Here is a 54,473-nt window from a genome sequence, read left to right as displayed (position 1 = left end):
AGGCGCCGCAACCGCCGCGCGCACTCGCCGACCACCGCCCGCGCGCGCACCGCATCGCCGTGGTCGAGCAGCGCGCCGACCAGGTTCGCGAACAGCGTGAATTCGTTGGCCGACGCCCGCCCCGGCGGCAGCCGCGGCAGCAGCGCCTCGCCGCGCCGGATCGCATCGGCGGTGCGGCCGGTGTGGCGGTCGATGTCGACCAGGTTCGCGCCGGTGCGCAACGTGCCTTCGAGGTAGCCGTCGCGCTCGCACAGCGCCACCAGCGACAGCAGCGTCTCGCGCGCCCGCTCGGCGTCGCCGCCGGTGAAGTCGAGCACCGCCTCGGTGGTGCGGCCGTGCGTCAGCACCGGCGCCGGCCAGCGCGGGTCCTCGATCGCCTTCGCGCGCGCCAGCGCCCGCCGCGCCTCGGGGTGGTCGATGCGCCAGTTCAGCGCGAACTCGGCCCAGGCCAGGTACTCGCCGCGCGCGTCTTCCAGCTCGGCATAGCGCTGCGCCGCCAGCTCGGCGGCGGCGCGGCAGCGCAGCGGGTATTCGGTGCTGTGCGCGCGGGCCACGGCCTCCCAGAAGCGCGCGAGCACCCGCTTCGGCAAGCCATCGGACAGCCGGCCGACCAGCGCCTCGCCGCGCTCGCGGGCCTCGGCCTGCAGCAGCAGCGCGCCCCACAGCGGCGACGACGACCCGTACAGCGCGACCGCGGTGTCCGGGTCGTTCGCAGTGGCTTCGTCGAGCGCGGCGCGCAGGTCGTCGAGCTCGGGCGCCCAGCGCTCGCGCCACGCCCCCGGCGCGCCCTGCGGGTTCGACCGCCAGTGGTCTTCATACGCCTCGTCGAACACCGCGCGCATGCCGCGCGCGAACGCGGCCCGCACCGCCGCCGCTTCGCCCGAGGCCTGCAGCTTGTCGAGCGCATGCAGCCGGACGCTCTCCGGCAGCCGGTAGCGCGGCGCGCTGGCGCGGTCGACGCTCAGCAGCGAGCGGTCGGCCAGGTCGAGCAAGGTCTCGATGACGCGCGGCGCCGGCAGGCGCTCGTCGGCCAGGCACAGCGCGGCGCGGTCGAGCTCGAACGCGCCGGGAAACACGCCGAGCCGGCGGAACACCTGCTGCTCGGTCGGCGAGAGCAGCCCGTGGCTCCAGTCGAGCGCCGCGGCGAGCGCGTTCTGCCGCGACGCCGGCACCTGCGGCAGCGGCGCCAGCAGCCCCAGGCGCTGCTGCAGCCGCTCGGCGAGCGCGTCCAGCCCGAGCGCCGGCAGCCGCGCCGCCGCCAGTTCGATCGCGAGCGCATTGCCGTCGAGGCGGCGGCAGATGTCGATGGCCGCATCGATGCTGCGGGCATCGCGCGGCAGCGGGCTGCCGGCCCCGGCCGCGCGTTCGGCCAGCAACTGCAGCGCGCCGCAGCGCTCGGCCTCGTCGATCGACGCGCCCGGCGCCGGCAGCCCGAGCGGCCCGAGGCGCAGCAGCCGCTGCGCCGGGTCGCGCAGCGGCACCTGGCTGGTCACCAGCACCGACACCCGCGGCGTCGCCTGCACCAATGCCGCGGCCAGCCGGGCCACCTCGGGCGCCAGGTGGTCGGCGTTGTCGAGCACCAGCAGCAGCGCGCGCGGCTTCAGGCGCCGCGCCAGCGCGGCCAGCGTGTCTTCGCCGGCCACCGGCTTCAGGCCCATCGCGCCGGCGATGGTCGGCGCGATCTGCGCGCCGTCGGTCAGCGGTGCCAGGTCGATCCACCAGGTGCCGTCGCGGTACCGGTCGCGCCGCCGGGCGGCGGCGGCCATCGCGAGCTGCGTCTTGCCGACGCCGGGACCGCCGCACACCGTCACCAGCGGGTGGGCGTCGAGCAGCGCGGTCAGCTCGGCCAGTTCGTGTGCGCGGCCGATCAGCGCCGGCGTGCGGGCCGGCAGGTTGCCGGGGAGGTCGTCGGACAGGGTGTCGCGGGCCGGCTCGGCGGGCTGCGCATCGCCGCGCGAGACCTCGAGCGCGAAGCGGTAGCCGCAGCCGGCGATGGTCGAGATCGCCGGCGCGCCGAGCAGCTTGCGCAGCTGCGCGACGTGGACCGCGATGTTGTTCTCCTCGACCACCAGGCCGGCCCAGACGCGCTGCATCAGCTCGTCTTTCGAGACCAGCTGCCCGGCGCGCTCGACCAGCGCGAGCAGCACGCCGAATGCGCGGGCGGTGAGCGTCAGCGGCTGGCCGTGGCGCAGCAGCAGGCGCTGCCCGGGCTGCAGTTCGAAATCGCCGAAACGGTACAGGGTGGGCATGGCGGTTCGCTCCTCGGGTGGCAGCGCATCCACGGTCGAATTCATGCGGAATTCAGACGCGCTTGATGACCGGGCGGGCCCCGTGCAGGAGCATCGGGCACCTCAACCCCCACAGGAGTGCGACATGCCCAAGTTCGTGATCGAGAGAGACATCCCCGGCGCCGGCCAGCTTACACCGCAAGACCTGAAGGCCATCTCCCGAAAGTCGTGCGGCGTGCTCAACAGCATGGGCCCGGCGATCCAGTGGGTGCACAGCTACGTGACCGACGACCGCGTCTATTGCATCTACCAGGCGCCCGACGCGGCCACGGTGCGACGGCATGCAGAACTGGGTGGCTTCCCGGCCAACCGGGTCTCGCAGGTGCGCTCGGTGATCGAGCCCGCGACAGCGGAGTGAGCCCCGTGTGAGCCGCCGGCGCGGCACCGTTCTTGCGTGACCGCGCCGATGGACATCGACTTCCGCGAGCTCGGCGCCTACGAGCGCTACAAGCTGATGGCCAGCCTGATCGTGCCGCGGCCGATCGCGCTGGTCACCTCGCTCGGTGCCGACGGCGTCGTCAACGCCGCGCCGTTCAGCATGTTCAACATGCTCGGCGAAGACCCGCCGCTGGTGTTCATCAGCGTCAACCGGCTGCACGACGGCCGGCTGAAGGACACCGCCGCCAACATCCTGCGCAGCGGCGAGTTCGTCGTGCACCTGACCGACGAGGCGATGAGCGCGCAGATGCACGCCTGCGGCACCGCGCTGCCGGCGCACCTGGGCGAGCTCGACCACGCCGGGCTCACCGCCGTGCCGTCGCGCTGCGTCGCGCCGCCGCGCATCGCGCAGGCGCCGGTGGCGTTCGAATGCGTGCTGCACGAGACGCTCGAGACCGACAGCCGCTACGTCTTCCTCGGCCGCATCCTGTGGCTCGCGGTGCGCGACGGGCTGGTCGACGCCGAGCGCTGGCGCGTGCGCCTGCAGGACTACCACCCGGTGGGCCGCTTCGGCGCGAGCTTCTACGTGACGACGAACGAGCGCTTCGCGATCGATGCGCAGCGCTCGAATGCGATCGACGAGCTGTGAGGTGTCGCGTCATGCGGGCGGCGTCGCCTTCAGCACCTCGACGACGAATTCGATGAAGGCCCGCACCTTGGCCGGCGGCCACTGGCGCGACGGGTAGAGCGCATACAGCGGGAAGCGCTCGTCGGGCCAGTCGGGGAACAGGTCGACCAGTTGCCCGCGGTCGAGCCGGTCCTGGATGCCGATCGCCTTGATCTGCGCGATGCCGGTGCCGGCCAGGCAGCTTTCGAGCAGCGTGCCGGGGTCGGTCAGCATCAGGCGGCCGGCGGTCGGCACCTTCAGGCGCTTGCGGCCGCGCAGGAACTCCCAGGCGAACGGCTGGCCGGTCGCCATGTCGCGCACCTGGATGCAGGCGTGCCGGGCCAGCTCGGCGGGCGCGGCCGGGCGGCCGTGCTGCTTCAGGTAAGCCGGCGACGCGACGGTGACGATGCGGCTCTCCAGCAGCTTGCGCGCCACCAGCGACGAACTCGGCGGTTCGCCGAAGCGCACTGCGAGGTCGAAGCCCTCGCCGACCAGGTCGCCGAGCTGCTCGCGGGCGATCAGCTCGAGCGTCAGGTCGGGATGCAGCGCGAGGAAACGCGGCAGGTGCGGCGCCAGCAGCAGCCGCGACGTGAACGCATCGGTGTTGACGCGCAGCCGGCCCTGCACGGCGCCCGACGAACGGGTGGCATGCGTCACCGCGTCTTCGATGCCGATCACCAGCGGGTTGATGTCGGCATAGAGCCGGCGGCCTTCGTCGGTCAGGTTCAGCGAGCGCGTCGTGCGGTCGAGCAGGCGCACGCCGATGCGCGCCTCGAGCCGCGCAACGGCCCGGCTGACGCCGGACGGCGTGATGCCCAGCGCGTCGGCCGCGCGCACGAAGCTGCCGCCTTCGATCACCGCGGCGAGCACGCCGACGTTGGAGAGCAATCGGCCATCGAGGGTCATCGTCGTTTCGATTCGTGATTCGGTGTCAGCAATGATATGCCGCTGGAGATATTTACTCAAAGCCACCCGATTCCTACGATTCGATCCCTCGAAACGACGAAAGGACATCTTCATGCATGCCATCACCGGAATCACCGGCCAGGTCGGGGGCGCGGTTGCGCGCGAATTGCTGGCGCGCGGCGAACGGGTGCGCGCCGTCGTGCGCGACGCCGGCAAGGGGCGCGCGTGGGCGGCGCTCGGCTGCGAGCTCGCGCTGGCGTCGATGGACGATGCTGCCGCGCTGGCGCGTGCGTTCGACGGCGCGACGAGCGTGTTCGTGCTGCCGCCGCCGGTGTTCGATCCGGCGCCGGGCTTTCCCGAGGCGCGCGCGGCGGCCGCGGCACTCGACCACGCGCTGCGCACCGCGCGGCCGGCGCGGGTGGTCTGCCTGTCCACGATCGGCGCGCAGGCGGCGCAGGCCAACCTGCTGAGCCAGCACACGCTGATGGAAGAGGTGTGGTCGGCGCTGCCTCTGGACGTGACGATCCTGCGGCCGTCGTGGTTCATCGAGAACCTGCGCTGGGATGTCGATGCGGCGCGCAACCAGGGCGCCATCCCGGCTTTCCTGCAGCCGACGGACCGGCGGGTGCCGATGGTGGCCACGGCCGACATCGGGCGCGTCGCGGCGCAGTTGCTGATGGAAGCGGGGCAGGGGCGGCGCATCGTCGAACTCGACGGTCCGGCGCCGGTCAGCCCGGATGACATCGCGGCAGCCTTGTCGCAGGCACTCGGCCGGCCCGTGCGGGCCGAAGCGGTGCCGCGTGCGGGATGGGACGCGCTGTTTCGCAGCCAGGGCATGCGCCACCCCGAGCCGCGCATCCGGATGCTGGACGGCTTCAACGAGGGCTGGATCCGCTTCGAGGGCGGCGCGGCGACGCCGGTCCGCGGCACGACCCCGCTGGCCGACGTGGTCGAGCAGCTCGTGGGGCTGATGCCCCCGCGTTGACCGGCGCGACGCAGAATCGGTGCATGCGCATCGATCCCTGCACCCGGCGCGACTGGCTCGGCGGGCTGGCCGCCAGCGCGCTGCTCGGCGCGGCGCCGGCCCGTGCCGCTGCGGCGCTCGAGCGGCGCGTCGCGTCGAGCGGCGAGCTGTTGCCCGTCATCGGGCTGGGCAGCTGGATCACGTTCAACGTCGGCCGCGACCTCGCCGCGCGCGATGCCTGCACCGAGGTGGTCCGCGCGTTCTTCGCCGAAGGCGGCCGGCTGATCGATTCGTCGCCGATGTACGGCTCGTCGCAGCCGACCATCGGCCACGCGCTGGCGCAGCTCGGGCGGCCGGCGGCACTGTTCTCGGCCGAGAAGGTGTGGATCGGCGACGCGCAGCGCGGCGCGGCGCAGATCGAGGCCTCGCGCGCCCTCTGGGGCGTGCCGCGCTTCGACCTGATGCAGGTGCACAACCTGCTGTCGTGGCAGGAGCACCTGCCGCGGCTGTTCGACATGAAAAAGGCAGGGCAGCTGCGCTATGTCGGCATCACCACCTCCGAAGGCCGGCGCCACGCCGAGCTGGAGCAGGTGATGCGCACGCAGCCGATCGATTTCGTGCAGCTCACCTGCAACCTGGTCGACCGCGAGGCGGAGCAGCGCCTGCTGCCGCTGGCACAGCAGCGCGGCATCGCGGTGCTGGTGAACCGGCCGCTGCGCGGCGGTGCGCTGATCGATGTGCTGGCGCGCCGGCGCCTGCCGGGCTGGGCGGCCGAGATCGACTGCACGACCTGGGCGCAGGTCGCGCTGAAGTTCGTCGTCTCGCACCCGGCGGTGACCTGCGCGATCCCGGCCACCAGCCAGGTGGCGCACCTGCGCGAGAACATGGCGGCGGCGCGCGGGCGCCTGCCCGATGCGGCGTTGCGCGAACGGATGGCGCGCGAGGTCGGCGCGCTGTGAGCGAGTGGTGGACCTACCGGCCGTCGAGCTTCCTGATGTTCTCGCCGCGCCTCTACGGGCGGCTGTTCGAATCGCTGAACGACGCGTGGTGGCCGATGCCGTGGGCCGTGATGGCGGTGGCCTTGGCCTGGTCGGCCTGGCTGGCGTGGCGCCCACGCGGCGGGCGCGACGAACGCATGCTGCGCGGGGCGCTCGCCTTCGTCGCGCTGTGCTGGGGGTTCACCGCCTGGGCCTTCCTGCTCGAACGCTTCGCGCCGATCTTCTGGCCGGCCACCTACGCCGTGGCGGCGTTCGGGCTGCAGGCGGTCGGGTTGCTGCTGGTGGCGCTGCGCGGCGGGGTCGCCCTGTCGACGCGGCGCTGGCGGGTGGGATCCGGGATGGTGCTGGCGGCGTGGGCGGTGCTCGGTCATCCGTGGATCGCGTCGGTGCTCGGGCGCCCGTGGCGGCAGGCCGAGTTCGTCGGCCTCGCACCCGACCCGACGGTGCTGGCGACGCTGGCGCTGCTGCTGCTCGCCGAGCCGTCGACCGCGGCGGCGCGCCGCGGGCTGCGCCTGCTGTGGGTCGTGCCGCTCGCGTGGTGCGCGGTCAGCGTCGCGCTGCACGCGACGATGGCGGCGTCGCGCCATGCCGCGGCGTCAGTCGAGCGGCTCGGTGTGCAGGCGCATCACCAGGTTCCATGCGCGCCCGGACCCGGGTAGCGCGGCGACGCGGCCCTGCTCGTCGAGCTCGACCGTGCTGCGCGACACCGCTTGCTGCACGTTGCCGCCGATCGCTTCGAGCCGGTGCGCGGCGAAGTCGACGCGCACGACGAGGTCGCAGTGCATCGGCGTCGGCGTCTCGCCGGCGGTGATGCGGTCGATCTCGGCCGGCGCGATGCGGGCACCTTCGCGCAGTGCGCAGACCAGGTCGCCGGGCAGCGCGACCGCGGGCGTCGGGACGACGTCATGCGCTGACGTCAGGTGGTCGCGCGCCGCGACGATGTAGTCCGCATGCGACTTGCCGAAGCGGAACTCCGACTCACCGAAACCGGCGCGCCGCAGCACCGCGCTGATGAAGGCCGCCGACCAGGCCGGTGTCCAGTGCGGCGGGCCCCATTCGGGCGGCCAGCGCGCCTCGCACTGGTCGGTCAGCGGGCAGGTGTGGCGCTCGATGCCGCCGGCGCCGCCGGGCCCGAGCGAGGCCCAGTAGCCGTTGACGACCGGGCACAGCGCCGCCGTCATCTCGCGGCCGCAGCCGTCGTCGACCTCGGCGCACTCGCCGGAGGCCAGCAGCGCGCACTGCGCGCCATCGGCCGTCGTGCCGACCCGCGGCGAGCCCCAGCGCTGCCACTCGGCCTCGGCGATCTGCAGCATCCGTGCGATGCGTTCCGGCCCGACGGTCGTGGGCACGACCGGGCCGCGCGTGACGCAGCCGGCGACGAGCAGCGTGGCCAGCAGCAAGCGCGCGGCGCGGAACAGGTGCGTGTCGCGAAGGGGGCGCATCGGGAGGATTGTCGGCGCAGGCGACCTGCCGTCGCGGCTACAGTCGCCCACCCTCGTTCAACCAGGTCCGGAGACCGCCATGGGCATGATTTCCTTCGATGCGGGTTCGCATCGCTTCCACCTGAGGGCCGCGGCGATCGTCGTCCGTGGCGACGACGTGCTGCTGCACCGGGCAGAAGGCGACGATTTCTGGGCCCTGCCCGGCGGGCGGGTGGAGTCGGGCGAAGAAGCAGCCATCGCCGTCGCGCGTGAACTGCACGAAGAGCTCGGCCTCGTCATCGAAGCCGGTCCGCTCGTGCTGCTGGTCGAGAACTTCTTCGTCTACGGTGGCGAACGGCAGCATGAAGTCGGCCTGTACTTCATGGCCGAGCCGCAGGCCGGAAGCCCGGTGCTCGCCGGCCCCGGCCCTTACAGGGGCGTCGAAGGCACGCGCGAACTCGTGTTTGCATGGTTTGCGCGTTCGGCCTTGGGCGAAGTCGACCTGCGGCCCTGTTTCCTGGTCGATGCGTTGGGAGCGCAGGAACTGTCCTTCCGGCACGTCGTGCAGCGCGACCAGCGTGCAGGCTGATGCCCGCTGCGGTTGCCGGTCGGACGGGACGCAGTACGTCGGCGCAGCAGGACTGATCGAACGGGGCTCAGGTCGATTGCAGCGACACGGCGCGGGTCGGGAACGCCTTCAACAGCTTCTTGTCCATGGTCACGAGGCGTGTGTCGAGCTTGGTCGCCAGCGCGATGAACTCGCAATCGTACGCAGAGCAGTCGCTGTCGCGCACAAGTTCCATCACGGCTTGGGAGTCGACTTCGAACTCGGATCCCGCAAGCAGATCTTCAGCCTCGCGTTGAAGGCCGCACGCCTGCTGGAAGCTGAGCGTCTTTCTGCGCAGGCAGCCCGCCAGGATGTTGCGGAATTCGCTGCGCCAAAGCAGCGGTGCCGCCCAATCGCCGTCTCGCTCGAGCAGGGCCTCAGCAGCGTCGGTGTGGTCGCCAGGCAGATACAGGTACGCCACGACATTCGAGTCGACCACGATCATGAACGACCCTCACGCTTCATCGCGTCGATGTCCCGAGCTCGGAACTTCTGTGTTGACAGAGCGTCCCGGAGCGACCGAGCTCGGGCCAGGCGCTCGGCCGTGGACGGCTTGTTGTGCAACAGCGCGGCTTCCAGGTGAACGATCGCCTCGCTGTTCATGCTTCGCCGATTGGCCTGGGCTGACAGTTTCAACCGCTCGTAGACGTCGTCGGGAATGTTCTTCAAGGTCAATGTCGTGGGCATCGAGGATCTCCACCAGAGTGGAACCATTATGGTTTCTTGCTGTGGGGCTGGTCAACCCGCATCGAATCGCGTCGACCGTGGCATCCCGCTACAGTCGCCGAACCCCCAGGAGATCCCGATGCCCATCGAAAACTGGCTTGCCTTCGTCGCCGCGTCCGCGGTGCTGCTGGTCATCCCCGGCCCGACCATCCTGACCGTCGTCAGCTACTCGATGGCGCATGGCCGGCGCGCCAACGTGCCGCTGATCGCGGCCGTCGCGCTGGGCGATTCGACCGCGCTGGTCGTCTCGCTGCTCGGCCTCGGCGCGCTGCTGGCGGCGTCGGCCTTCTGGTTCACGGTGGTCAAGTTCGCCGGCGGGCTGTACCTGCTGGTCCTCGGCATCAAGCTGCTGCGCGCCGGCATCTCGCCGGCACCGGCCGCCGCGGCGCCGGCGCCCGGCTCGTATTGGAAGCTGTTCGCCAACACCTACCTCGTGACGGCGCTGAACCCGAAGGGCATCGTGTTCTTCGTCGCCTTCCTGCCGCAGTTCATCCGCCCGGGTGTCGACGCCGCGCAGCAGCTGTGGATCCTCGCCGTCACCTTCGTTGCGATGGCCACGCTGAACTCGACGCTCTACGCGGTGTTCGCCGCGTCGGCCCGCCAGGCGCTCGCATCGCCGCGGGCGCAGCGGCGCTTCAACCTCGCTGGCGGGTCGCTGCTGTCGGCGGCCGGGGTGTGGGCGCTGCTCGCCAGGCGGCCGGTCTAGGCGGCAGGCCTCGACCGGATCAAAACCAGGGCAGCCAGAACCTTCGAACCGGCAGCCCGACTTCCTCGGGCGCGCCGGCTCTCACTGCGCGACCGTTTCGCCGAGGTGCCTGCCCGCCCGCGGCGGTCGCCATGGTTGACACCCCGACCGCTCCGCAAACCGACAGATTTCCCAGAAGACCTCCCGACGGTCGGGCAGCAGTCTTTGCGAGCGAGCGATCGATTCCAGGCATGCGAATCGAAGTTGCAGTTCTTCAGTACGAAGCAAATGGCAGATCTCGCGGGAGCACATGTGCGCCAGTTGGGTCGAATCTCGCTCGATCGGGCCCTCGAATTCGTAGAGAACGATCAGGGGCATGTCATGCCAGGTCAGGCAACACGAGATGACCATCGGCGGCGTGGTCGGCGTGACGCGCAGGCCGAGCGAGTCGGGCTTGAGCACCATGGTCTTGAGCTCGCCGCTCAGGTGGCCCGCCTCGAAAAGGCCTCGGTTTTCAACACTCGAAAGCGTGGGCTCGCCATGTCCCAGGAGCACTCGCAATGAGGTGCTGTCGTGGCCCTGGACGTAGATGGTGATGGCCCGGGCCAGAAGCGTGGGGCGCACCCGCTGCAAGTAGTTGAGCGTGGCCTCGGCCCGGTTCTCGGCACGCGCCTGGATCCGATCCGAATCGGCAAACAGGCGCGCCACGCGCTCCAGCGGACTGGGGTCGGACTCGTCGCCGAGCAGGGGAGGGAGCGTGTCCCGGAAACTGGGAGGGTGCTCGTTGCCGACCGGACGAATGCTGAACTTCATTCTGGGTCTCCCGCCAATCCCGCCGCGTGGCCGAATCAAACACCTGCAAGCCAGCCCGAGCCTGCCCCCTGGATTGTCCGCGTGCCGGAATCGTTGTGGGAGCGCTCGGTATCCGCAACATTGGGGACGCCGAGCCAAGTCGACGCGCCCGGCCGGACGCTCACGTTGCCAACCGTTTCTTGCACGCTGTTACCCGCATCCGATCGTCCGACCGGTCAAATGCGAGCGCTTTCACGATCGCGCAGTCCGTGGAGCCCAGGAGTCGTTCGCATCTCCTCTTCAACACCGGAAAGACAACCATGTTCCACAAGACAAGACGTTGGGTGGCTTGCATCGCAAGCCTGTTGATACCGCTGGCCGGCTACTGCGCCGCGCCGGCTCCCGCCGCCACCGTGATGAGCGCGGCTGCCGTCTCGGCGGCCGCCTGCACCTCGGTGACCTGGCAATACGGCGTGTACTACCGCCTCGGCGACGTGGTCCGCTACCCGAACAACGGCAACTACTACAAGCTGGTCAACGTCGGCGGCAACGGCAGCGATGCCACCGACCCGACGATCAGCACCTGGTACTGGCAGCAGACCACCTGCGACAGCGGGGGCGGTGGCGGCGGTGGCGGCGGCGGCGGTGCGGGCGCGACGGTGACCTGGCAGGCCGGCGTGTTCTACCGCCTCGGCGACGTGGTCCGCTACCCCAACAACGGCAGCTGCTACAAGCTGGTGAACGTCGGCGGCAACGGCAGCGACGGCACCGACCCGACGATCAGCACCTGGTACTGGCAGCCGACCGCGTGCGGCAGCACGGGCGGCGGTGGTGGTGGCGGAGGCGGCGGCGGTGGTGGCACCGGCTGCACCGCGGTCGACTGGCAGGCAGGCGTGTACTACCGCCAGGGCGACGTCGTGCGCTACCCGGGCAACGGCAGCTACTACAAGCTGGTGAACGTCGGCGGCAACGGCAGCGACGGCACCGACCCGACGATCAGCACCTGGTACTGGCAACCGACCACCTGCGGCGGCTCCGGTGGTGGTGGCGGCGGAGGCGGCGGTGGCGGATCGGGCGGCTCGTTCATCGTCAGCGAGGCGCAGTTCAACCAGATGTTCCCGAGCCGCAACGGCCTGTACACCTACGCCGGCCTCGTCAACGCGATGAGCGGCTGGCCGGCCTTCGCGACGACCGGCAGCGACACCATCAAGCGCCAGGAGGCGGCGGCCTTCCTCGCCAACGTGGCGCACGAGTCGGACAGCCTGCGTGCCACGCGCGAGTACAACCAGGCGAACTGGCCGCTGTACTGCGACTGGAACAGCGGTTGCGCCCCCGGCCAGCAGTACTACGGCCGCGGCCCGATCCAGCTGAGCTGGAACTACAACTACCGCGCAGCCGGCCAGGCCATCGGCGTCGACCTGTGGAGCAACCCGGACCTGGTGGCCACCGATTCGACGATCGCGTGGAAGACCGCCATCTGGTACTGGATGACGGGCACCGGCGCCGCCGGCGTGACGCCGCACAACGCGATGGTCAATTCGTGGGGCTTCGGCGTCACGATCAACGCCATCAACGGTTCGCTGGAATGCGGTGGCCGCCGTCCTGACGCGGTGCAGACGCGGATCAACTTCTACCGCAGCTTCACCGGCATCATCGGCGTCGACCCGGGTGGGAACCTGGGCTGCTGATCGCGAGACATCGCCACAGCAAGTGAACGGCCGGCGCGTGAGCGCCGGCCGTTTTCACATCACGCCAGCTTGAACGGCAGCTCGCGGATCGGCTTGCCGGTCAGCGAGGCCACCGCGTTCGCGAACGCCGGTGCGAGCGGCGGCAGGCCGGGCTCGCCCATGCCGGTCGGCGCATCGCCGCTCGGCACCGTGTGCACCTCGATCTGCGGCATGTCGGTGATGCGCGGCACCACGAAATCGCCGAAGTTGCTCTGCTCGACCACGCCGTCCTTCAGCGTGATCGCCGCCCCCGGCAGGCACATCGACAGGCCCATCAGCGCGCCGCCCTGCACCTGGGCCTCCAGCGTCTTCGGGTTGATCACGAGGTTGCAGTGCACGCCGGCCGTCGCGCGGTGCAGCGTCGGCGTGCCGTCCTTCACCGATGCCTCGACGACGTAGGCCACCACCGAATTGAACGACTCGTGCACCGCCACGCCCCAGGCACGGCCCGGCGCGAGCGTCTTCTTGCCGTAGCCCGAGCGGTCGACCGCCAGCTGCAGCGCCGCCTTGTGGCGCGGGTGCTCGTCGCCCATCAGCTTCATGCGATAGGCCACCGGATCCTGCTTCGTGGTGCGTGCGATCTCGTCGACCAGCGTCTCCATCGCGAACGCGGTGTGGGTCGAGCCCACGCTGCGCCACCACAGGATCGGCACGTTCTGCTTCGGGTGGTGCACCGTCAGGCGCATCGGCACCGCATACGGCTCCTTCATGCCCTCGACCGCGGTGCCGTCGATGCCGTCCTTCATCATCATCGGCTCGAACGGCGTGCCGGCCATGATCGACTGGCCGACGATCACGTGGTCCCACGCGAGCACGTTGCCCTGCGCATCGAAGCCGATCTTCGCGGTGTGCAGGTGCATCGGCCGGTAGTAGCCGCCCTTCACGTCGTCCTCGCGGCTCCACAGCGTGCGGATCGGCGCGGCGATGCCCGCTGCCTGCGCCGCCTTCACCACGTTGCAGGCCTCGACCACGTAGTCGCTGCTCGGGATCGCGCGGCGACCGAAGCCGCCGCCGGCCATCTGCACGTGGACCTGCACGTTCTGCGGCGGCACGCCCAGCACCTTCGAGGCCGCGAGGCCGTCGAAGCCCGGCATCTGCGAGCCCATCCACAGTTCGACCTTGCCGTCGGCCGCACGCACGGTGCAGTTCAGCGGCTCCATCGGCGCATGCGCGAGGTAGGGGAACACGTACTCGGCGCTGATCTTGTGCGGCGCGCCGTCGAACTTCGAGACATCGGCGTCGTACTTGCGCGCACCCGGCTTGCCTGCCAGCTCGCGGTACTGCACCAGCTGCGCCGCGGTGTCGACCTTCTCGACGCCGCTCGCATCCCATTCGAGCTTCAGCGCATCGCGGCCCTGCTTGGCGGCCCAGTAGCCGTCGGCCACCACCGCCACGCCTTCGCCGCCGCGGTCCACCGGGATCCGCAGCACGGCCTTCACGCCCTTGACGGCCTTCGCCGCACTGTCGTCCACCGCCTTCAGCTTCGCCGCGAACACCGGCGGGTGCGCGACCACCGCCGTCAGCATGCCGGGCAGGCGAACGTCGATGCCGTAGCCCTGCTTGCCGCTGGACTTGGCCTTGGCGTCGAGGCGGCCGGTGGCCTTGCCGATCAGCTTGAAGTTCTTCGGGTCCTTCAGCGTGACGGTCTCGGGCACCGGCAGCTTCATCGCGTCGTCGGCGAGTTCGCCGTAGCCGAGCTTCTTGCCGCCCGGGCCGATCACCACGCCGTTCTGCGTGCGCAGGCTGGCTGCATCGACCTTCCAGCGCGCCGCGGCGGCGCCCACCAGCATCGCGCGGGTGCGCGCGCCGAGCTCGCGGTACTGCGTGTACGAATGCGCGATCGAGCCGGAGCCGCCGGTGATGTGGATGCCGAACACCGGGTCGATGTAGGCCGGGTCGCTGCTGCCGTGCACGCTCTTGACCTTGGACCAGTCGGCGTCGAGTTCCTCGGCCAGGATCATCGGCAGCGCAGTCTGCACGCCCTGGCCGAAGTCGAGCCGGTTGATCGTGATGGTGGTCGTGCCGTCCTTGTCGATGTGCACGAAGGCCGACGGCTGCTGCGTCGGCTTCAGGCCTGTTTCAGATCTGGACCCCGGCTTGGCGGCGTCCTGCGCCATCGCGCCGAGCGGGAACGCGCCGAGCGCGAAGCCGCTGGCGGCGGTCAGCTTCAGGAAGTTGCGGCGCGGCAGGCCTTCCGCGGCGGCCGGGCCTTGCTGCGCGTCGAGCATCGCGCGCAGGTGCTTCGGCAACTCGAGGGTGGTGGGTTCGAAATGCATGGTGGGTTCCTTCAGGCCAGCGACTTGGCGGCGTCGGCGACGGCGGCGCGGATGCGCGCATAGGTGCCACAGCGGCAGATGTTGCCGGCCATGGCCGAATCGATCTCGGCTTCGGTCGGCACCGTGCCGCGCGGCACCGTCTTCAGGAAGGCGGTGGCCGACATGATCTGTCCGCTCTGGCAGTAGCCGCACTGCGCGACGTCGTGCTTGACCCACGCGTCATGGACGGCCTTGCCGACCTTGTCGGCGCCAGCGGTCACCGCTTCGATGGTGGTGATCTTCTGGCCGGCGGCGGCAGAGATCGGCGTCACGCACGAGCGGATCGCCTGGCCGTTCAGGTGCACGGTGCAGGCGCCGCACAGCGCCTGGCCGCAGCCGAACTTGGTGCCGGTCATGCCGAGCGTGTCGCGCAGGGCCCAGAGGATGGGGGTGGACGGGTCGGCATCGACCTGGCGGCTTTGGCCGTTGATGTTGAGCGTGCTCATGGCTGGCGGGCTCCCGGGTGGGGTGGTGGGACTTCTTGGGTGAACGAAAATTCGGCTAAACGATAGCCCCTGGGCAGGGCCTTCGTCAAGCGGGCGGAGTGTCTGGCGAATCGGATAGCCGAGCGGGAGTGAAGGGTTATCCGACCCGGATCGCCGGTGTGCGGGGCTCAGCGCTTGATGCCGTCCCAGCACAGCCCGAAGGCCGTCGTGCGGGTGGCGTCGTCGTTCGGCAGCGTGCCGGCGCGCATCAGGTTGGCCGTTTCGCGCACCGAGCCGAGGAAGCTGCCGATCAGCATCGGCGTCGGCACGTCCTTCAGCACCTGCTGCGACTTCGCGGTGTCGAACACCGCCATCCAGCCCTGGCTCAGCCGGGCCGACAGGCTGCGGCTCGCGTCGCTGAACCACGGCGAGTTGTAGTACTGCTCGATGAAGACCATCTGCGGGTAGTGCGTCAGCCGGCGGTCCAGCCAGTTGCGCCACAGGTGCTCGAAGCGGCTGCGCAGCGGCGCGGCCGGATCGTCGCCGAGCAGCAGGCTGGCCGTCGTCTCGGTCTTGGCCTGCTCGTAGAGCGCGACCATCAGGTCTTCCTTCGACGCGAAGTAGACGTACAGCGTGCCGGTGGCGATGCCGGCCTCGCGCGCGATCGCCGCCATCGTCAGGCCGCTCAGGCCGGTCTGCTCGACCAGCGTGAAAGTGGCCTGCGCGATGGCCCGCAGCTTGTCGTCGTCCTTGAGCTTCACGGCGGCATGATAGCCGAGCGAATATTCATTTAATACGCTCGTAGCGCGCCAGCGGCACCGACCCGGGATCCTGCAGCGTCGCGTCGAAGATGCCTTCGAGCTGGTAGCCGAAGAATTCCGACAGCGCCGCCTCGCCCAGCTCGAGCGGGTGGAACGGGAACGGATAGGGCGGCTCCACCGCGTGTGCGCCGTTCCAGAACGGCAGCTCGAAGTCCATCGGCGGCCCGATGTTCTCGACGATGCCGTTGTCCGGTGCCAGGCTCAGCGAACGCGCCAGCGTTCCTGCCCGCCAGACGGCGAACGCGAACCAGTCGACGGCGCTGTGCATCGCATGGAGGACCACGGTTCGCGGCCCGGCCACCTGCAGGAAATGCTGCGGCAGCTGGCTCGGGCGATCGATCGCGAAATCGCTCGCGGCCACGATCGCGACACCGGGAAAGCATCCGATGTGCAGGTGCTCGTCAGGCGGGTGGGCGGCGGTGAGATCGGCGTCGGGAAGCGCCAGCCGCGCCTCGTGCGGAAACAGCTCGGCGGCCAGCCGCGCGGTGGCGTCGCGGTCGAGCGTCGGGCGGGTGCCCAGCGCCTTGCTCGCATCGGTGTCCAGGATGGCCAGCATCCAGGTCTTCGCTCCCATGGTGTTCCTCGCTCCCGGGTCTCTGCGCAAGCGGCGATTCTGCCGCGGGCCGTGCGAGACTGCCGGCCGGACACGACAGGGAGACGACAAGATGATGCTCAGCACCTTGCTGCTCGGGCTGGCGGTGCTCGCGGTCTGGGTGCCCGGGCTGCGCACGCGGTGGGGCCGGCTTGCGGCTTGGCCGCTGCTGCTGGCCGGCGCGCTGCTGTCGGCCGCCGTCCAGCACCTGGTCGATGCGCGTGCCCTGGCGGCAGTGGCCGTGGTGCTGGCGCTGGCGATCGTCTCGGTGCGGGCCGCGCATGCCGGTCTGCGGGCCGCCGCGAAGCTCGGCGCGGTGCTGCTGTGCTTCGCGCTCGGCCTGTCGAAGCTGCCCGGTTTCGTGCCGTTCGTGTTCGTCGGCGACACGGTGGTCAGCGCCGACGCACCGCCGATGCGGCTGGCGCTGCGCTTCGATGCCGGTATCGCGGGCCTGGTGCTGCTGGCCTTCTACGGCCGGCGCATCGGCCGCTGGGCCGACTGCAGGGCGCTGGCGCGGCCGGTGTTCGTCATTGCTTCGGCGACGACCGTCGCGGTGATCGGCCTGGGCCTTGCGATCGGCCATGTGGCGTTCGATCCGAAGTGGCCGTGGTTCGCGGCCGGTCACCTGCTGCGGATCCTGCTGTGGACCTGCGTGCTCGAGGAGATGTTCTTCCGCGGCGTGATCCAGCACAGCCTGGCGAACTGGCCGCCGGTGCGCGAGCGGCCGGCGCTGAAATGGCTGCCGCTGATCGTCGCGAGCCTGCTGTTCGGCGCGGCCCATGCCGGCGGCGGGGCGGCGCTGGTCGGGCTGGCGACGGTCGCCGGCCTCGGCTATGGCGCCGCGTGGCAGGCCACGCAGCGCATCGAGGCGGCCATCGCGGTGCACTTCGCGGTCAACGCGGTGCACTTCGTCGGGTTCAGCTACCCCTACCTGCTGCCCCGCTGATCAGCGGAACGCCACCCCGCCGAGCGTGGCGCCCGCCGACGTGACGGTGCTGGCCACCGCGCTGTTGCCGCGGATCGCGCTGGCGTTCTCGAACACGTACACGGTCGCGAGGACGCTCGCGTACAGGCGGTCGTTCGCCGGGTCGACCGTCACGTACTGGATGTCGTTCAGCGGCAGCGTCGCGACGATCGCCGCGTTGGCGGTGCTGGCCTGCGCGACGACGCGCAGCGTGTTGTCGATCGAGTTCGCGAGGTACAGCACGTCGCGCTGCGCGTCGATCGCCGCCGAGGTGCCGCCGACCGGCAGCCCCGGCAGCGTCGCGATCTGCGCGCCGGTAGCGAGGTCGAGCCGCGCCGTGCCGGCGTAGACGATGCCGCGCGTGAAGTCGAAGGCCGGTTGCAGCAGCCCGCCGCTGAACACCTGGTTGCGGTCCGGCGCCGGTGTGCCGGTCAGCGTCGCGGCATTCTTGTAGGCCAGCAGCGTGCTGTCGCCCTGGCGGGTCGCGGCGATGTACAGCGTGCCGCTCGCGCGGTCGAGCGTCAGCCAGTTCGCGCGGACCACGTCGGCCGGCAGCTTGAACGAGCGGCCGAGCGCGGCGCCCGCCGAGCCCTTGCTGGCCGACCCGTAGACCGACACGCTGACCTGCAGCGGCGAGCCGGCGGCGGTCGCGCCGTACAGCTCGTCACGCACCGGGTCGTACTGCAGGTTGTCGCTGGCGAACGCGTTGAATGCGAAGGTGTCGATCGCGGCGCCGTTGACCGGCGCCAAGGTCATCAGGGCGCCCACGATGTTGTGCGCCTTGTCGGGCACGAACAGCAGCTTCGGGCTGTTGTTGCCGGACGAATGGCCGGCTTCGTCGCCATCGCCGCCGCAGGCGGACAGGCTGATCAGCAGCACGGCCAGCGCGCTGGCGAGAAAGGGACGTCGTGTCATGGGGGAGGGAATGAGAGGAAGGGGAAAGGATGGGGCGGCTCGACGGCGCCGGCCGCTCAGGCGTGCGTCGATTCCGCCGATTTGACGCGGTACATCGACGCATCGCTGCGGTGCAGCGCCGACTCGATCGTATCGCCTTCGCGCGCTTCGCCGAGCCCGATGCTCACCGACAGCCGCAGGCCCGGCGCGATCGACTCCCAGTCGAAGCCCGAGACCGCCGCGCGGATGCGCTCGCACACCGGCCGCGCCTCGTCTTCGGTGGTGTCGGGGAACAGGATCACGAATTCGTCGCCGGCCCAGCGCGCCGGCAGGTCGCCGTCGCGCACCTGCGAGGCCATCAGCGCGGCGATGGTCTTCAGCACGCGGTCGCCGATGCTGTGCGTGAAGCGGTCGTTGACCGACTTGAACTTGTCGACGTCGACCATCGCGACCGTCAACGGGCGCTGCTCGGCCTGCAGGGTCTGCAGCCGACCGGCCAGCTGCTGCTCGACATGGCGGCGGTTCGCGAGGCCGGTCAGCGCGTCTTCGAGCGACCAGCGTTCGAACTGCTTCGACACCACCAGCGCCTGCTGCAGGTGGCGTTCGCTCTGGCGCGCGCCGAGCTGCCAGGCCACCATCGATTCGCGGCTGCTCATGCCTTCGGTGACCACGCGCTGCTCGCGGCGGCGCAACGCCCGGTGCTCGCGCTGCGCCAGCACGTGCTTGCCCTGCAGCTCGAAGACCTGCGCGAGCACCAGGTGCGCGCGGCACGCGAGCTGTTCGTGCTCGACGGCCAGCGCCATCTCGCGCATCTCGATCAGCTCGCGCTCGGCCGTCTCCCAGTCGCGCTGCGCCATCGCCAGCTCGGCGGCGCACCAGCGCACGAACGAGTCGAGCCAGGTCATCGTGCCGGTCAGCGAGCGGGCGGCCGCGTCGATCGCGAGCCGGGCGGCGGCCAAGTCGCCCTGCCAGGTCGCCAGCACGCCCGACGAGGCGAGCGAGATCGTCTTCGCCATCGTCTGCAGCCCCGGCAGCACCGCAAGGCCGTTGCCGGCGAGTTCGAGCTCGCGGCATTCGCGCATCAGGCTCTCGAGGCGCGCGAGGCTGGCGATGCGGCCGCTCTGGTAGCGCTCGTCGAGCAGGCGCGAGGCCTCGATCCACACCTGGTTCAGGCGCGGCTGGTAGATGCTGACCGGCGGCACGCAGCGGCGCGCGGCCTGGATCGCGAGTTCGAGCGAGGCATCGCCGCGGTCGTGGTCGCCGCTCCACGAGCAGGCGAGGCCGAGGCAGTTGTGCGCGAGCACCGTCTGCGCCTGCAGCGGCAGCTTGTCGCACAGCCGTACGCACAGCAGCGCCGCCTCGACGGCCTCGGCATTGCGGCCGAGCAGCATGCAGACGTGGGCGAGGGTGGTCAGCGCGTTGGCTTCGCCCTGCGTGTCGCGCAGCTGCTCGAAGATCTGCGCGGCACGGCGACTGGTTTCGGCGGCGCGCCGCAGGCGGGAGGTGACGCGGTCGCAGTGCGCGAGGCACGACAGCGCGCGGGCCTCGACGTGCAGGTCCACGCCCTGCGCGTTCTTCAGCACCGCCTGCACGATGTTGCGGGCCGCCTGCACGTGGCCGTCGTCCAGCGCGGCATAGGCGGCAGCCAGGGCTTCGTCGGGCGATGACAAAGGCAAGGGTCGGGTGGACGCGTCGGCTGCCATGCGCTGGATCGGTGGCGGGTTCGGAGGGATCGTGCCCCAGGAAGTCCAGCGGCGATGCTAGCGGAAACGGCGCCGGATTCAATGTGCGAACTTCCGCGAAACCGCGCCTTGCGCAGGGTCGGGTCATCGCCTAACCTGCCGCGTCCTCACAGGGAGCACTCCTGCATGTCGCTTCAACGCAACCGCAAACTCGTGCGCGACACCGCGCTGTTCCGGCACTGGGAGGGACTCGCCGCCAGCGCCTTCGATCCGATCCCGCTGCCGCAGCTGAAGGCGGCGCAGGCCGCGCTGCAGGGGCACATCGTGCTGCCCGGCGACCCCGACTACAACGCCGACCGGCAGCTCTTCAACCCGGTGTTCAACGCCTATCCGGTGGCGATCGTCTACTGCGCCGTCGAGAGCGACGTGGCGATCGCGCTGAAGCTCGCGCAGGACGTGCTCTTGCCGTTCACCGTGCGTTCCGGCGGCCACTGCACCGCCGGCTTCTCGGCCGGCTACGGCGTGCTGATCGACGTCAGCGCGCTGGACGAGGCCACGATCGACGCCGTCGCGCAGGTCGCCACCGTCGGCACCGGCTGCCCGTTCAGCAAGCTCGACCTGGCGCTCGACCAGGCCGGGCTGCACGTGCCCGGCGGCGAATGCCAGGACGTCTGCATCGGCGGCTACCTGCAGGGCGGCGGCTACGGCTTCACGTCGGTCACCTTCGGCATGAACTGCGACAACGTGATCGACATGCGGGTGATGCTGGCCGACGGCCGGGTCGTCACCGCGAGCCCCACCGCCAACACCGACCTGTGGTGGGCGATGCGCGGCGGTACCGGCGGCAACTTCGGCGTGCTGCTGTCGGTGCGCTACCAGCTGCGCCCGCTCGGCGACGTGTTCGGCTGGGCGCTGATCTGGCCGCTGCAGAGCACCGGCGATTTCGACAACGCGACCGGCGCGCTGATGGCGCTGCAGTCGGGCTACATGCTGGCGAACCTGCCGCAGGCGCTGAACATCCAGGTGTCGCTGTGCTACCAGCCCGGCACGCAGCCCGGACTGCCGCTGGAGCCGCAGCAGCCTTATCTGATGGTGCGCGGGCTGTATGTCGGATCGCAGGCCGACGGGCAGGCGGCGATCCAGCCGCTGTGCAATCTGCCGGGCGCGATCGTGCAGTGGACGGCGATGGACAGCTACTACAACCTCAACAAGGCCTTGCTGGACCAGCCGTACGGCATGCCGTGCCTGCCGCCCGACAGCCCGATGCCTTGCGAGGACAAGGCGTCGCGCTACGTGACGCGTCCGCTGGCGGCGGCCGAGTGGCTCGGGCTGCTGCAGTATTTCGTCACCGCGCCGAACGAGCTGACCTACTTCTACATGGAGTTCTACGGCGGCGCGATCAACGCGGTGCAGCCGCAGGCCAATGCCTTCGTGCACCGCAACTCGGCCTTCAACGCGGTGCTCGACGTGTTCTGGTTCGACGACGCGCACAAGCAGGCCTCGCAGGACTTCCTGCTCGGCTGGATGGACCTGATGGCGCCGATGTGGAACGGCGAGATCTACCAGAACTACCCGCGGCCGGACCAGCCCGGCTACGGCGCGGCCTACTGGGCCGATGCGCAGGCGGGGCTGTACGCGGTGAAGCTGAAGTACGACCCGACGCACGCCTTCCGCTTCGCGCAGGAGGTGGGTCCGGTGATGTCGCCGGGCGGCGGCATCGGGCCGGTGATCGAGCTGCCGGCCTGGCTGCAGCAGTGGCTGCAGCAGCCGATCGTTTACGACGCGCGGTGGACGGCGCAGCAGCTGCAGCCGTACCAGTGAGCGCCTCCGTTCGCCCGAACGGGCGGGGCGGCCGATCAGATTCACCCCAACGTTTGGGTATGGCCTGCCAGCGCCGTCTCGACAATAATCGCCGGCTGCTTGCAGACCAGGGGATGCGACATCGACGCGAATCTGTTGAACGAACTGCGGATCGACCACCGCGAACGTGAAGACGAAGGAGGCGGCGTGCCCCGCTGGGTCTGGGGACTTCTCGGCACCGTCATCGTCCTGGCGCTGCTGGGCGGCGCAGCCTGGTGGTTCCTCGGCGGCCGGCCGCTGGCCGTCAAGACGGCGGCCGCAACGGCCCCGCGTGCCGGCGGCGGCGCGGGGGCCATCCTGCAGGCCACCGGCTACATCACTGCGCGCCGCCAGGCCACCGTCTCGACCCAGCTGACCGGCACGCTGACCGAGGTGCTGATCGAAGAGGGCGACCGCGTCGAGAAGGGCCAGGTGCTGGCCCGCCTCGAAGACGGCGCGGTGCGCGCGACGCTGAACGTCGCGCGGGCCAACCTGCTGTCGACGCAGGCGCAGGTCGCGCAGGCCCGGGCGCAACTGGCCCAGGCCGCCGCCGATGCGCGGCGCCAGGACGAGCTCTCGGCCAGCGGCATGACGACGAAGCAGGGCGCCGAACAGGCTCGCACCGCGCTGGCCAGCGCCACCGCGATGCTCGAGGCCCGCCAGCGCGAATCCGACGCGGCGCGCGCGCAGGTCGCGCAGGCCCAGGTCAACTTCGACTACACGACCGTGCGCGCGCCGTTCGCCGGCGTCGTCACCGTGAAGGCGGCGCAGGTCGGCGAGATCGTCTCGCCGCTGTCGGCCGGCGGCGGCTTCACCCGCACCGGTGTCGGCACCATCGTCGACATGGGCTCGCTCGAGGTCGATGTCGACGTCAGCGAGGCCTACATCGGCCAGGTCAAGCCGGGCATGCCGGTCGAAGCGGTGCTCGACGCCTACCCCGACTGGCGCGTGCCGGCGCACGTGATCGCGATCGTGCCGTCGGCCGACCGCGGCAAGGCGACGGTCAAGGTGCGCGTCGGCTTCGAACAGAAGGACGCGCGCATGGTGCCCGACATGGGCGTGCGGGTGTCCTTCCTCAGCGCGAAGCCGGAGGCCGCCGCAGCCGGCACGCCGCCGCCGGTGCCCAAGGGGGTGCTGGTGCCGCCGCAGGCGCTGGCGCAGCGCGACGGCGGCACGGTGGTGTTCGTCGTCGCCGACGGCCGCGTGCAGCAGCGCAGCGTCAAGCCGGCGGCCGGCGACGTCGGCGGGCAGAAGCTGCTGCCCGATGGGCTGAAGCCCGGCGAGCGCGTCGTCGTGTCGCCGCCCGACACGCTGCGCGATGGCGCCGCGGTGCGGCCCGACGAAGCCGACTAGTCCCGGCCGATACGACAGAGATCGACCACACGAAACCCACAGGAGATTCCCATGGCCCAGCTGATCGAGATCCGCGACCTCTCCAAGGTGTACGAGCGCGGGCGCCAGAAGGTCGAGGTGCTGCACCACATCGACCTCAATGTCGCCCAGGGCGATTTCGTCGCGCTGATGGGCCCGTCGGGCTCCGGCAAGACGACGCTGCTGAACCTGATCGGCGGGCTCGACGTGCCCACCGGCGGCAGCATCAGCGTCGGCGGCCAGCGCATCGACCAGCTGAAGTCGGCTGCCCTCGCCAAGTGGCGCGCGTCGCGCGTCGGCTTCGTGTTCCAGTTCTACAACCTGATGCCGATGCTGTCGGCGCAGCGCAACGTCGAGCTGCCGCTGCTGCTGACCAAGCTGTCGGCCGCCGAGCGCAAGAAGCGCGCAGCGATCGCGCTGCAGCTGGTGGGGCTGGCCGACCGCGCGTCGCACAAGCCGACCGAGCTGTCGGGCGGCCAGCAGCAGCGGGTGTCGATCGCGCGCGCGATCGTCTCCGACCCGATGCTGCTGGTCTGCGACGAACCCACCGGCGACCTCGACCGCCAGTCGGCCGAAGACGTGCTGGCCCTGCTGCGCGTGCTGAACCGCGACCACGGCAAGACCATCGTGATGGTGACCCACGATCCGAAGGCCGCCGAGTACGCGCACCGCACGCACCACCTCGACAAGGGCAGCCTGGTCGGCCAGGCCGAGACGTCGGCGGTGGCGGCATGAGCCCGCGAAGGAGCCTGCGATGAAATACCTCCACCTCGTCTGGGCCTCGCTGTTCCGGCGCAAGACGCGCACCGTGCTGACGCTGGTCTCGATCATCGCGGCCTTCCTGCTGTTCGGGCTGCTCGATGCCGTGCGCACCTCGTTCTCGCAGGCCGGCCAGAGCGCGAACGGCGCGGCCCGGCTGCAGACCGGCTCGAAGCTGTCGTTCATCCAGACGCTGCCGTTGTCGCTCGCGCAGCAGATCGAGCGGGTCGACGGCGTGAAGGCGGTGGCCTATGCCAACTGGTTCGGCGGTGCCTACCAGGACCCGCACAACCAGGTGTTCAGCTTCGCGGTGGCACCCAACTACCTCGACCTGTTCCCCGAGGTCGCGGTGAGCGACGCCGAGCGCAAGGCCTTTATCGGCACCCGCACCGGCGCGCTGGTCGGCGAGAAGCTCGCGCAGCGCTTCGGCTGGAAGGTGGGCGACCGGGTACCGCTGCAGTCGAACATCTTCCCCGACCGCTCGGGCAGCAAGAACTGGCAGTTCGACATCGTCGGCATCCTGCATGCCACCGACAAGAAGACCGGCGGCTTCTTCGACCAGATGTTCCTGCTGAACTGGAAGTACTTCGACGAGACCACGCCGTACAACCAGGGCGCGGCCGGCTGGTACGTGACCCGCGTGACCGACGTGAACCAGGCCGACCGCGTCGCGAAGGCGATCGACGCGCTGTCGGCCAACTCGGACCACGAGACGCGCACGCAGACCGAGCAGGCGGCCACCGCGTCGTGGATGAAGCAGCTGGCCGACATCGGGCTGATCGTCGGCTCGATCATGGGCGCGGTGTTCTTCACGCTGCTGCTGCTGTCGGGCAACACGATGATGCAGGCGGTGCGCGAGCGCACCAGCGAGATCGCGGTGCTGAAGACGATCGGCTTCTCCGGCCGCAGCGTGCTGGCGATGGTGCTGGCCGAATCGGTGCTGCTGCTGATGCTGGGCGGGCTGGCCGGGCTGGGCCTCGCGACGCTGATCATCCCGGCCGTCAGCGCCGGCAGCGGCGGCATGCTGAACCTGCCGTCGGTCGGCTCGGGCAGCTGGACGCTCGGCATCGCGCTGATGGCGGGCATCGGCATCGTCGTGGGCGCCTTGCCGGCCTGGAACGCGATGCGCCTGAACATCGTCGACGCCCTCGCGGGCCGCTGAAGGAGATCCCGTGAACTGGTTGATCAACATCGGTCTGTTGCTGGTGCTGGCCCTCGTGCTGGCCGCGTGGGTGATGCTGCCGTGGCCGGGCGCGCTGGCGCTGGCGGTGCTGCTGGCCGGGTGGTTGCTGCTGACGCGGCGCGGCCGGCAGACGCTGTCGGTGGCCAACGTCGGCATCAGCACGCTGACGCAGCGCCTGGGGTCGTCCGGCGTGATCGTGGTCGGCATCGCCGGCGTGGTCGGCGTGCTGGTCTCGCTGCTGTCGATGGCCGAGGGCTATGCCGAGACGCTGCGCCGCACCGGCGGCACCGACAGCGTGATCGTGATGCGCGGCGGCTCGGCGTCGGAGGTGTCGTCCGTGCTGACGCGCGAGAACATCGCGCTGATCCAGCAGGCCGACGGCATCGCGCGCAACGACAAGGGCGAGCCGCTGGCCTCCGAAGAGCTGGTGGTGGCGGCCAACCTGCCGGTGAAGGGCGGGGCGCCCGGCGAGGAAGGCAGCGTGCAGCTGCGCGGCGTCGGCGAGCGGGCGTGGGCAGTGCGGCCGCGGGCGAAGATCATCGCCGGCAAGGCCTTCGGGCCGGGCCTGCGCGAACTGGTGGTCGGGCAGGGCGCGGCACGGCAGTTCGCCGGGCTGGTGCCGGGCGGCACGGTGCGCCTGGGCGCGCAGACTTGGACGGTGGCCGGCGTGTTCGCGACCGGCGATGCGCTCGAATCGGAGATCTGGGCCGACGGCAACGTCGTGGCCGACACCTACCGCCGCGGCGGCAGCCGCACCTCGGTGACCGCGAAGCTGGCCGATCCGCAGGCCTTCAAGACGCTGAAGGCGGCGCTCGAAGCCAACCCGCAGCTGCAGGTCGACGCGACCACCACGCTCGACTACTTCAGCAAGCAGTCCGAAGGCGTCACCAAGGTGCTGCGCATCATCGGTATCACGGTCGGCAGCATCATGGCGATCGGCGCGATGTTCGGCGCGCTGAACACGATGTTCGCCGCGGTGGCGGCGCGGGCGCGCGAGATCGCGACGCTGCGCGCGATCGGTTTCTCCGGCGTGCCGGTGGTGGTGGCGGTGATGCTCGAGACCATGCTGCTCGCGCTCATCGGCGGCGTGCTCGGCGGGCTGCTGGCGTGGGCGGTGTTCGACGGCTACGGCGCGTCGACGATGGCGGCCGGCTCGGTCGGCAAGCTCAGTTTTGCGCTGCGGGTGTCGCCCGACCTGCTGTGGACGGGCCTCAAATGGGCGCTGGCCATCGGCTTCATCGGCGGGCTGTTCCCGGCGGTGCGCGCAGCGCGGCTGCCGGTGACGACGGCGTTGCGCGAACTCTGAGCAGGGTGCCGTCGAGGGCCGGGCGATGATCGATGCCGCGACCCAGGCCCTGGTGCTGCAGCACTATCCGATGCTGCGCGAGTTGCCCGACGTGCAGCTCGCGCAGCTGCTGGCCGACGCGGCGCTGCTGCGCATGCCGGCCGGCAGCCTGATGTTCGACGAGAACCAGCCGTGCCGGGGCTTTCCGCTGCTGCTGTCGGGCAGCGTGCGCATCGTCAAGGCGGCGCCCAGCGGGCGCGAGCTGCACCTGTACCAGGTGCGGCCGGGCGACAGCTGCATCCTGACCAGCAGCTGCCTGCTCGGCCACGCGCCGTACCACGCGCGCGGCGTGGCCGAGCGCGACCTCGAGCTCGTCGTGCTGCCGCCGGCGGCGTTCAAGCGCCTGATGGGGCAGCTGGAGTCGTTTCGCGAGCTTGTGTTCAGCAATTTCTCGCAGCGACTCACCGACCTGATGGCGCTGGTGTCGGCGGTCGCGTTCCAGAAGCTCGACCAGCGCCTGGCGGCACTGCTGGTGGCGCGCGAATCGCCGCTGCGCACCACGCACCAGGCGCTGGCCGACGAACTCGGCAGCGTGCGCGAGATCGTCAGCCGGCTGCTGAAGAACTTTGCGGACCAGGGCTGGCTGCGGCTCGGGCGCGAGCAGATCGAGGTGCTGGACGCGGCGGCGCTGGCGCGCTTCGTCGCGCTGTGAGGGTGTCGCCGGCTGTGTGACCTGGGTCACAGAGGCCGCCCCCCACCTGCGCCACACTGGCCGCATGAACATCGACTGGAACAGCTTCACGCCGTGGGCCTCGCTGGCCGGCGGCCTGGGCATCGGGCTGGCGGCGGCCCTCTACCTGCTCGGTAACGGCCGCATTGCCGGCATTGCCGGCATCGTCGCGGCGCCCTGGCGGGCGGTGCTCGCGCGGGCGCCGCTGCAGGCGCATCGCGGCTCGCTGGCCTTCATCGGCGGACTGCTGCTCGCCCCATGGGCCTGGCGGCTGTGGGCGCCGTGGCCGGCCGTCTCGGTGGATGTCGGGCCCGGCGCGTTGATCGCCGCCGGCCTGCTGGTGGGCATCGGCGTGCGCCTGGGCAACGGCTGCACCAGCGGGCACGGCGTGTGCGGGTTGAGCCGGCTGTCGCGACGTTCGCTGGCCAACGTGCTGGCCTTCATGGGCGCCGGCTTTGCCACCGTGTTCGTGCTGCGGCACCTTTTGTGAAGGAGACGGGGATGGGATCCTTCATCGCGTTGCTGAGCGGCTTGGTCTTCGGCCTCGGGCTGATCGCTAGCGGCATGACCGACCCGGCCCAGGTCAAGGGCTTCCTCGACCTGGCCGGTGCGTGGAACCCGGGCCTTGCGCTGGTGATGGCCGGCGCGATCGCGGTCGGGCTGCCGGCCTTCGCGATCGCGCGGCGCCGCCGCACCGCCTGGTCCGGCGCGGCGATGGACATCCCGGCCAGCACCGTGGTCGATGCACGGCTGGTCGGCGGCGGCGTGCTGTTCGGCATCGGTTGGGGCATCGGCGGCTTCTGCCCGGGGCCGGCGCTGGTGGCGCTGGCCCGCGGCTGGTGGCCGGCGGCGCTGTTCGTCGCGGCGATGCTGGCCGGCATGGCGATCCACGACCGCTGGCTCGCCGCCCGCTGACAGGAGCCGCGATGCTGGTCTTCCGCCAACTCTTCGACGCACCGTCGTCCACCTACACCTACCTGCTCGGCGATGACGTGGCGGGCGAGGCGGTGCTCATCGACCCGGTCTACGAGCATGTGCGCCGCGACGCCGCGCTGCTGCGCGAACTGGGCCTGCGCCTGGTGGCGACGCTCGACACCCATGTGCATGCCGACCACGTCACCGGCGCCTGGCTGCTGAAGCAGCGGCTGGGCAGCTGCATCCTGCTGTCGCAGGCCGCGGGCGTGCACGAGGCCGATCGCCTGCTCGCGCACGGCGATCGCGTGGCCTTCGGCACGCGCCACCTGCAGGTGCGCGCGACGCCCGGCCACACCGACGGCTGCCTCACCTATGTGATGGACGACGAACGCATGGCCTTCACCGGCGACGCGCTGCTGATCCGCGGCTGCGGCCGCACCGATTTCCAGCAGGGCAGCGCGGGGCAGCTGTACCGCTCGGTGCAGCAGCAGATCCTGTCGCTGCCGCCAGGGTGCCTGCTGTACCCGGCGCATGACTACCGCGGGCTCACTGCGACCAGCGTGGCCGAGGAGCGCCGCTACAACCCGCGCCTGGGCGGCGATGCGAGCCTTGCGGACTTCGAGGGCTACATGACGAACCTGGGCCTGCCGCACCCGAAGCTGATGCAGATCGCGGTGCCGGCCAACCTGCGCTGCGGGCGGCCCGAGGGCGACACCGCGCTGCCGCAGGAGCCGGGCTGGGCGCCGCTCACCTTCAGCTTCGGCGGCGTGTGGGAGATCCAGCCGACGGCGCTGGCCGAGCGGCTGGCGGCCGGTGACGTGCAGGTGACCGACGTGCGCGAGCCGGCGGAGTTCAACGATGCCTTCGGCCACATCCGCGGGGCGCGGCTCGTGCCGCTGGCCGAGCTGGCGGCGCGCAGCGGCGAGATCGCGCGCGATCGCCCGGTGGTGACGGTGTGCCGCTCGGGCGCGCGCTCGGCGCAGGCGCAGGTGCTGCTGCAGAAAGCGGGTTTCGGCGCGCTGGCCAACCTGGCTGGTGGCATGCTGCGCTGGCGCGCCGACGCCTTGCCGGTGGAAGGCGCCGCGCACTGATTTGACCGCGCAAGGAGATGGCCATGGACCGACCTGGTTCCGACACGGTGTTCGCCGGATCGATTCCCGATCTCTACGACACCCAGCTGGTGCCCTTGATCTTTGCGCCGTATGCGGCCGACCTGGCGCACCGTGCGGCGCAGATCGGCCCGGCCAGCGTGCTGGAAACGGCGGCCGGCACGGGCGTCGTCACGCGCGCGCTGGCGACGGCCCTGCCCCAGTCGGTGGCGCTGGTGGCCACCGACCTGAACCCGCCGATGCTGGCACGCGCCGCCGCGGTGGGCACCTCGCGGCCGGTGCAATGGCAGCAGGCCGATGCGTTGCAACTGCCCTTCGACGACGGGCGCTTCGAGCTCGTCGTCTGCCAGTTCGGCGCGATGTTCTTTCCGGACAAGCCACGCGCCTTCGCCGAGGCGCGGCGCGTGCTCAGGCGCGGCGGCACGCTGTTGTTCAATGTGTGGGACCGCATCGAGGCGAACGAGTTCGCCGACACGGTGACGCAGGCGCTGGCCGTGCGCTATCCGGAGGACCCGCCGCGCTTCATGGCGCGCACGCCGCATGGCTACTTCGAGCGCACGGCGATCGAGGCCGACCTGCGGGCGGGCGGCTGGCGCGAGACTGTGCATGTCCAGACGCTGGCTGCGCGCAGCCGGGCCGGGTCGGCGCTGATGGTGGCGCGTGCCTACTGCGAGGGCACGCCGTTGCGTGGCGAGATCGAGGCGCGGTCCGCCGGCGCCCTGGCCGGTGCCACGGCGGCCTGCGCCGAGGCGCTGGCCGCGCGCTTCGGACGGGGTGCGGTGGACGGACAGATCCAGGCCCACGTCGTCGCGGTGCGCAAGGACACGTAGCCGGGGTCGCGTGAGCGCGCGTCAGCGCAGCGAGGTCAGCCAGTCGCAGCGCAGCCGGCGGGCCTGGTGCAGCCAGCGCCGCAGCGCCACGTAGCGCCCGGGCACGAAGAACAGCAGCACGCAGCCGCCGGCCGCGACCGGCCGGTGCAGGATCAGCGCCGCCGGCAACCCCATCCAGCCCATCACCCACAGCGTCAGCACCGCGTCCCACGCGTGGTACTCGACCGGCTGCAGCGGCCGGTGGCTCACATGCCACTGCTTCACGGCGTGCAATTGGTCGAGTGTCATCGTGCGGTCCCGCGGGGGTCCGATGACTGTAGCCAGTCAGGCCGTCTTGTTCAACGCGAACGACGCCAGCACCGTGTCGGTGACCGACGAGTTCTCGAACGCCCAGCCGGCGGCGAAGTCGCTGGGCACGCCCCAGCCGTCGTACTGGAAGTAGACGATGTCCAGCCCGGCTGCTTCGGCCAGCGACATCGCATCGGCCACCCAGCGGCCGCGGTCTGCCGACGGAGCGGCGCGGGTGCAGCCGACCTCGCCCAGCATCATGCGCACCGAATGCGTGGCGGCGTAGTCGAGCGCCGGCTGCAAGTCGGCCGCGAGCGCGGCCTTGTTCCACAGCTGCGGCGCGGTGAACGAGCTGTCTTGCGTGACCGATGGGTAGAACACCGTGCCGGCGGCCGGGTGGTCGCCGACGCCCTGGTGCGTGAAGTAGTGCGGGCCGTAGCAGTGGAAGCTGTACACCGTCTTCGCGTCGCCGTTCGGCTGCAGGTCGGCGAAGTTCTTCTGGTCGCCCCACACCGGCTGCAGGATCACCCAGCGGTCGGGGTCGACATGGCGGATCTGCGCGAGCGCCAGCTGGTGCAGCAGGTTCCAGGCGTCCTTCGCCACCGCATGGTTGTTGGCGATCTCGCCGGCGGTGCGGCCTTGCGGCTCGTTCAGCAGGTCGAACACGATGCCCTGCACGCCGAGGTACTTCTGCGCCAGCTCGCCCCAGGCCTCGACGAATTCCGCCTGTGCCGAGGGGTCGGACCACAGCGCGCGGCCGTCGTCGGGCCAGACGCCGCGGCTCGGCCAGTTGACGTCGAGCGTGGCGGCCAGCACCACGTGCATGCGCTGCGACAGGCACCAGTCGATCAGCGTGCCCCATTGCGCGACCGAAGCCTGCAGGCGCGCGGCCAGCGATTCGCCGGGCAGCAGCGCCGCGCCGGTCTGGAAGTCGAACGGCTGGATGAACAGGCGCGCGACGTTGGCGCCGGCCTGCGGCAGCTCGGGCACGTGGGTCCAGTGGCTGGCGCTGGTATCGGTCCAGCCGTGGTCCGGGTAGATGCCGGTGCCGCGCAGGCGGGGCAGCGCGGCCGACAGCGGCGGCAGGCCGGGGGCCGGCGGCGCGGGCGGAACCGGTGCCGGCGGGACCGGCGCGGGCGGCGTGCCGCCGACCGGCGCGGGGGCCGGACTGCTGTCGCCGCCACCGCCACCGCAGGCCGCCAGGGCCAGCAGCACGGCGGAACTCAGACCCTTCAAGACAAGGCGGCGGCTCGCCAGATCGGCGCGCAAGGCATCGGACACGTGAATCCCTCCAGTGGTTGTGGCGGGATTGTCCGCGGGAGGCGCCGCTGCGGCGGCCCCCCGGATCCGGTGGACTCAGTAAGCGGCTGTGAAGCGCTTGCGGATGTGCTTCGGCGTTTCGATCTCGTCGACGATCGCGACCGCGAGGTCGGCCACCGACAGGCCGGCCGGCTTGTCGCCGTCCATCAGCAGTTCTTCGGCGCCGATGCGGAACTTGCCGGTGCGCGGCCCGGGCGCGAGCAGCGCGGCGGGCGACAGGAAGGTCCAGTCCAGCGAGGTCTCGTCGCGGATCTGGTTCAGCGCTTCGCGGGCGGCGAGGGCGCCTTGCTTGTACTCGGCCGGGAAGTGCGGCGTGTCGACCAGCTGCACGCCGGGCGCGACGAACAGGCTGCCGGCGCCGCCGACCACCAGCACCCGCTTGACGCCAGCGCGCTTGACGCCGTCGAGGATGGCGCGCGTGCCCTGCAGGAACAGGTCGTGGATGCGCGGCTCGCTCCAGCCGGGGTTGTACGAATCGATCACCGCGTCATGGCCTTCGACCGCGGCGGCCACCTGGGCGGCATCGAGCGCATCGGCCTTGACGACCTTCAGGCCGAGCTGGCCGGCGAGTTTTTCGGGGCTGCGGGCCAGCGCGGTGACCTGGTGGCCGCGCGACAGCAGTTCTTTCAGCACTTCGGAGCCGACGAAGCCGGTGGCACCGATCAGGGCGATCTTCATGGGGTGGTCCTGGGAAAGTGGTTGTCGATGGCGAGATGATCCAGGCTTCACAATGGGCGCGCCAGTCGCTCATTTCGAACAACATTCTTTAGTCGGGCTTCACAATCATGGATGATTTGCGCCGCATGGCCTTGTTTGCCGAGGTGGTGCGCCTCGGCTCGATGAGCGGTGCCGCGCGGGCGCTGGGGCTCAGCACGTCGGCGGTGAGCCAGCAGATGCGCGCGCTGGAGCAGGGCAGCGGCGTGACGCTGCTGCACCGCTCGACGCGCAAGCTGACGCTGACCGATGCGGGGGCGCGCTTTGCCGAGCATTGCCGCGCGATGGTCGATGCCGCCGAGCAGGCGCGCCGGCAACTGACGCTGGCGCATGACGCGCCCGTGGGCGAGCTGCGCCTTTCGGCGCCGGTGGGTTTTGCGCGCTACATCGCGCCGGCGCTGGCGCCGCTGCTGGCCGATCACCCGGGGCTGACGCTGCGGCTGCTGGTGGACGACGCGATGATCGATCTGATCGACGCGCGCATCGACCTCGCGCTGCGCGCCGGGCGCATGCCCGATTCGACCCACGTCGCGCGGCGGCTGTGCAGCTTCGCGTGGATCCTGTGCGCGGCGCCGACGTACCTGCACCGGCATGGCACGCCGCAGACGCCGAAGGAACTGCTGGCGCACCAGTGGATCGTGCTGTCGCGCGATGGCACCGCGCTGTCGTTCGAGATGCGGCGCGGCGAGACCGAGCATGAAACGCTGCGGCTGGAGGCGCGCATCACCAGCAACAACCAGCTGAGCCTGCAGCAGATGTGCCTGGCGGGGTTGGGCATCGCGCTGCTGACGCGGGCGGATGCGGACGAGGACCTGCGCTCGGGGCGGCTGGTTCAGTTGATGCCCGACTGGCAGACGCCGGGGATTCCGGTGTGGGCGGTGACGCCGCAGCGGGACAACCAGCCGGCGAAGGTGCGGCATGCGGTGGCGGCGTTGCAGGGGTATTTGATGGGGGTGCCTGGGGCGGTGGCGTGACGCCACGTGCCGACATGGACCCGCAAATCTGCCGCGCTTCGGGCGTCAGATCAGGATGCTTCGATCCACGCGGCGAATATCCGTCCTCCCACAAAACGCCATCGTCGTGTCCAGTTCCTTCGCGATGATCTGCAGCGCCTTCGTCACCCCGGCCTCGCCCATCGCGCCGAGGCCGTAGATGAAGGAGCGGCCGATCATCGTGCCCTTGGCGCCGAGCGCGACGGCTTTCAGCACATCTTGGCCAGAACGGATCCCACCATCCATCCACACCTCGATGCGCGACCCCACCGCATCGACGACGCCCGGCAGGGCCTCGATCGACGACAGTGCGCCGTCCAGCTGGCGCCCGCCGTGGTTCGACACGATCAGCGCATCCGCGCCGGTGTCGGCCGCGAGCCGGGCGTCTTCTGCATCCAGGATGCCCTTCAGGATCAGCTTGCCGCCCCAGCGCTTCTTGATCCATTCCACGTCGGCCCAGCTCAGCGCCGGGTCGAACTGGTCGGCCGTCCATGAGCCCAGCGACGACATGTCGGCCACGCCCTTCACATGGCCGACGATGTTGCCGAACGTGCGCCGCGGCGTGCCCAGCATCGCCATGCACCAGCGCGGCTTGGTCGCCAGGTTGATCAGGTTCGCGAGGGTCGGCTTCGGTGGGGCCGACAGGCCGTTCTTCAGGTCTTTGTGCCGCTGGCCGAGGATCTGCAGGTCCAGCGTCAGCACCAGCGCACCGCACTTCGCAGCCTTCGCGCGGTCGATCAGCCGCTCGACGAAATCGCGGTCCTTCATCACGTAGAGCTGGAACCAGAACGGCGCCTTCGTGTGGGCGGCCACGTCCTCGATCGACGCGATGCTCATCGTCGACAACGTGAACGGCACGCCGAATTTCTCGGCCGCGCGCGCCGCGTGGATCTCGCCGTCGGGATGCTGCATGCCGCACATGCCGATCGGCGCCAGCGCCACCGGCATCGCGACGTCGACACCGATCATCTGCGTGCGCAGCGACCGGTTGGCCAGGTTCACCGCCACGCGCTGGCGCAGCTTGATCTTCTGGAACTCGCTCTCGTTGGCGCGGTAGGTGCCCTCGGTGTACGAGCCGGAGTCGGCGTAGTCGTAGAACATGCGCGGCACGCGCTTTTGGGCGAGGACGCGAAGGTCTTCGATGCAGGTGATCACGGGCATGGGGGTCCTGGTCTCCAGAGGTGGGCGAACGCCCGCCATGCTAGTGGCGCAAGGCGCCGGCCGACCGGAAAGATCTTCCGGATTAACCCGACAGGCGCTCCGCCACCAGTCCCCGTGCCTCGGCCAGCGCAGCCGTCGCGATCTCGTCGCAGGTCTCGCGCAGCCATTGCGCGAACGCCGGGGCGGCTCCTTCATCACCGTGCGGCAGCAGCCGGTACTGCCGCGACGGCGTGATCGCCAGCGCAAACAGAGGCCGCAGCGCGCCGCTCGTGAGCCATGGCCTTGCCAGGCTCGGCCGCGCCAACGCCACGCCTTGGCCGCCGGCGGCGGCCTCCAGCGTCAGCCCCAGGTCGACCAGCTTGGTGCCCTGCGCCGGTTCGCCCCAATCGAGTCCCGCGGCACGGAACCATGGCGTCCACGGCTCGATCGGCGTGCGCAGCAACGGTGCATCGGCCAGGTCGGCCGGGGTGCGCAACGGCGGCAGGCGCTCGATCAGCGACGGCGCCGCCATCGCCATCGCCACGTCGCGCATCAGCAGCTGGCCTTCGGCGGCCTCGCCGTCGAGGTGGCGCACCTCGATGTCGGACTCGGCCCCCGCCACGTCGAGGAACGGGATCGACAGCGCGATCTCCAGCTCGACCTGCGGATGCGCGCGCGTGAAGCGCTGCAGCGCCGGCACCAGGATCTGCCGCGCGAAGGTCGGCGGCGCGGTGATGCGCAGCCGCTGCGTGCGCTGCGCCGAGCGCTGGTGCAGCGGCACCGCGGCCAGCAGCGCGAGCGCGGCCGCCACCTGCGGCAGGTACTCCTTGCCGGCCGGCGTCAGCGCGAGCGCGCGTGCCGAGCGCGTCAGCAGCACGGTGCCGAGCAGTTCCTCGAGCGTCGCGATGCGCTTGCCGATCGCGCTGGCGCTCACGTGCAGCTCGTCGGCCGCGCGCTCGAAGCTGCCGAGGCGGGCCGCGCATTCGAAGGCGCGCAGCCCGTCGATCGACGGGTAGCGGAGTTGGTCGGTGTTCACGCGCCGCGCCGCTTGCGCGGCACGAAGTTCAGCTTGCCGGCCGCCTTCAGCGCTTCGGCGCTCACCTGCACCGGCTGCGCCGGCTGCTCCTGCAGTTGGTCGGGGTGCCACAGCACCAGCTGCGCCGCGCCTTCCGGCACGTTGTCGATGCGGGCGATGCCGTTCTCGTCGGTCTTCGCGAACCACGGCGTGTCGGTCACATACACCTGGCCGCGCATCGACGAATGCAGGTGGCAGCCGAGCCCGATCGGGCCGGCCGCGTCGACCTTGATGTCGGCCTGCGAGCTGCCGCTCTTCTTGTTGCGCGGTGCAGCGCTCTTGTACTCGTCGTAGCCGCTGTTGCCGCCACCGGCCGCAGCCGACTCCGAGCCGTCGAGCCGCAGCTCGAAGCTCGTCACCGCCGGCATGCTGCCCAGCGGCCCGCTCGGCACCGAGCGCACATGGTGGTCGTAGCTGTCGCGGTTCAGGAAGCGCAGCGTCGTGCCGGCCGGCACCACCGTCAGGAAGGGCACGAAGCGCAGGTTCTCCTGCGCGATCAGCACCGGGGCCGCCCCCGGCTTCAGCAGCGGCTTGATCGCCGGCTCGATCAGCACGACGGTGTCGATGGCCGGCTTGCCGTCGGCATCGGTCACGAGGACCTGCACGGTGGCGGCCTGCGCGCCGAGTGCGACGAGGGTGGTGAGGGCAAGCGCGAGGACGCGCGGGATCCGTTCGAGGTGGCTCATGGGCTGTGCAATCCGTGGGGTCAGGGGGTGTTGATGATGTCGCGGTGCATCGGCGCGAGTAGCGCGAGCAGCTTGTTCTGCGCGGTGAACGCAATGCCTTGCGCGTCCATCGCCTGCTGCAGCACCTCGACCAGTGCGTTGAAATTGTTCTTGTTGATGTCCATGCCGGCATGCGCCTGCTTCATGTCGGGGCCCTTGCGCTGGCACGGGCCGCCCGACACCTGGCAGAACTGCGTGACCAGCTCGGCCTTCACGTGTGCCTGGTCGACGTCCTTGAAGAACGGGTTCATCCGCGGGTCGGCCAGCAGCCGGACCATGAAATCGTCGACCAGCTTCACCAGGCCAGGCTGCGCGCCGAGCTGCCGGTACAGCGCGTCGTCGATCTGGGTGGCGGTGTTGGTGGATTGCGCCTGGGCGCTGCCGGCCGCGATCGCGGCGCCGAGCAGCAGCGCGCGAGCGCAGAGGGATAGGGTGCGGGTCATCGGGGATCTCCGTGGCAGGGGGTCAGAACGCGATCTGCGCCGACACGTACGCGCCGGTCTGCCGGCGCGTGACAACGCCCGGCACGATCTTGCCGAGGTCGGCGTACGCTGCGGTCAGCGAGAAGCTCTTGCAGGGCGCCCACGCGACGAAGAGGTCGGCCCAGTCATCTTCCTTCAATGCGCCGGCACCAAGCGCGCTGTTGTCGCGCAAGTTGTCCGGCTTCGCGCGGTATTCGATGCCGGCCGCGATGCGCTTGCTGAACAGGTAGGCGAGCGACAGCTCGGGCTGCACCCGGTAGCGGTCGTGCTCGGTGGCGCCGAAGCCGAGCAGGCCGTTCTGGTTCGCCTTGGTCGCACGCAGCGTCAGGTTGACGAGGACGCCCTGGCCGAGGAACAGCTTGGTCGCGCTGACGTAGAGGTCGGTGCCGCTGTCCTTCGCGCCGAACGCGGTCAGCACGTCGGCCAGCGGCCCGGCGTGGGCCTTCTTGTGCTGCAAGCCGACGGCGACCTGCGGCATCCAGCGGTCGCTGTCGAGCACCGCGTCACCGGCCACGCGCACCTTCAGGCCGACGATGTCCTGCTTCAGCCGCAAGTCGTTGAACGACGGATCGCCGAGCACGCCGGCGAGCGCGCCGCCGACCGGGCCGGTGTCGAAATCCTGGTGGGCGAGCGAGAGCTCGAAGCGATCGTCCCAGGCGATCGCGACGCCGTAGCCGGTCAGGCCGTAGTCCTGCGTCTTCACGCGGGTCGCGAAGGCCGATCCGCCGAACTCGCCGGCCGTGCCGTAGCCGCCGGTCACCGCCCACGGGGTCAGGCCGCCGCCGGCCGCGCCGTCGATGCTGCTGACGCCGCCGGTCAGCAGCAGCTTGCCGCTGTGCATGCTGCTCTGGGCCAGCGCCGGCGCGCTCGCCAGCGCCAGCGGAAGGACGGCGCACGCAAGCGCCAGGCGATGCAAGGGCATGGAGTCTCCTCAAGTTCGTCCGCGGATCTACGCATTGAGGTCGGCCACGGATGCAGTCTGCCGATCACGCAGGGGCGGATCGTCCATCGAACGTGAATTGTTGGCAAGATGAGCTACGGGTCTTGCTGGTCGAACAGCGGCATCGGGCCGTAATTGGGTTCGGGCTCGTGCACCTCGGGTGCGGCCGCCGTCGGCGCCACCAGCTCGCTCAGCGTCGCCAGGTTGCCGGCGCGCACACCCAGCAGCCGCAGCCGGCGCGACAGGTCGACGCGCTTCAGGCATTCGCCGGCCGCGCGGCGGATCGTGCGGGCGTCCATCGTGTGGGCCGGCAAGGTCAGGTCGCGGGTGACGATCCTGAAGTCGTCGAAGCGCAGCTTGATGCCGATGGTCTTGCCGGCGTAGCCCTTGCGCGCGAGGTCGCCGGCCAGCTCGACGCACAGCTCGGTGAAGATGGCCGACAGCGTGGGCCGGTCGCGCACCGCATGCAGGTCGCGGTCGAAGGTGGTCTCGCGGCTGATCGACTTCGGCTCGCTGTAGGTGACCACTGGCCGCTCGTCGCGGCCGTGCGAGGCCTCGTGCAGCCACGCACCGTAGCTCCTGCCGAAGTGCTCGACCAGCCACGCCGGGTCGGCCGCGGCGATGTCGCCGATCGTGTGGAGGCCGAAGCCGGCCAGCTTCTCGCTCGCCTTCGGGCCGATGCCGTTGACCTTCTTCGCGGCCAATGGCCAGATGCGCGACGGGATCTCGTCGAACGACAGCAGCGTCAGGCCGTTCGGCTTGTCGAGTTCGGAACACAGCTTGGACAGCAGCTTGTTCGGCGTGATGCCGACCGAGCAGGTCAGGCCGGTGGCGTCGAACACTGCGTCTTTCAGCGCGCGGCCGAGGCTCGCGCCGGCGTCGTGCTGCGAGCCCGGCACGTCGGTCAGGTCGATGTAGATCTCGTCGATGCCGCGGTCTTCGACCACCGGCGCGATCTGCCGCACCGCGGCCTTGAACAGGCGCGAGTACCGGCGGTATTCGTCGAAGTCGACCGGCAGCAGGATCGCATCGGGCGCGAGCGCCGCCGCCTTCATCATGCCCATCGCCGAGAACACGCCGAGCGCGCGCGCCGCGTACGTGGAGGTGGTGATGACGCCGCGGCCGGTGTAGTCGCGCAGCTTCGCGTAGCGCCACGAGCCGTCGGCCAGCTGCCGGGGCTTGCTGTCGCGCCCGCCGCCGATCACGACGGCCTGGCCGCGCAGCTCGGGGTAGCGCAGCAGTTCGACGGACGCATAGAAGGCGTCCATGTCGAGGTGGGCGATCAGGCGTCGGGTCATGGTGCGGGCTGTACGGATCCACAGTATCGCGCGCCGCGCTATCCTCGGCAAATTCGCTGGGCAAATTCGCTGCGCCACCACGCCCGTCCCTCCCGATGCTGGATTTCCAAGCCCCGCCGATCGATGCAGCCCGCATGCGCCGTGCCGGGCGCGACCTGCTGTCGCTCGCGCTGATGGACGCCCGCAACCATTCGCTGCGCTGGCTGCAGGCCTTCGAGACCGCGCGCGTCGAGGTGCCGCAGGCGCTGCGGCCCGAGGTCGATCCGCCGCTGTGGACGCTGGGCCACCTGGGCTGGTACCAGGAGTACTGGATCGGCCGCAACGTGCAGCGCCACCGCGGCACGCAATGCGACGAACGCGCGCCGCGGCTGGCGTCGATCGAGCCCGGCGCCGATGGCTGGTTCGATGCCTCGCTCGCGCCGGTGGCCACGCGCCGCGTGCTGACGCTGCCCGATGCGCAGGCGGTGCGCCACTACCTGGCCGAGACGCTGGAGACCACGCTCGAGCTGCTGGAGCATGCGAACGACGGCGACGACGCGCTGTATTTCTTCCGGCTCGCGCTGTTCCATGAAGACGCGCATGCCGAGGGCCTGGCGGTGCTGTCGCAGCAGCTCGGCTTCGATGCCGGGCTGTGGCCGGCGCCGGGCAGCCTGCCGTCGCGGCCGCCGCTGCTGTTCCCGGCCGCGCGGGCGCGCATCGGCAGCGAAGCGGGCGAGGGCTTCGCGTACGACAACGAGCAGCCGGCGCATGACGAGCCGCTGCCGGAGTTCGAGATCGATGCGCAGGCGGTCAGCTGGGCGCAGTACGGCGAGTTCGTCGAGGACGGCGGGTACGACGAAGCGCGCTGGTGGACGCCGCAAGGCTGGGCCTGGGTGCAGGCCGGCGGGCGGCGCTGCCCGCGCTACGTCGACCAGATGCGCCAGGGCGTGCTTCAGCAGCGTTTCGGCCGGCTGACGCGCGTGCCGCTGGCGCAGCCCGCGCTGCACCTGAGCTGGTACGAGGCCGATGCCTGGTGCCGCTGGGCCGGCCGGCGCTTGCCGACCGAGGTCGAGTGGGAGCATGCGGCGCGCACCGGCGAATCGCGCGGCTTCCGCTGGGGCCAGGTGTGGGAGTGGACGGCCGGGCGCTTCCGGCCGTATGCGCATTTCGAGCCGGGGCCGGACCGCGGGCACACGATGCCGGGTTTCGACGACCGGCATCGCGTGCTGCGCGGCGCATCGTTCGCGACGCGCGAGCGGCTGCGGCATCCGTGCTATCGGAATTTCGAATTGCCGGATTGCGATACGGAGTTCACCGGGTTTCGCAGCTGCGCCGCGTAGCCCGGACGCCCGTCCGGGCTACAACGATGCGAAGAACGCGAGCGACGGCGCGAAGAAATACTCGCCGCCCTTCAGCGTGACGAAACCCGCCATGCGCTGCGCCAGCGTCGGTGCCTGCGCATCGCCCCAGCCGGCGCGGTGGCGGTGCTTCACCGCGCCGCCCTGGCCGGCCAGCGGGTCGACACCGGTGTGGCCGAGCACGAAGCCCTCGTCGTTGGCCCGGTTCGCCTGCGAGAACTCGAACTGCTCGACGATGCTCGCCTGGCAGGCCATGAACAGCAGCCCGACGCCTTGCGACGGCGCATCGCTGAAACGCATCTGCGCATCCTGCCGCCGCTCGCCGTACGGCATGCTGCGCCGTGCCATCAGTCGCGCGCGCTCGGCGTCCGGTGCGATGCCGAATTCGCGCACCGTGTCGCCGCGCGGATTGGTCTTGCGGATGTGCGCATGGAACGGGCAGCGCAACCCCTGCGGATCGTCGGCGTAGTCGAAATCGTCGGCCCGCGGCGGCGCCAGCCCGCCGCGGCCCTGCAGCGCGAGCGGCGTGCCGTCGGCGAAGCGGCCCACCAGCATCGCGCCGGCCAGTGCCGCATCGGCGGCCGCGCCGAGCTTGCGCAACCCGCGCGCCAGCGCGGCCTCGGCCTGCCGGAAGGCGTGCACGTTCTGCTCGAGCTTGCGGCACACCACGTACGAGCCGTGCGCGGTGGCGTCGTCGACCGCCGGGTCGCGCACCAGCACCTGCGCCAGCGGGAAGCGCGGCGACCATCGCCGGCTGGGCCCGCGGCGCAGCGCGTCGCTGGCCAGGTCCTCGTCGATCATCAACGGCTGGCTGCGGCCGGTGACGAAGCCGAAATGCTCGATGCCTTCGCCGCCGGCATTGCGCCAGGCGCGGGTGCGCTCGACGCCGAGCAGCGCGACGCCCGGCGGCAGCGCGCCGGCCCACGCCGCGAGCTGCGCCTCCACCTGCGGCGCATCGCCGGCCAGTTGCACAAGCGCATGCACCTCGCCGCGCCATGGCAGCTCCCAGCCGGCGGGATCGGGGTCGCGCAGCATCGGCTGCCGGTCCTTCAGGCCTTCGGCGAACGCCGGATCCGACGGCCATCGCTCGCGCGGCACCTGCAGCGCGCGGTAGCCGCTCGCCGACAGCAGGCAGGCGACGAACGGCGGCGTCTGCAGCGGCCTGCCGGCCGCGCGCGCGGCACGCACGCGCTGCGCATCGGCAAGCTGCACATCGGCACGGCCGATCTGCGGCAGCAGCCCGCGCAGGAAGGCGCGCCCGGCCTGCGCCGGCCCGAAGCGCAGCAGCAGGTGCGCGGCATGCGGCCGGCCGTGGCCCTTCAGCAGGTTGCCCTGCAGCTGCGCCAGCAGCGCGCGCTCGGCGGCGGTGGTCGCCGCCAGCGAGAGGGTCTTGCTCAGGTCGACGACCGGGAGAGCCATGCGGGATCCTGGTGAGGCGGCCCCGAGAGCGTGCCTTCACGCCGCGCCGACGGCATCCCCAAGTTCGCGGACGACCGCCCCCCCCAGCTTGCCGGCGCGGGCTTGTCAGGCGGCCGGCGCGAGCGCGGTGTAGTCGACCGCCTGCTCGCCGCGGCAGAAGCCGTACAGCTGCAGGCCCGACTGCCGCGCGATGTCGATCGCGAGCGAGGTCGGCGCCGAGATCGCGGCCAGCGTGCCGACCTGCAGCCGCGCGCACTTGCGCACCAGCTCGTAGCTCGCGCGGCTCGACATCACGACGAAGCCGGGCTCGCCGAGGCGGCCGGCCAGCGCGCGCCGGCCGAGCAGCTTGTCCAGCGCGTTGTGGCGGCCGACGTCCTCGGTCACGTCGAGCAGCTCGCCGGCCGGCGTGGCCCAGCCGGCGGCATGGCAGGCGCCGGTGTCGGCGTTCAGCGCCTGCCGGGCCGGCAGCGCGGCGAACGCGCGCAGCACCACCTCGGACGGGACCAGCGCGTGCTCGGCCAGGCGTTCGGCGGGCAGCAGGTCGAGCTGCGCCAGGCTGTCGATGCCGCACAGCCCGCAGCCGGTGCGGCCTTCGAGCGAGCGCTTGCGGTCCTTCAGCGCGGCGAACGCGCGCGACGACACCGTCAGGTGCACCTCGCAGCCGCGCGCATGCGCCCGGACCTCGATGTCGCGGCATTCGTCGCGTCCGGCGATCAGCCCTTCGGACAGCGCGAAGCCGAGCCCGAAGGCCTCGAGGTCGGTCGGCGTGGCCATCATCACCGCATGCGACAGGCCGTTGAAGACCAGCGCGACCGGCGATTCGACCGCCACCACGTCGCGCCGCTCGCTGGCGACCGCGCCCAGGTGGCGACGCACCGACACCGCCTCGGTCGGCGGCAGGTGGTCGGGCAGGTCGCAGTCGTCGAGGGCGACGCGCGGGTCGGGCGCGGGCAGGGTCATGTCGGGCGGCGTGCAGCGTCGGTGGCGAAGGCCCGCCATTGTCCGCCGTCGTCGACCTGCAGGCGGACCCAGCCGGGGCCGGCCGCGTCGCCGATGCGGGCATCGCTCATCTGCGTGTAGAGGCGGATCAGCACGCTGACCCGCACGCCCAGCCGCTTGGCCAGCCGCGTCAGCGAGACGCCGCGGCCTTCGTCGTCGAGCGCCAGCAGTTCCTGCAGCGCCCGGTCTTCGAGCGCCGCGGGTCCGGCTTCATGCATGGGCCGGCGCGGCGTCGGCCACGTCGCGCGCATGGGCCACCGGCGTGTCCTGCGGGCGCAGCGTGAGCACCACCGGGATCGACTTCGAGGTCGGCGTGCGGGCACCGATCGCGAAGCTCTGCAGCGGCACCAGCGCGTTGGTCTCGGGGTAGTAGCTCGCGATGCAGCCGCGCGGGATGTCGTACTCGACCAGCAGGAACTTCTCGGCGGTGCGCCGTTCGTCGTTGCCGTCGTCGCCGAAGTAGACGCTGGTGATGTCGACCCAGTCGCCGGCCTTCATGCCGATGTCCTTCAGGTCGTCGCGGTGGATGAAGACGACGCGGCGGTGGCCATAGACGCCGCGGTAGCGGTCGTCCATGCCGTAGATCGTGGTGTTGTACTGGTCGTGCGAGCGCACGGTGGCGAGCGTCAGCACGACGGCATCGGTCTGCTTGCGGGCGCGGTGCACTGCGGTGTCGCGCGGCACCGGGTGGGCGCTGAACTCCGCCTTGTGCGAGGCGGTGACCCACACGCGTTCCGATGCGGTGTTGCGCAGCCGGAAGCCGCCCGGCTTGCGGATCTTCTCGTTGAAGCCGCTGAAGTCGTCGAACACCGCTTCGATCTTGTCGCGGATGCGGCTGTAGTCCTCGACCAGCCACAGCCACGGGGTCTTGCTGGCCGGCAGCGTGGCGGCGGCCAGCCGCGCGACGATCATCGGCTCGGACAGCAGCATCGGCGACGCCGGCGCGTTCAGCCCGGACGACAGGTGCACCATGCTCATCGAGTCTTCGACCGTCACGCCCTGCGCGCCGGCGGCCTGCAGGTCGACCTCGGTGCGGCCCAGGCAGGGCAGCAGCAGCGCCTGGCGGCCATGGATCACGTGGCTGCGGTTGAACTTGGTGGCGACGTGCACCGTCAGCTCGCAGCGGCGCAGCCCCTTCCAGGTGGCATGCGTGTCGGGCGTGGCGGCGGCGAAGTTGCCGCCCATCGCGAAGAACACCTTGCCGCGGCCGTCGACCATCGCCTCGATCGCGCCGACCGTGTCGAAGCCCTCGGCACGCGGCGGCTCGAAGCCGAACACGTCGGCCAGGCGGTCCAGGAAGGCCGGCGCCGGCTTCTCGTAGATGCCCATCGTGCGGTCGCCCTGCACGTTGCTGTGGCCGCGCACCGGGCAGGCGCCCGCACCCGGACGGCCCAGGTTGCCGCGCGTCAGCAGCAGGTTGGTGATCATCTGGATCGTCGCGACCGAATGCTGGTGCTGCGTGATGCCCATGCCCCAGCAGGCGATCACGCGGCTGGCGCCGGCGTACAGGTCGCCGGCCTGGCGGACCTGCGCTTCGGCCAGGCCCGATTCGGCCTCGATCGTGCTCCAGCTCTCGGCGCGCACGTCGGCCTCGAAGGCCTCGAAGCCGTGCGTGTGCTCGGCGATGAAGGCCACGTCGAGCACGCGGGCGGTGCCGTCGCGCTGCGCGCGGTCGTCGAGCTCGAACAGGTGCTTGCACATGCCCTTGACCAGCGCGAGGTCGCCGCCGATGCGCAGCTGGAAGTAATGCGAGCTGATCGGCGTCGAGCCGAGCGTGGCCATCTCGATCGCGTTCTGCGGATTCGCGAAGCGCTCCAGCCCGCGCTCGCGCAGCGGGTTGAAGCTGACGATCTTCGCGCCGCGCTTCGACGCGTCGCGCAGCTCGCCGAGCATGCGAGGGTGGTTGGTGCCGGGGTTCTGGCCGAAGATGAAGATCGCGTCGGCCAGCTCGAAGTCGTCGAGCGTGACCGTGCCCTTGCCGACGCCGATGGTCGGCCGCAGGCCCGAGCCGCTCGGCTCGTGGCACATGTTCGAGCAGTCGGGGAAGTTGTTCGTGCCGTACTCGCGCACGAACAGCTGGTACAGGAAGGCCGCCTCGTTGGAGGTGCGGCCGGAGGTGTAGAAGATCGCCTGGTTCGGGTCCGGCAGCGCGCGCAGCTCGCGCGCGATCATCGCGAACGCCTGGTCCCAGGCGATGGGTTGGTAGCGGTCGGAGGCCGCGTCATACACCATCGGGTGCGTGATGCGGCCCATGTCCTCGAGGAAGAAGTCGGACTGTTCGGCCAGCCACGAGACGGTGTGCGCGCCCAGCACCTCGGGCGTCGCGCGTTTGGACGTGGCCTCGGCGGCCACGGCTTTCACGCCGTTCTCGCAGAACTCGAAGGTCGAGGTGTGGTCGCGGTCCGGCCACGCGCAGCCGGGGCAGTCGAAGCCGTCCGGCTGGTTGGCCGACAGCATCGTCTTCGCGCCCTTGGCCGCGATGCCGTGCTGCAGCAGCTGCTGCGCGACGCTCTTCAGCGCGCCCCAGCCGCCGGCCGGACCCTTGTAGAACTCGATCTTCTGGTGTGCCATTTTTTCTCCGACTCCCAACTCTTCTTCAGGCGAAGAACTTGCCCACGGTCAGCAAGGTCTTGTAGACGCCCCAGGCCAGCGGAATGCCGACAGCCGCCCAGGCCAGCGCGACCATGAAGGTCGGCGTGGTGCCACCGGCGCCCGAACCCGCGCCGACGTCGGACGCGGCCGCGCGGTCATGCGCCAGGCGCTTTTCTTCGGCCAGTTCCTCGTCGCTCATGAAGTACTTGTCGGCCACCGGACGGATCGACAGGTTGGCGATCAGGCCGATCACCAGCATGCCGACCAGGATGTACATCGTCTGGTTGTAGACCTGCTCGCGCGGGATGCCCAGGCCGAGCTGGTAGTCGCGCATGTAGTTCACGACCACCGGGCCGAGGATGCCGGCCGTGGCCCAGGCCGTCAGCAGGCGGCCGTGGATCGCGCCCACCATCTGCGTGCCGAACAGGTCGGCCAGGTAGGCCGGCACCGTCGCGAAGCCGCCGCCGTACATGCTCAGGATGATGCAGACCGCACCGACGAACAGCAGCTTGCTGCCGGCGGTGGCGCTGCCGGGCAGGCTGGCGTACAGGATGCCGCCGAGGACGAAGAACACCGCATAGGTCACCTTGCGGCCGAGCTTGTCGGAGAAGCTGGCCCACACGAAGCGGCCGCCGATGTTGAACAGGCTCAGCAGGGCGGTGAAGCCGGCGGCCACGCCGGCGATCGCCGCCAGTTGCACCTTGTCGAGCGCGCCGAACTTGGCGTCGACGCCGATCAGGCTGCCGCCGAAGACTTCCTGCAGCATCGGGCTCGCGATGCCGATCACGCCGATGCCGGCACTGACGTTCATGCACAGCACCAGCCAGACCAGCCAGAACTGCGGAATGCCCCAGACCTTCTTCACGTGCACGTGGCGCTGCGTGATCATCGCGTTGCTCGTCTGCGCGACCGGCGGGGTCCAGCCTTCGGGCTTCCAACCGCTCGGCGGCACGCGGTAGCCGAAGGCCCCGCCCAGCATGAAGACGAAGTAGACCAGCGCCATCACGATGAAGGTCTGCATCACGCCGACGTCGGTCGGCGATGCGAAGGTCTTCATCAGCTCGGCGGCGAGCGGCGAACCGATCATCGCGCCGCCGCCGAAGCCCATGATGGCCATGCCGGTGGCCATGCCGCGGCGGTCGGGGAACCACTTGATCAGCGTCGACACCGGCGAGATATAGCCGAGGCCGAGGCCGACGCCGCCGATCACGCCGGAGCCGAGGATCATCATCCAGAACTGGTGCAGGTGGATGCCCAGTGCCGAGATCAGCATGCCGCCGCACCAGCACAACGCACTGACCACGCCGGCCTTGCGCGGGCCGGCCCGTTCGAGCCAGCCGCCCCACAGCGCCGCCGAGCAGCCGAGGAACACGAAGAACAAGGTGTACATCCACCCGAGCGTCGAGATCTTCCAGTCGCAGGTGGTGGTGAACAATTCGGCGAAGAAGCCGACGTCCGGGCCGCACTTGATCGCTTCCTTGATGCCCAGCGCCTTCGACAACGGCAACCAGAACACCGAGAAGCCGTAGGCCATGCCGATGCACAGGTGGATGGCCAGGGCTGCCGGCGGGACGAGCCAGCGATTGAAGCCAGGGCCGGCGATCGTCCGCTCCTTGTCGAGCAGTCCGGCGGCGCCGGCTGGCGCGGAGGTTGTCGATTCCGCTGTGGTTGAAGACATTCTTGCTCCCGGGTTTGTGAGTATCGGTATTCAAGATCCCGCCGGGCTCGCACGGGTCTTGATGCTGCAGTGACACGCAAGCTCCGGACTGTAGGCAGGGGCCGGCGTGGCGGCAATATGATGCCGCGGACATAGGCCCGCGAACAAGCAATCGCTTACATGGGCAGGAAAACGATAAGGCTGTATTCCGTGAACAAAGTCACCATCAAGCCGCAGTGGTCGTTGACGCGCGAAGGCGGCGGCACGCTGATGCCGCGGCTGATCGAACTGCTGCGCCTCGTGCAGCAGCACGGCAGCCTGGCGCGCGCGTGCGAGGCCAGCGGGTTGTCGTACCGCCATGCTTGGCAGATGGTGCGCGAGGGGCATGCGCTGTTCGGTGCGCCGCTGCTGCGCATGTCGCCGGGGCGCAACTCGACGCTCGCGCCGCTGGGCGAAAAACTGGTGTGGGCCGATCGCCGTATCACGGCGCGGCTGACGCCGCTGTTCGAATCGATCGCGTCGGAACTCGAGGCCGAGATCGCGCAGGCGATGGAGGAGCCGCCGGCGGTGCTGCGCCTGCACGCGAGCCATGGTTTTTCGATCGAGATCCTGCAGCAGCAGCTGGCCGCCGACGGCATGCAGCTGGAATGGAAGTACTGCACCGGCATCGAGGCGGTGTCGGCGATGACGAGCTGGCAGTGCGACGTGGCCGGGTTGCATGTGCCTCATGGCGAGTTCGAAGCGGCGGGGGTCGAGCATTACCGGCCGTGGCTGCGGCCGGGCGAGCAGATGCTGATCGATGTGAGCACGCGGCGGCAGGGGCTGATGCTGCAGGCGGGCAATCCGCTGCGCGTGCGCGGGATGGCGGACCTGGCGCGCATGGACGTGCGCTTCGTCAGCCGCGATCCTGGGTCGGGTACGCGGCTGCTGCTCGACCTGTTGCTGCAGCAGGCGGGGGTGGACCCGGCCGGGCCGGTGGGGCATGCGCCGTGCGAGCGCACGCATGCGGCGGTGGCGGCCTACGTGGCCAGCGGCATGGCCGATGCGGGCTTCGGCGTCGAGACGGCGGCGCGGCGCTTCGAGCTGGACTTCATTCCGCTGCAGACGGAGCAGTATTTCCTGCTGTGCGACGAAGCGTTCTTCGACACGCCGGCGATGCAGCAACTGGTGGCGGTGCTGGGCAGCGAGGAGTTCCGCGCGGCGGCGAACCAGTTGCCGGGGTATGACGCGCGGCATGCGGGGGAGGTGCATCGGCTGGAGGATGCGTTTGCGGGGCTGGGCTTGGCGCGTCGCGGCGGGTGAGGGGATGGGCTGGGCTGGGGGCTCATGCCGGGGCGGTCGGCCCTGGCGGGCCGACTCCACTGCGAAGATCGGCTTTGGGGATGCATCGGCAAACTCCCTCCGCTCACTTCGTTCGCTGTGGTCAAACAGTGCCGATGAATCAGTCCACGAAGCGCGCTGGCGCGCGCCATCCCCAAAGCCGATCTTCTCCGTCGCCCCAGAAATCGCCCCCAGCCCAGCCCATCCCCTCACCCGCCGCTCAACACCCGCCGCTCTTGGGCGAGGAAAAGACTGAAGTGACAGACGAGCATGCGAGCGCTGGCGCGCTCGTCGATCACTTCAATCTTTTCCCCCCAAACAGAGCGGGCGGTGCCGGCAAAGGCGCGGGTGGGGCGGCTGTGGCGCGCCAATCAGGGCGGGTCGCCGGAGCTGGCTGGTTGGATGGCCCCGCGCGCAGCGCGTTCGTGAACTGACTGTCGCCGACTGTTTGACCACAACGAACGAAGTGAGTGGAGGGAGTTTCGGCGACGGGCCATCCAACCAGCCAGCGGAGGGAAGTCAGCATCCCGCCAGGGATGATGACCGACCCGTCCGGCGCGCCACAGCCGCCCCACCCGCGCCTTTGCAAGCAGGGCACCCGCTCAGCAAGCCAATACCGACGCCTGCTGCTCCATCGCCCTCAGCCGCTCGCCGATCTGATCCGCCAATCGCTGCACCGCGCGACGGTGTGCCGCAGCGATTGAAGGTGCATCGGATCCCGCGGGCTCATGCAGACGACTCGTGCAGGCCACGGTGCGCACCGGCGTCGCGACCGAGGTGGCCGACCACGCCGCGTCGATCCAGGCCTCGCGGCCGAGCATCGATTCGAAACGCTGCACCTCGATGCGCAGGCGCCAGCCGCTCGCCGGGCCGGGCTGCGTGCGGGCGTCGACCGCGTTGAAGTGCTCGGCCAGCCTCGCCATCACCGCGGCACGCAGTTCGTCGCGCAACGGCGCGACCCAGCGCTCGCCTTCGAGCACGCGCAGGCTGTCGTCGCCGGCACGCAGCACCCATTGCGGCTGGTCGACCGCGGCCGGCACCGTCACCGGACCCAGCTCGACGACCAGCGGCGCGCCGGCGGCGGCCGGCGGCGTCGATGCCGGCGACGACGACACCGCCGGCAGCAGGCTGTGAAAGCGCACCGGCGGCTGCGATGCACAACCCGCCATCGACACGGCGGCCAGCAGCACCAGCGTTGTCCGCACTTCGACCGCCCGCCACGCCTTCATCGCGCGTTCTCCAGCGACGGCAGCGGCGGATCGGCCGGCTTGCCGCGCAGCAGCGATTCGGGGTGGCGCTGCAGGTAGTCGGTCAGCACGCGCAGCGATTGCGCGGCCCGTTGCAAATCGGTCATCGTCTGCTCCACGTTGCGTTGCACCGGCGCGTCGGGGTCGAGCAGGTTGCGGTCGAACTTGCCGAGCGAACCCTGCAGCGCATCGAGCGTCTTGCGCACCTCCGCCAGCGATTGCTGCGCTTCGGGTGACAGCTTCGCGATCGCCTCGCGCGCCTGCGCCAGCGTGGCGCGCAGGTCGCGGCCGATGTCGTCGAACGGCACCTTGTTGATCTTCGCGACGATCTCGGCGATCTGCGGCTGCACGTCCGACAACGTGCCCGGCACCGTCGGCACCTCGGGCACGCCATCGGCCATCGCGAGCCTGGCCGGGCGCGTCTTCGGGATGAAATCCAACGCGACGTACATCTGCCCGGTCAGCAGGTTGCCGGTGCGCAGCTGCGCGCGCAGGCCGTTCTCGACCAGGCGCTGGAACAGCTGCAGGTTCAGCTCGCGCCGCTCGGCCCGCCGTTGGTCCGGCGTCCGGGCCGGTGCAGGACGCTGGCCCGCACCGTCCTCGACCAGCGCACCGCGCACCGCGCCCAGGCGCAGCGGGTGCACGTCGGCGGTGACCTCCATCGGGTAGCGCTTGTGCTCGGCGTCGTAGCCGGGGCGGATCGCGCGCACCTCGCCGATCTCGACCCCGAGGAAATCGATCGGCGACCCGACCGACAGCCCGCGCACCGACTGGTCGAACACGAAGCGCAGCCGCATCGGGGGACCGTCGGGCGGCGCGATCGCGGCCTTGCGGTTGGTGAACAGCCAGAAGCGCGTTCCCGCGGCGGCCTCGGCCTCGTCCTTCGTGTCCGGCGTGGCCTGGTCGGAATGCTCGAACGCGACGCCGCCGCCGATCACCGAGGTCAGCGCCTGCGTGTCCACCGTCAGGCCGCTCGCGTTCAGCGTGAAGTCGAAGCCGCTCGCATTCCAGAAGCGCGAACGGTTGTTGACCAGCCGCTCGTACGGCGCCTCGATGAAGATCTGCACCAGCAGTTCGTCCTTCTCGGCGTCGAGCGTGTAGCCGACGACCCGGCCGACCCGCGTGCGGCGGTAGAAGATCGGCGAGCCCACATCGAGCGAGCCGAGGTCGGGCGCGCGCAGCACGAAGCTGCGGCCGGGCTCGCCGCGCAGCACGAAGGGCGGCACCTCGAGCCCGACGAAGGCCTTGCGGTCTTCGCTCGACACGCCGGCATCGGCGCCGATGTAGGCGCCCGACACCAGCGTGGCCAGGCCGCTGATGCCGCCGACGCCGATGCGCGGCCGCACGACCCAGAAGTTGGTGTCCTCCACCGCGAGCGACGCAGCCGAGCGCGCCAGCCGCACCGAGGCGATCACGCGCTTGCGGTCCTCGCTGAGCGACACCGCATCGACACGACCGACCACCACCTCCTTGTAGCGCACCTCGGTCTTGCCGGCCTCCAGGCCCTCGGCGGTGCGGAACTCGATCGTGATGTGCGGGCCGGCCTGCAGCAGGCTGTTGACGACCAGCGAGATCCCGACTGCCAGCGCGATCACCGGCACCAGCCACACCACCGACGGCAGCGAACGCTTGCGGCTGACGACCGTCGGCGCAGGGGGCGGGGACGGCGGCGGCGGCACGGGCGCCGGCGCGGGATCGGGTGCAGGTGGGGAAGCGTCGTCAGCCATGGGCAGGGGAAGGATTGTCGTCGACCTCGTCGGGCCACAGCAGGCGTGGGTCGAAGCTGGCGCTGGCCAGCATCGTCAGCACCACCACCGCCCCGAAGGCCAGCAGGCCGGGCCCGGGCTCGACGATGCCGAACGCACCGAAGCGCACCATGCCGACCAGCAGCACGACGACGTAGACGTCGAGCATCGACCAGTGCCCCACCGCCTCGACCAGCCGGTACAGGTGGGTGCGCGGCACGCCCCGCACGCAGCTGCAGCGCTGCGCGGTGAACGCGAGGAAGGACAGCGTGAGGATCTTCAGGATCGGCACCGCGATGCTCGCGACGAAGACGATCAGCGCCAAGCCCCACGAGCCGGCGTCCCACAGGTCGCCGATGCCGCCGAGGATGGTATGGCTGTCGCGGCCGAACACGTTCGAGGTGACCAGGATCGGCAGCAGGTTGGCTGGCGCATACAGCAGCAGCGCGGCCGCCAGGCAGGCCCAGGTGCGCTGCAGGCTGTCCGGGATGCGCAGGTGCAGCGCGGTGCCGCAGCGCGGGCAGGCGATGTCGTCATGGTCGTCGGGCACGCCGGCATCGATGCGCTGCGACACCAGCCCGCAGGCGCTGCAGTTGTAGAGGCGGGCGCAGCGGGCGTTCATCGGGGCACCGCCGCGGCTTGTTTCGCGTCGGCCTCGGCCTGCCACTCGCTGCCCAGCTGCCACAACCGGTGCAGCCCGGCGGCGCTGCTCGACGTCAGCAGCATCGTCAGCACGCCGTACGCGAACAGCGCCGGCCCCGGCACCACGCTCGCGAGCCCGGCGGCGCGCACCACCGCGACCAGCGCGCCCAGCATGAAGACCTCGACCATGCTCCAGCGGGTCGCGAAGCGCAGCAGCCGCATCGCGGGCATGAAGCCCTGCGGCAGGCGGCGCCGGCTCATCGGCCACAGCAGGTACAGGCGCAGCGCGATCACGAGGAACGGGAACACCACCGCGGTCGCGCCGGCCAGCATCGCGCCGAGCGGCTGGCCGGCCTCCCAGGTCTGCCACAGCGCTTCGGGCAGGGTCACCGGGTCGGGCGCGCCGCGCACCGAGATCGACACCAGCGGCGTCAGGTTGCCGATCACGAAGCACAGCAGCCCGGCGATCGCGAGCGCCAGCAGCCCGGGCAGCGAGACCCGGTGGCCACGGCCGAGCAAGGCCCGGCAACGGCGGCAATGCGCCGTCTGTCCCGGCTGCAGCGGCACGCGCGCGTGCACCGCATCGCATTGTTCGCAGATCACCAGGTCGGGCCGCGGCTGCAGCACCGCCACGTGGGCCGCATCGGGCGGGTCGGCGACGGGAACCGGGCGGGCGGCGGTGGAGTCGGTCATTCAGGTGAGCGGGACAGCGATCGCCGATCGTAGGGACGGATGCGGGCGCGGAGTGTAGGACAAGGGCTGATTTGCATGCCCGGCCGGGGGCTCGATCACCCCGGGCCGGCCGCGCGCAGCCGGCGGTAGACGGTGTTGCGCGCGACGCCGAGTTGCCGCGCTGCGAGCGACACGTTGCCACCGGCGGCCACGACCGCGCGGCGGATCGCGTCGGTCTCCAGCGCTTCGAGCGTCGCCGGTGTCTCGGCCGATGCCGCCCGTCCCAGCCCGGCTCGCAGGTCCACCGGCGCCAGCGTCGCCCGCGAGACCAGGCTCGCGGCCGACCAGAATGCCGGCCACTGGAACACCGCCCGCATGTGCAGCGGCGCACCGGCCGCCGGGCCGAGCACCGGGCGCAGCGTGATCGGCGTGTCGCCATGCTGGCGGCCGTGGTCGGCCAACGCGCCGAGACCGAGGCCCAGCAGCCCTTCGAGCCCGAGCATGCGCAGCGCGCCGATGCTCAGCCCGAGCTGCGCGAGCGCGCTGCGGTTGGCGCCGAGGATCGCACCGTCGGGGTCGATCGCCAGCAGTCCTTCGCGCACCGTGCCGATGCAGGCCGGCTCGGCATGGAAGTGCAGCCGCAGCCCGCTGCGGAAGCGGTCGACGAAGCACTGGTTCTCGATCATCCGCGCCGACAGGTCGACCAGCGCCAGCGTGTGCGGGTGGTACGAGCGCTGGTCGCCGCTGACGTCGAGCACGCCCATCACGCGGCCGGCGTGGTCGAAGATCGGCGCGGCCGAGCAGGTGAGAAAGCGGTGGGCGCGCAGGAAGTGCTCGTCGCCATGCACCAGCGTCGGTGCCTCGGTGAACAGCGCGGTGCCGACCGCGTTCGTGCCCTTGCCCGGCTCCGACCAGTTGACGCCCGGCGACAGCGCCACCTGCTGCGCGCGTTCGAGGAAGGAGTCGTCGCCGAGGCTCGACAGGATGCCGCCGTTCGGGTCGGTCAGCGCGACCATGCTGTGCGACGACGCGATCTGGTCGAACAGCAGCTCCATCACCGGCATCGCCTGCTCGTGCAGGCGGCGGTGCCGTTCGCGCGCTTCGTGCAGGCGCGCTGCCGAGGCGCGGTTCAGCTCGGGCACCGCGGCCTCGTCGAGCCCGAGGGCGGCGCAGCGCGCGTGCGATTGCGCGATCGCCTGCAGGTGCTGCGGCGACGCCAGGTCGGCGGCCCGTCGGCTGGCGGGGGACTGAGGGAACATGCTGCCTCCTTCGCGTGCCGCATTCTGCATGTTCGGGCGGGATCGCGCTCGGCAGCCCCTCGGCTGTCACAATCTGCGCCTTTCAAGCAAGGGCACAGGCGCGGAATGAGAGGCGCGGAATGAGCAGGGCGCAGCGGTCGTCGAGGATGTTGGTGCTGGCACTGGCCTGCGTGATGCTGGGCGCGGCCGCCGAATGGCAGCGTGCCTCGGCCATCGGTGCGACGGCGCGCGAACCGCGGCTCGCGGTGAAGCCGGTGAACGCCCCCGCGAAGCCGCCGCAGCTCACCCCGCGTTCGTCGCAACGCATCCCGATGCCCGAGGGCGTGCCGGCCGCCCATGCGAGCGCGCTGACGGTGCTGCCGAACGGCGAGCTGCTCGCGTTCTGGTGGGCCGGGTCGCGCGAGAGCGCGCCCGATGTCAGCCTCTACCTCGCCCGCTGGGCCGACGGCCGCTGGAGCGCCGCGCAGAAGGTGATCGACCGCGCCGGGCTGGGCCGCGAACTCGGCTTCGGCGTGCGCCGCATCGGCAACCCGTCGGCCTGGGTCGCGCCGGACGGCCGCGTGCAGGTCTTCATGGTCGCGACCGGGCTGGGCGGCTGGGCCGCGGCGCGCGTCGTGCAGCTCGAATCGACCGACGCCGCGCACAGCTTCTCGGTGCGCCGCCTGCTGCCGCTGACGCCGCTGGCCGACACCAGCGTGCTGGTGCGCAGCAACCCGGTCGGGCTCGACGACGGCGGC

54 protein-coding genes (2 of these 54 cut by a window edge) are annotated in these 54,473 nt (G+C 70.8%); 23 read left to right on the top strand and 31 right to left on the bottom strand.

The window, feature by feature from the left end; translation table 11 throughout:
• Positions 1-2,249, bottom strand: partial view of an ATP-binding protein gene (locus FHT26_RS24835; RefSeq protein ID WP_168562772.1) — the 5' portion only. 298 nt of this gene lie to the left of the window's left edge; only the first 2,249 of its 2,547 coding nucleotides appear in the window; the start codon lies at positions 2,247-2,249; its stop codon lies beyond the left edge, outside the window.
• A gap of 124 nt (positions 2,250-2,373) precedes the next feature.
• On the opposite strand from FHT26_RS24835, the gene FHT26_RS24830 reads away from it, so the two are divergent.
• Both FHT26_RS24830 and FHT26_RS24825 read left to right on the top strand, forming a co-directional pair.
• The gene (locus tag FHT26_RS24830; RefSeq protein WP_168562771.1) at positions 2,374-2,646 is read left to right on the top strand and encodes a DUF4242 domain-containing protein; all 273 of its coding nucleotides are present in this window, start codon (positions 2,374-2,376) and stop codon (positions 2,644-2,646) included.
• Between the two features lie 48 nt (positions 2,647-2,694).
• The gene (locus FHT26_RS24825; RefSeq protein WP_168562770.1) at positions 2,695-3,315 is read left to right on the top strand and encodes a flavin reductase family protein; all 621 of its coding nucleotides are present in this window, start codon (positions 2,695-2,697) and stop codon (positions 3,313-3,315) included.
• A 9-nt stretch (positions 3,316-3,324) separates the two neighbouring features.
• Here the strand turns inward: FHT26_RS24825 and FHT26_RS24820 are convergent, their stop codons facing one another.
• Complete coding sequence (locus FHT26_RS24820; RefSeq protein WP_168562769.1) at positions 3,325-4,239, bottom strand: LysR family transcriptional regulator; 915 nt, start codon at positions 4,237-4,239, stop codon at positions 3,325-3,327.
• A gap of 112 nt (positions 4,240-4,351) precedes the next feature.
• On the opposite strand from FHT26_RS24820, the gene FHT26_RS24815 reads away from it, so the two are divergent.
• The 3 genes from FHT26_RS24815 to FHT26_RS24805 are packed head-to-tail and all read left to right on the top strand — an operon-like array spanning position 4,352 to position 6,860.
• Positions 4,352-5,224, top strand: coding sequence for an NAD(P)H-binding protein (locus FHT26_RS24815; RefSeq protein WP_168562768.1), 873 nt, complete (start codon positions 4,352-4,354; stop codon positions 5,222-5,224).
• Positions 5,225-5,247: 23 nt separating this feature from the next.
• Positions 5,248-6,162 carry an aldo/keto reductase gene (locus tag FHT26_RS24810; protein WP_168562767.1) on the top strand — a complete coding sequence of 305 codons (915 nt, stop codon included), beginning with the start codon at positions 5,248-5,250 and terminating at the stop codon, positions 6,160-6,162.
• On the top strand, positions 6,159-6,860 hold the full coding sequence (locus FHT26_RS24805; protein WP_168562766.1) for a hypothetical protein: 702 nt from the start codon (positions 6,159-6,161) through the stop codon (positions 6,858-6,860). Before FHT26_RS24810 ends, FHT26_RS24805 begins: the two co-directional genes overlap by 4 nt.
• On the opposite strand, the gene FHT26_RS24800 is transcribed toward FHT26_RS24805, so the two are convergent.
• Positions 6,798-7,643 (bottom strand): DUF2272 domain-containing protein, encoded by an 846-nt coding sequence (locus FHT26_RS24800; protein ID WP_168562765.1) that lies wholly within the window; start codon positions 7,641-7,643, stop codon positions 6,798-6,800. The two genes, FHT26_RS24805 and FHT26_RS24800, sit on opposite strands and share 63 nt — an antisense overlap.
• Before the next feature lie 79 nt (positions 7,644-7,722).
• Between FHT26_RS24800 and FHT26_RS24795 the strand changes: the two genes are divergently transcribed.
• Complete coding sequence (locus tag FHT26_RS24795; protein ID WP_246868094.1) at positions 7,723-8,211, top strand: NUDIX hydrolase; 489 nt, start codon at positions 7,723-7,725, stop codon at positions 8,209-8,211.
• Between the two features lie 67 nt (positions 8,212-8,278).
• On the opposite strand, the gene FHT26_RS24790 is transcribed toward FHT26_RS24795, so the two are convergent.
• Positions 8,279-8,674 carry a type II toxin-antitoxin system VapC family toxin gene (locus tag FHT26_RS24790; protein WP_168562764.1) on the bottom strand — a complete coding sequence of 132 codons (396 nt, stop codon included), beginning with the start codon at positions 8,672-8,674 and terminating at the stop codon, positions 8,279-8,281.
• Positions 8,671-8,916, bottom strand: coding sequence for a FitA-like ribbon-helix-helix domain-containing protein (locus FHT26_RS24785; protein ID WP_168562763.1), 246 nt, complete (start codon positions 8,914-8,916; stop codon positions 8,671-8,673). Before FHT26_RS24785 ends, FHT26_RS24790 begins: the two co-directional genes overlap by 4 nt.
• Positions 8,917-9,034: 118 nt before the next feature.
• Here FHT26_RS24785 and FHT26_RS24780 point away from each other — a divergent pair, with 118 nt between their 5' ends.
• Complete coding sequence (locus FHT26_RS24780) at positions 9,035-9,661, top strand: LysE family translocator (RefSeq protein WP_168562762.1); 627 nt, start codon at positions 9,035-9,037, stop codon at positions 9,659-9,661.
• Positions 9,662-9,742: 81 nt separating this feature from the next.
• On the opposite strand, the gene FHT26_RS24775 is transcribed toward FHT26_RS24780, so the two are convergent.
• Positions 9,743-10,453: a hypothetical protein gene (locus FHT26_RS24775; protein WP_168562761.1), complete on the bottom strand. Its 711-nt coding sequence runs from the start codon at positions 10,451-10,453 to the stop codon at positions 9,743-9,745.
• Positions 10,454-10,776: 323 nt separating this feature from the next.
• Here FHT26_RS24775 and FHT26_RS30420 point away from each other — a divergent pair, with 323 nt between their 5' ends.
• Positions 10,777-12,120: a glycoside hydrolase family 19 protein gene (locus tag FHT26_RS30420; RefSeq protein WP_349238218.1), complete on the top strand. Its 1,344-nt coding sequence runs from the start codon at positions 10,777-10,779 to the stop codon at positions 12,118-12,120.
• A 59-nt stretch (positions 12,121-12,179) separates the two neighbouring features.
• On the opposite strand, the gene FHT26_RS24765 is transcribed toward FHT26_RS30420, so the two are convergent.
• The 4 genes from FHT26_RS24765 to FHT26_RS24750 form a co-directional block, all read right to left on the bottom strand.
• Entirely contained in the window at positions 12,180-14,435 is a 2,256-nt protein-coding gene (locus tag FHT26_RS24765; protein WP_168562760.1) for a xanthine dehydrogenase family protein molybdopterin-binding subunit, read from the bottom strand.
• 11 nt (positions 14,436-14,446) lie between these two features.
• On the bottom strand, positions 14,447-14,920 hold the full coding sequence (locus tag FHT26_RS24760; protein ID WP_168562759.1) for a (2Fe-2S)-binding protein: 474 nt from the start codon (positions 14,918-14,920) through the stop codon (positions 14,447-14,449).
• A 167-nt stretch (positions 14,921-15,087) separates the two neighbouring features.
• Positions 15,088-15,660 (bottom strand): TetR family transcriptional regulator, encoded by a 573-nt coding sequence (locus tag FHT26_RS24755; protein WP_168562758.1) that lies wholly within the window; start codon positions 15,658-15,660, stop codon positions 15,088-15,090.
• A gap of 25 nt (positions 15,661-15,685) precedes the next feature.
• Positions 15,686-16,294 carry a DUF6928 family protein gene (locus FHT26_RS24750; protein WP_168562757.1) on the bottom strand — a complete coding sequence of 203 codons (609 nt, stop codon included), beginning with the start codon at positions 16,292-16,294 and terminating at the stop codon, positions 15,686-15,688.
• Positions 16,295-16,385: 91 nt separating this feature from the next.
• On the opposite strand from FHT26_RS24750, the gene FHT26_RS24745 reads away from it, so the two are divergent.
• Positions 16,386-17,258 (top strand): CPBP family intramembrane glutamic endopeptidase, encoded by an 873-nt coding sequence (locus tag FHT26_RS24745; RefSeq protein WP_168562756.1) that lies wholly within the window; start codon positions 16,386-16,388, stop codon positions 17,256-17,258.
• Here the strand turns inward: FHT26_RS24745 and FHT26_RS24740 are convergent, their stop codons facing one another.
• Both FHT26_RS24740 and FHT26_RS24735 read right to left on the bottom strand, forming a co-directional pair.
• Complete coding sequence (locus FHT26_RS24740; protein WP_168562755.1) at positions 17,259-18,191, bottom strand: YncE family protein; 933 nt, start codon at positions 18,189-18,191, stop codon at positions 17,259-17,261.
• Between the two features lie 56 nt (positions 18,192-18,247).
• On the bottom strand, positions 18,248-19,873 hold the full coding sequence (locus FHT26_RS24735) for a GGDEF domain-containing protein (protein WP_168562754.1): 1,626 nt from the start codon (positions 19,871-19,873) through the stop codon (positions 18,248-18,250).
• Between the two features lie 165 nt (positions 19,874-20,038).
• Here FHT26_RS24735 and FHT26_RS24730 point away from each other — a divergent pair, with 165 nt between their 5' ends.
• From FHT26_RS24730 to FHT26_RS24685, 10 genes are all read left to right on the top strand, one after another.
• Complete coding sequence (locus tag FHT26_RS24730) at positions 20,039-21,673, top strand: FAD-binding oxidoreductase (RefSeq protein ID WP_168562753.1); 1,635 nt, start codon at positions 20,039-20,041, stop codon at positions 21,671-21,673.
• 186 nt (positions 21,674-21,859) lie between these two features.
• On the top strand, positions 21,860-23,044 hold the full coding sequence (locus FHT26_RS24725) for an efflux RND transporter periplasmic adaptor subunit (protein ID WP_210427577.1): 1,185 nt from the start codon (positions 21,860-21,862) through the stop codon (positions 23,042-23,044).
• Positions 23,045-23,095: 51 nt separating this feature from the next.
• Positions 23,096-23,797, top strand: coding sequence for an ABC transporter ATP-binding protein (locus FHT26_RS24720; RefSeq protein ID WP_168562752.1), 702 nt, complete (start codon positions 23,096-23,098; stop codon positions 23,795-23,797).
• 19 nt (positions 23,798-23,816) lie between these two features.
• On the top strand, positions 23,817-24,983 hold the full coding sequence (locus FHT26_RS24715; RefSeq protein WP_168562751.1) for an ABC transporter permease: 1,167 nt from the start codon (positions 23,817-23,819) through the stop codon (positions 24,981-24,983).
• A gap of 10 nt (positions 24,984-24,993) precedes the next feature.
• Positions 24,994-26,310: an ABC transporter permease gene (locus FHT26_RS24710; RefSeq protein ID WP_168562750.1), complete on the top strand. Its 1,317-nt coding sequence runs from the start codon at positions 24,994-24,996 to the stop codon at positions 26,308-26,310.
• Between the two features lie 25 nt (positions 26,311-26,335).
• Complete coding sequence (locus FHT26_RS24705; RefSeq protein WP_168562749.1) at positions 26,336-27,001, top strand: Crp/Fnr family transcriptional regulator; 666 nt, start codon at positions 26,336-26,338, stop codon at positions 26,999-27,001.
• Between the two features lie 64 nt (positions 27,002-27,065).
• The gene (locus tag FHT26_RS24700; RefSeq protein ID WP_168562748.1) at positions 27,066-27,509 is read left to right on the top strand and encodes a YeeE/YedE family protein; all 444 of its coding nucleotides are present in this window, start codon (positions 27,066-27,068) and stop codon (positions 27,507-27,509) included.
• A gap of 11 nt (positions 27,510-27,520) precedes the next feature.
• Positions 27,521-27,934 (top strand): DUF6691 family protein, encoded by a 414-nt coding sequence (locus FHT26_RS24695; protein WP_168562747.1) that lies wholly within the window; start codon positions 27,521-27,523, stop codon positions 27,932-27,934.
• Between the two features lie 14 nt (positions 27,935-27,948).
• Positions 27,949-29,025 (top strand): rhodanese-like domain-containing protein, encoded by a 1,077-nt coding sequence (locus FHT26_RS24690; RefSeq protein ID WP_168562852.1) that lies wholly within the window; start codon positions 27,949-27,951, stop codon positions 29,023-29,025.
• A gap of 23 nt (positions 29,026-29,048) precedes the next feature.
• Positions 29,049-29,873 carry a class I SAM-dependent methyltransferase gene (locus FHT26_RS24685; RefSeq protein WP_168562746.1) on the top strand — a complete coding sequence of 275 codons (825 nt, stop codon included), beginning with the start codon at positions 29,049-29,051 and terminating at the stop codon, positions 29,871-29,873.
• 21 nt (positions 29,874-29,894) lie between these two features.
• On the opposite strand, the gene FHT26_RS24680 is transcribed toward FHT26_RS24685, so the two are convergent.
• The 3 genes from FHT26_RS24680 to FHT26_RS24670 all read right to left on the bottom strand — a co-directional run bounded on the left by FHT26_RS24680 (position 29,895) and on the right by FHT26_RS24670 (position 32,159).
• A complete protein-coding gene (locus tag FHT26_RS24680) occupies positions 29,895-30,161 on the bottom strand; it encodes a hypothetical protein (protein ID WP_168562745.1) in 267 nt (88 codons plus the stop codon).
• A gap of 36 nt (positions 30,162-30,197) precedes the next feature.
• Entirely contained in the window at positions 30,198-31,442 is a 1,245-nt protein-coding gene (locus FHT26_RS24675) for a cellulase family glycosylhydrolase (protein WP_168562744.1), read from the bottom strand.
• A gap of 75 nt (positions 31,443-31,517) precedes the next feature.
• Positions 31,518-32,159 carry an NAD(P)-dependent oxidoreductase gene (locus tag FHT26_RS24670; RefSeq protein ID WP_168562743.1) on the bottom strand — a complete coding sequence of 214 codons (642 nt, stop codon included), beginning with the start codon at positions 32,157-32,159 and terminating at the stop codon, positions 31,518-31,520.
• Between the two features lie 107 nt (positions 32,160-32,266).
• Between FHT26_RS24670 and FHT26_RS24665 the strand changes: the two genes are divergently transcribed.
• Positions 32,267-33,169 (top strand): LysR family transcriptional regulator, encoded by a 903-nt coding sequence (locus FHT26_RS24665; protein ID WP_168562742.1) that lies wholly within the window; start codon positions 32,267-32,269, stop codon positions 33,167-33,169.
• A gap of 45 nt (positions 33,170-33,214) precedes the next feature.
• On the opposite strand, the gene FHT26_RS24660 is transcribed toward FHT26_RS24665, so the two are convergent.
• The 6 genes from FHT26_RS24660 to dinB all read right to left on the bottom strand — a co-directional run bounded on the left by FHT26_RS24660 (position 33,215) and on the right by dinB (position 38,847).
• Positions 33,215-34,348 (bottom strand): alpha-hydroxy acid oxidase, encoded by a 1,134-nt coding sequence (locus FHT26_RS24660; RefSeq protein ID WP_168562741.1) that lies wholly within the window; start codon positions 34,346-34,348, stop codon positions 33,215-33,217.
• 82 nt (positions 34,349-34,430) lie between these two features.
• On the bottom strand, positions 34,431-35,363 hold the full coding sequence (locus FHT26_RS24655; RefSeq protein ID WP_168562740.1) for a LysR substrate-binding domain-containing protein: 933 nt from the start codon (positions 35,361-35,363) through the stop codon (positions 34,431-34,433).
• A complete protein-coding gene (locus FHT26_RS24650) occupies positions 35,360-36,088 on the bottom strand; it encodes a cupredoxin domain-containing protein (RefSeq protein WP_168562739.1) in 729 nt (242 codons plus the stop codon). The genes FHT26_RS24655 and FHT26_RS24650 overlap by 4 nt, the downstream gene beginning before the upstream one ends.
• Before the next feature lie 20 nt (positions 36,089-36,108).
• Complete coding sequence (locus tag FHT26_RS24645) at positions 36,109-36,570, bottom strand: group I truncated hemoglobin (RefSeq protein WP_168562738.1); 462 nt, start codon at positions 36,568-36,570, stop codon at positions 36,109-36,111.
• A gap of 22 nt (positions 36,571-36,592) precedes the next feature.
• A complete protein-coding gene (locus FHT26_RS24640) occupies positions 36,593-37,531 on the bottom strand; it encodes a DUF3034 family protein (protein ID WP_168562737.1) in 939 nt (312 codons plus the stop codon).
• 113 nt (positions 37,532-37,644) lie between these two features.
• Positions 37,645-38,847 (bottom strand): DNA polymerase IV, encoded by a 1,203-nt coding sequence (gene dinB, locus FHT26_RS24635; protein WP_168562736.1) that lies wholly within the window; start codon positions 38,845-38,847, stop codon positions 37,645-37,647.
• 95 nt (positions 38,848-38,942) lie between these two features.
• Between dinB and FHT26_RS24630 the strand changes: the two genes are divergently transcribed.
• The gene (locus FHT26_RS24630) at positions 38,943-40,166 is read left to right on the top strand and encodes an SUMF1/EgtB/PvdO family nonheme iron enzyme (protein ID WP_246868092.1); all 1,224 of its coding nucleotides are present in this window, start codon (positions 38,943-38,945) and stop codon (positions 40,164-40,166) included.
• Between the two features lie 18 nt (positions 40,167-40,184).
• Here the strand turns inward: FHT26_RS24630 and FHT26_RS24625 are convergent, their stop codons facing one another.
• The 5 genes from FHT26_RS24625 to FHT26_RS24605 all read right to left on the bottom strand — a co-directional run bounded on the left by FHT26_RS24625 (position 40,185) and on the right by FHT26_RS24605 (position 46,872).
• The gene (locus FHT26_RS24625) at positions 40,185-41,603 is read right to left on the bottom strand and encodes a Dyp-type peroxidase (RefSeq protein WP_168562735.1); all 1,419 of its coding nucleotides are present in this window, start codon (positions 41,601-41,603) and stop codon (positions 40,185-40,187) included.
• 105 nt (positions 41,604-41,708) lie between these two features.
• Positions 41,709-42,563: a formate dehydrogenase accessory sulfurtransferase FdhD gene (gene fdhD / locus FHT26_RS24620; RefSeq protein ID WP_168562734.1), complete on the bottom strand. Its 855-nt coding sequence runs from the start codon at positions 42,561-42,563 to the stop codon at positions 41,709-41,711.
• A complete protein-coding gene (locus tag FHT26_RS24615; protein ID WP_168562733.1) occupies positions 42,560-42,820 on the bottom strand; it encodes a hypothetical protein in 261 nt (86 codons plus the stop codon). The genes fdhD and FHT26_RS24615 overlap by 4 nt, the downstream gene beginning before the upstream one ends.
• Positions 42,813-45,173 (bottom strand): FdhF/YdeP family oxidoreductase, encoded by a 2,361-nt coding sequence (locus tag FHT26_RS24610; protein WP_168562732.1) that lies wholly within the window; start codon positions 45,171-45,173, stop codon positions 42,813-42,815. The genes FHT26_RS24615 and FHT26_RS24610 overlap by 8 nt, the downstream gene beginning before the upstream one ends.
• A 25-nt stretch (positions 45,174-45,198) precedes the next feature.
• Entirely contained in the window at positions 45,199-46,872 is a 1,674-nt protein-coding gene (locus tag FHT26_RS24605; protein ID WP_168562731.1) for an OFA family MFS transporter, read from the bottom strand.
• Positions 46,873-47,061: 189 nt separating this feature from the next.
• Here FHT26_RS24605 and FHT26_RS24600 point away from each other — a divergent pair, with 189 nt between their 5' ends.
• Positions 47,062-48,153, top strand: coding sequence for a substrate-binding domain-containing protein (locus tag FHT26_RS24600; RefSeq protein ID WP_168562730.1), 1,092 nt, complete (start codon positions 47,062-47,064; stop codon positions 48,151-48,153).
• A 620-nt stretch (positions 48,154-48,773) separates the two neighbouring features.
• On the opposite strand, the gene FHT26_RS24595 is transcribed toward FHT26_RS24600, so the two are convergent.
• The 5 genes from FHT26_RS24595 to FHT26_RS30165 form a co-directional block, all read right to left on the bottom strand.
• Positions 48,774-49,400, bottom strand: a complete 627-nt coding sequence (locus FHT26_RS24595; RefSeq protein WP_168562729.1) for a PqiC family protein — start codon at positions 49,398-49,400, stop codon at positions 48,774-48,776.
• The gene (locus FHT26_RS24590) at positions 49,397-51,145 is read right to left on the bottom strand and encodes a PqiB family protein (RefSeq protein ID WP_168562728.1); all 1,749 of its coding nucleotides are present in this window, start codon (positions 51,143-51,145) and stop codon (positions 49,397-49,399) included. Before FHT26_RS24590 ends, FHT26_RS24595 begins: the two co-directional genes overlap by 4 nt.
• Entirely contained in the window at positions 51,138-51,785 is a 648-nt protein-coding gene (locus FHT26_RS24585) for a paraquat-inducible protein A (protein ID WP_168562727.1), read from the bottom strand. The genes FHT26_RS24590 and FHT26_RS24585 overlap by 8 nt, the downstream gene beginning before the upstream one ends.
• Positions 51,782-52,498: a paraquat-inducible protein A gene (locus FHT26_RS24580; RefSeq protein WP_168562726.1), complete on the bottom strand. Its 717-nt coding sequence runs from the start codon at positions 52,496-52,498 to the stop codon at positions 51,782-51,784. Before FHT26_RS24580 ends, FHT26_RS24585 begins: the two co-directional genes overlap by 4 nt.
• A 95-nt stretch (positions 52,499-52,593) precedes the next feature.
• Positions 52,594-53,736: a helix-turn-helix domain-containing protein gene (locus tag FHT26_RS30165; RefSeq protein ID WP_246868091.1), complete on the bottom strand. Its 1,143-nt coding sequence runs from the start codon at positions 53,734-53,736 to the stop codon at positions 52,594-52,596.
• A gap of 146 nt (positions 53,737-53,882) precedes the next feature.
• Between FHT26_RS30165 and FHT26_RS24570 the strand changes: the two genes are divergently transcribed.
• Positions 53,883-54,473: the 5' portion of a sialidase family protein gene (locus tag FHT26_RS24570; RefSeq protein ID WP_246868090.1), read on the top strand. 543 nt of this gene lie beyond the right edge of the window; 591 of the gene's 1,134 nt are visible here — the first part of the coding sequence; its start codon is at positions 53,883-53,885; its stop codon lies off the right edge, out of view.

This window comes from Rhizobacter sp. SG703 (assembly GCF_012275445.1).
Lineage (GTDB): Bacteria > Pseudomonadota > Gammaproteobacteria > Burkholderiales > Burkholderiaceae_C > Rhizobacter.
Note: the sequence above shows the minus strand (reverse complement) of the source record. Positions and strands in the feature narration are given on the sequence as shown.

What these genes read in the sequence shown, in the direction of transcription:
- FHT26_RS24695 (WP_168562747.1), top strand. Translation starts at nt 27,521, where the DNA reads ATGGGATCCTTCATCGCGTTGCTGAGCGGCTTGGTCTTCGGCCTCGGG.
- FHT26_RS24720 (WP_168562752.1), top strand. Translation starts at nt 23,096, where the DNA reads ATGGCCCAGCTGATCGAGATCCGCGACCTCTCCAAGGTGTACGAGCGC.
- FHT26_RS24610 (WP_168562732.1), bottom strand. Translation starts at nt 45,173, where the DNA reads ATGGCACACCAGAAGATCGAGTTCTACAAGGGTCCGGCCGGCGGCTGG.
- FHT26_RS24780 (WP_168562762.1), top strand. Translation starts at nt 9,035, where the DNA reads ATGCCCATCGAAAACTGGCTTGCCTTCGTCGCCGCGTCCGCGGTGCTG.
- FHT26_RS24645 (WP_168562738.1), bottom strand. Translation starts at nt 36,570, where the DNA reads ATGACCCGCACCCTATCCCTCTGCGCTCGCGCGCTGCTGCTCGGCGCC.
- FHT26_RS24795 (WP_246868094.1), top strand. Translation starts at nt 7,723, where the DNA reads ATGGGCATGATTTCCTTCGATGCGGGTTCGCATCGCTTCCACCTGAGG.
- FHT26_RS24670 (WP_168562743.1), bottom strand. Translation starts at nt 32,159, where the DNA reads ATGAAGATCGCCCTGATCGGTGCCACCGGCTTCGTCGGCTCCGAAGTG.
- FHT26_RS24605 (WP_168562731.1), bottom strand. Translation starts at nt 46,872, where the DNA reads ATGTCTTCAACCACAGCGGAATCGACAACCTCCGCGCCAGCCGGCGCC.
- FHT26_RS24580 (WP_168562726.1), bottom strand. Translation starts at nt 52,498, where the DNA reads ATGACCGACTCCACCGCCGCCCGCCCGGTTCCCGTCGCCGACCCGCCC.
- FHT26_RS24705 (WP_168562749.1), top strand. Translation starts at nt 26,336, where the DNA reads ATGATCGATGCCGCGACCCAGGCCCTGGTGCTGCAGCACTATCCGATG.
- FHT26_RS24820 (WP_168562769.1), bottom strand. Translation starts at nt 4,239, where the DNA reads ATGACCCTCGATGGCCGATTGCTCTCCAACGTCGGCGTGCTCGCCGCG.
- FHT26_RS24740 (WP_168562755.1), bottom strand. Translation starts at nt 18,191, where the DNA reads ATGACACGACGTCCCTTTCTCGCCAGCGCGCTGGCCGTGCTGCTGATC.
- FHT26_RS24640 (WP_168562737.1), bottom strand. Translation starts at nt 37,531, where the DNA reads ATGCCCTTGCATCGCCTGGCGCTTGCGTGCGCCGTCCTTCCGCTGGCG.
- FHT26_RS24660 (WP_168562741.1), bottom strand. Translation starts at nt 34,348, where the DNA reads ATGCCCGTGATCACCTGCATCGAAGACCTTCGCGTCCTCGCCCAAAAG.
- FHT26_RS24595 (WP_168562729.1), bottom strand. Translation starts at nt 49,400, where the DNA reads ATGAAGGCGTGGCGGGCGGTCGAAGTGCGGACAACGCTGGTGCTGCTG.
- FHT26_RS24785 (WP_168562763.1), bottom strand. Translation starts at nt 8,916, where the DNA reads ATGCCCACGACATTGACCTTGAAGAACATTCCCGACGACGTCTACGAG.
- FHT26_RS24685 (WP_168562746.1), top strand. Translation starts at nt 29,049, where the DNA reads ATGGACCGACCTGGTTCCGACACGGTGTTCGCCGGATCGATTCCCGAT.
- FHT26_RS24615 (WP_168562733.1), bottom strand. Translation starts at nt 42,820, where the DNA reads ATGCATGAAGCCGGACCCGCGGCGCTCGAAGACCGGGCGCTGCAGGAA.
- FHT26_RS24630 (WP_246868092.1), top strand. Translation starts at nt 38,943, where the DNA reads ATGCTGGATTTCCAAGCCCCGCCGATCGATGCAGCCCGCATGCGCCGT.
- FHT26_RS24715 (WP_168562751.1), top strand. Translation starts at nt 23,817, where the DNA reads ATGAAATACCTCCACCTCGTCTGGGCCTCGCTGTTCCGGCGCAAGACG.
- FHT26_RS24665 (WP_168562742.1), top strand. Translation starts at nt 32,267, where the DNA reads ATGGATGATTTGCGCCGCATGGCCTTGTTTGCCGAGGTGGTGCGCCTC.
- FHT26_RS24625 (WP_168562735.1), bottom strand. Translation starts at nt 41,603, where the DNA reads ATGGCTCTCCCGGTCGTCGACCTGAGCAAGACCCTCTCGCTGGCGGCG.
- FHT26_RS24650 (WP_168562739.1), bottom strand. Translation starts at nt 36,088, where the DNA reads ATGAGCCACCTCGAACGGATCCCGCGCGTCCTCGCGCTTGCCCTCACC.
- FHT26_RS24830 (WP_168562771.1), top strand. Translation starts at nt 2,374, where the DNA reads ATGCCCAAGTTCGTGATCGAGAGAGACATCCCCGGCGCCGGCCAGCTT.
- FHT26_RS24750 (WP_168562757.1), bottom strand. Translation starts at nt 16,294, where the DNA reads ATGGGAGCGAAGACCTGGATGCTGGCCATCCTGGACACCGATGCGAGC.
- FHT26_RS24585 (WP_168562727.1), bottom strand. Translation starts at nt 51,785, where the DNA reads ATGAACGCCCGCTGCGCCCGCCTCTACAACTGCAGCGCCTGCGGGCTG.
- FHT26_RS24700 (WP_168562748.1), top strand. Translation starts at nt 27,066, where the DNA reads ATGAACATCGACTGGAACAGCTTCACGCCGTGGGCCTCGCTGGCCGGC.
- FHT26_RS24810 (WP_168562767.1), top strand. Translation starts at nt 5,248, where the DNA reads ATGCGCATCGATCCCTGCACCCGGCGCGACTGGCTCGGCGGGCTGGCC.
- FHT26_RS30165 (WP_246868091.1), bottom strand. Translation starts at nt 53,736, where the DNA reads ATGTTCCCTCAGTCCCCCGCCAGCCGACGGGCCGCCGACCTGGCGTCG.
- FHT26_RS24730 (WP_168562753.1), top strand. Translation starts at nt 20,039, where the DNA reads ATGTCGCTTCAACGCAACCGCAAACTCGTGCGCGACACCGCGCTGTTC.
- FHT26_RS24735 (WP_168562754.1), bottom strand. Translation starts at nt 19,873, where the DNA reads ATGGCAGCCGACGCGTCCACCCGACCCTTGCCTTTGTCATCGCCCGAC.
- FHT26_RS24760 (WP_168562759.1), bottom strand. Translation starts at nt 14,920, where the DNA reads ATGAGCACGCTCAACATCAACGGCCAAAGCCGCCAGGTCGATGCCGAC.
- FHT26_RS24800 (WP_168562765.1), bottom strand. Translation starts at nt 7,643, where the DNA reads ATGCGCCCCCTTCGCGACACGCACCTGTTCCGCGCCGCGCGCTTGCTG.
- FHT26_RS24790 (WP_168562764.1), bottom strand. Translation starts at nt 8,674, where the DNA reads ATGATCGTGGTCGACTCGAATGTCGTGGCGTACCTGTATCTGCCTGGC.
- FHT26_RS24775 (WP_168562761.1), bottom strand. Translation starts at nt 10,453, where the DNA reads ATGAAGTTCAGCATTCGTCCGGTCGGCAACGAGCACCCTCCCAGTTTC.
- fdhD (WP_168562734.1), bottom strand. Translation starts at nt 42,563, where the DNA reads ATGACCCTGCCCGCGCCCGACCCGCGCGTCGCCCTCGACGACTGCGAC.
- FHT26_RS24815 (WP_168562768.1), top strand. Translation starts at nt 4,352, where the DNA reads ATGCATGCCATCACCGGAATCACCGGCCAGGTCGGGGGCGCGGTTGCG.
- FHT26_RS24745 (WP_168562756.1), top strand. Translation starts at nt 16,386, where the DNA reads ATGATGCTCAGCACCTTGCTGCTCGGGCTGGCGGTGCTCGCGGTCTGG.
- FHT26_RS24590 (WP_168562728.1), bottom strand. Translation starts at nt 51,145, where the DNA reads ATGGCTGACGACGCTTCCCCACCTGCACCCGATCCCGCGCCGGCGCCC.
- dinB (WP_168562736.1), bottom strand. Translation starts at nt 38,847, where the DNA reads ATGACCCGACGCCTGATCGCCCACCTCGACATGGACGCCTTCTATGCG.
- FHT26_RS24680 (WP_168562745.1), bottom strand. Translation starts at nt 30,161, where the DNA reads ATGACACTCGACCAATTGCACGCCGTGAAGCAGTGGCATGTGAGCCAC.
- FHT26_RS24765 (WP_168562760.1), bottom strand. Translation starts at nt 14,435, where the DNA reads ATGCATTTCGAACCCACCACCCTCGAGTTGCCGAAGCACCTGCGCGCG.
- FHT26_RS24825 (WP_168562770.1), top strand. Translation starts at nt 2,695, where the DNA reads ATGGACATCGACTTCCGCGAGCTCGGCGCCTACGAGCGCTACAAGCTG.